Source organism: Streptomyces polyasparticus, from assembly GCF_014493765.1.
In the GTDB taxonomy this organism is placed as follows: Bacteria; Actinomycetota; Actinomycetes; order Streptomycetales; family Streptomycetaceae; genus Streptomyces; species Streptomyces polyasparticus.
On the sequence record NZ_JACTVJ010000037.1, the window covers coordinates 1 to 52,318 of the forward strand.

Genomic DNA, 52,318 nt, shown 5'->3' on the forward strand with positions numbered 1-52,318 from the left:
GTGTAACCGAAGCCCGGCTCCAGCGGCTCGATCACGAACCGGGAACGGAACTCGTCGACGACCTCTTCGGTCAGCGAGGGACGCTGAGCGATCAGCATGTGGTGATTCCTTCAGTCATGGACACCCACTATTTGATGTCCGACAGAAACCGCGCCGTGAAGGCACGGGCCTTTCAAGGGTACGGGCGATACGGCACCGAAGCGCCGTACCGCCCGAAGTCCTCAGATCAAACGCAGCGCGTCAGACGCGGCGGCGCTTGGGGGGACGGCAGCCGTTGTGCGGCGTGGGGGTGACGTCCTGGATCGAGCCGACCTCGAGGCCGGTGGCCTGGAGGGAGCGGATCGCGGTCTCACGGCCGGAGCCGGGACCCTTGACGAAGACGTCGACCTTGCGCATGCCGTGCTCCTGCGCGCGACGGGCAGCCGACTCGGCGGCCATCTGCGCGGCGAACGGCGTGGACTTGCGCGAGCCCTTGAAGCCGACGTGGCCGGCGGAGGCCCACGAGATCACGTTGCCCGACGGGTCCGTGATGGACACGATCGTGTTGTTGAACGTGCTCTTGATGTGAGCGTGCCCGTGGGCGACGTTCTTCTTTTCCTTGCGGCGCACCTTCTTGGCAGCGCCCTGACGACCCTTGGGGGGCATCTATAACTCCTACGGGGAGGTGGTCGGTCCTACAGCAGCTGGTGGGACCGCTGGCTGCGGACTACTTCTTGCCCGGCTTCTTCTTGCCGGCGATGGCGCGACGCGGGCCCTTGCGGGTACGGGCGTTCGTGCTCGTGCGCTGACCGTGGACGGGCAGACCACGACGGTGACGCAGACCCTGGTAGCAACCGATCTCGACCTTGCGGCGGATGTCGGCCTGAACCTCACGACGGAGGTCACCCTCGGTCTTGAAGTTGTTGTCCACGTACTCGCGGATCTTGACCAGCTCCTCCTCGGAGAGGTCGCGAACGCGGGTGTTCGGGTTGACGCCGGTCTCGGCCAGCGTCTTCTGCGAAAGGGTCCGGCCGATGCCGAACACGTAGGTGAGAGCGACCTCCACACGCTTGTCGCGCGGGATGTCAACACCGGAAACGCGTGCCATTGAATGGCTCCAGTTTGATCTTCGGAGGTCTGCCGCAGGGCCGCTCCCAGCCGCCGTCCCCTTCGCGTGCGAAGAGTTGGTACGTACTGGGTCCCCGGCCTCCGAACCGAGGGTGTCGCCCTCCATTGCTGAAGAGGGACGGGTCCTGCGTAATTACTGTTCAGCTATGCGTCGCGCGATGATCTGCGGGTGCAGACCTGCGTCAGCCCTGGCGCTGCTTGTGGCGCGGGTTGTCGCAGATGATCATGACTCGGCCGTGACGGCGAATCACCCTGCACTTGTCGCAGATCTTCTTGACGCTCGGCTTGACCTTCATGTGATGAGGTTCTCCGGGTCAGTGCCACCGCCCCGCGGAATGCGGGACAACAGGCAAGATCTACTTGTACCGGTAGACGATCCGGCCACGCGTCAGGTCGTACGGAGACAGCTCCACCACGACCCGGTCGTCAGGGAGGATGCGGATGTAGTGCATACGCATCTTGCCGCTGATGTGTGCCAGGACCTGGTGGCCGTTCTGGAGCTCCACCTTGAACATGGCGTTCGGAAGAGACTCGACGACAGTGCCTTCGATCTCGATGGCACCTTGCTTCTTGGCCACGCTTCGCCCTTCGAATCGACTACCTTGATCGGTCTCGCTGCCGTCTCCTGCGGAATGCAGGCATACGGGTGCACGAGAGCCGACGAGTCAGTCTACGTCAGAGCCTCCAGAAACACGAATCCGGAATGTTTGCCCCGACCGGGCGATCGTTAACCCAGATCCTGCGGCGTTTGAGCGGATCCGAACGCCGCCAGAACTCAGCCCAGCGGATCCGGCGCCGCAGTGATCCCCATCTCAGCCAGCTTGGCCTTGCCACCATCCGGGGCCGTCAGCACCAGCGGACCCTGCTCCGTCACCGCGACCGAGTGCTCCCAGTGCGAGGACCACGTGCCGTCCGTCGTGATGACGGTCCAGTCGACCTATTTTCGACGCCCCTCTCGCGGGTTCGGCGCCAGGGGCGCCTCACAAGCTTCGAGCGGCTGCGCCGGACTCCGTCCGTCGACACCACCGACCCACGCTCAGACCGAGACCGCCGATCAGCCCAGCGGATCCGGCGCCGCAGTGATCCCCATCTCAGCCAACTTGGCCTTGCCACCATCGGGGGCCGTCAGCACCAGCGGACCCTGCTCCGTCACCGCGACCGAGTGCTCCCAGTGCGAGGACCAGGTCCCGTCCGTGGTGATGACGGTCCAGTCGTCCTCCAGGACCTCCGTACGCGGGGTGCCCAGCGAGACCATGGGCTCGATCGCGAGGCAGAACCCGGGGACCAGCTTCGGGCCGCGCCCGCGACGACGCTCCACGTAGTTCAGGAGGTGCGGCTCCATGTGCATCTGCGTGCCGATGCCGTGGCCGCCGTAGTCCTCGATGATCCCGTACTTGCCGGTGGCCGGCCGCGGCTGGCGGCGGATGTACGTCTCGATCGCCTTGGAGACGTCGACGAGGCGGTTGCCTTGTTTCATCGCCGCGATGCCCGCCCACATCGACTCCTCGGTCACCCGGGAGAGCTCGATCAGCTCGGGCGCGTGCCCGGAGCCGACGAAGGCCGTGTACGCGGCGTCGCCGTGCCAGCCGTCGATGATCGCGCCGCAGTCGATCGAGATGATGTCGCCGTCGTTGAGCACGACGTCGTCGCTCGGGATGCCGTGCACCACGACCTCGTTCTTCGAGGTGCAGATGGTCGCGGGAAAGCCGCCGTACCCGAGGAAGTTGGACTTCGCGCCGTGCTCGTCGAGCACCTTGCGCGCGACCTCGTCGAGGTCCTTGGTGGTCGCGCCCGGCACGGCCGCCTCACGGGTGGCCTTGTGGATCGCGGCGACGACAAGGCCGGCCTCACGCATCTTGGCGATCTGCTCGGGGGTCTTGATCTCCACCATGGCCGACTTCGCTCCGTATCTAAGGAAAAGACCTACTGACACAACACTACGGCCGCGGCACCCATCAGGGCACCGCGGCCGTACTACAGCTCATTCGCCTCAGGCGGCGTCGCCCTTGCGGAGCGCGGCCATGGCCCGCTCCGTCACCTCGGCGACGCTGCCGAGCGCCGAGATCGTCACGACCAGGCCCTGGGCCCGGTAGTGGTCGATGATCGGCTCGGTCTCGCTGTGGTAGACCTCGAGCCGCCGGCGGACAGTCTCCTCGGTGTCGTCACCACGCTGGTACAGCTCGCCGCCGCAGACGTCGCAGACGCCCTCGGTCGCGGGCTGCTTGTACGAGACGTGGAAGACGTGGCTCGAGTCGTTGCGGCAGATACGGCGGCCCGCGATGCGCTTGACGACCTCGTCCTCGGGGACCTCGAGGTCCAGGACCGCGTCCAGCTGCTGACCGTCGAGCTTCAGCGCGTCGTCCAGGGCCTCGGCCTGCGAGACGTTGCGCGGGAAGCCGTCGAGCAGGAAGCCGTTCACGGCGTCGGCCTGGGCCATGCGGTCCTTGGCCATCCCGATGGTGACCTCGTCCGGCACCAGGTTGCCCGCGTCCATGTAGGACTTGGCCTTCAGACCGAGCTCCGTGCCCTGGCTGATGTTGGCGCGGAAAAGGTCGCCCGTGGAGATGTGCGGGATCGCGAGGTTCTGGGCAAGGAACGCGGCCTGCGTTCCCTTGCCGGCACCGGGCGGTCCGACGAGGACGATTCGCATCAGCGGAGGAACCCTTCGTAATTACGCTGCTGGAGCTGGCTCTCGATCTGCTTCACGGTCTCCAGACCCACACCCACGATGATCAGGATGCTCGTCCCGCCGAACGGGAAGTTCTGGTTTGCACCGAGGGGCGCCAACGCCATCGTCGGCACAAGAGCGATCAGACCCAGATACAGCGACCCCGGCCAAGTGATGCGGTTGAGCACGTAGCTCAGATACTCGGCGGTGGGACGGCCTGCCCGGATGCCCGGGATGAAGCCACCATACTTCTTCATGTTGTCGGCGACTTCTTCGGGGTTGAACGAGATGGCCACGTAGAAGAAGGCGAAGAACACGATCAGCACGAAGTACGTGGCGATGTAATACGGGTGGTCACCCTTGACGAAGTGGGCTTCGATCCACCGCGCCCAGCCCGAGGTCGAACCGCTGAACTGCGCGACGAGAGCCGGGATGTAGAGCAGCGAAGAGGCGAAGATCACAGGGATGATGCCCGCCTGGTTGACCTTCAGCGGGATGTACGTCGACGTACCGCCGTAGGAACGGCGCCCGATCATGCGCTTCGCGTACTGCACGGGGATACGGCGCTGAGCCTGCTCGACGAAGACGACGAGGGCGACCATGGCCAGGCCCACGGCGATGACGATGCCGAACTCGATCCAGCCGTCGGCCAGCTTGCCCTGCTCCTTGATGGCCCACAGAGCGCCGACGAAACCGGCGGCGATCGAGATGAACATCAGGATGGACATGCCGTTGCCGATGCCGCGGTCGGTGATGAGCTCACCGAGCCACATGACCACCGCGGTGCCCGCGGTCATGGTCAGGACCATCACCACGGTCGTGAAGATCGACTGGTCCGGCACGATCTCGCCGCGCACGGGGCAGCTGCTGAACAGCGCGCCGCTGCGTGCGGTGGCCACCAGGCCGGTGCCCTGGAGGATGGCGAGCGCGACCGTCAGGTAACGCGTGTACTGCGTGATCTTCGCGGTACCCGACTGGCCCTCCTTCTTGAGGGCTTCGAGCCGCGGAATGACCACGGTCAGCAGCTGCAGGATGATGCTCGCCGTGATGTACGGCATGATGCCCAGCGCGAAGATCGTGATCTGCAGCAGTGCACCACCGCTGAACATGTTGACCAGTCCGAACAGGCCGCCATTCGTATTGGCCTGGTCCAGACAGATCTGCACGTTCTCGTAACTCACCCCGGGGATCGGGACGTGGGCACCGAGCCGGTAGATGACGATGATGCCGAGCGTGAAGAGCAGCTTCTTGCGCAGGTCGGGCGTCTTGAACGCCCGGGCGAACGCGGTGAGCACGGTGCCTCCTGCGACCCCCGCGCGCGTGCGTCAGAGGTGACGGTCTTGAGGTTCGACGAATAGAAGTACAACTGAGGCAAGAACCGCACGGTTCCCGGTACAGGGCAAGACCGCGCGGAAGCATTAACGCACGCCACCTTACCGGCGACCATGCCCCCCTAGGAACGACCAACCGGGGATGCCCCTTTTGTGGGGCATCCCCGGTGGGATCGTTCAAGTCATCGAGACTCGGCCTGACGGAATCAGACGAGCTCGGTGACGGTGCCGCCGGCGGCGGCGATCTTCTCCTTGGCGGAGCCGGAGACGGCGTCGACCGTCACCTGCAGCGCCACGGAGATCTCGCCCTGGCCCAGGACCTTGACGAGGCTGTTCTTGCGCACGGCGCCCTTGGCGACCAGGTCCTCGACCGTGACCTCGCCACCCTCGGGGTAGAGCGAAGCCAGCTTGTCCAGGTTCACGACCTGGAACTCGGTCTTGAACGGGTTCTTGAAGCCCTTGAGCTTCGGGAGACGCATGTGGAGGGGCATCTGGCCACCCTCGAAGCGCTCCGGAACCTGGTAACGGGCCTTCGTACCCTTGGTACCGCGACCTGCCGTCTTACCCTTCGACGCCTCACCACGACCCACACGGGTCTTGGCGGTCTTGGCGCCCGGGGCAGGACGGAGGTTGTGGATCTTGAGCGGGTTCTGCTCACCCATGATCAGTCGACCTCCTCGACCGTCACGAGGTGGCGGACGGTGTGCACCATGCCGCGGAACTCGGGACGATCCTCCTTGACGACCTGCGTGTTGATGCCCTTGAGACCAAGGGAGCGCAGGGTGTCACGGTGGTTCTGCTTGCTGCCGATGTACGACTTCACCTGCGTGATCTTGAGCTGTGCCATTACGCACCAGCCCCGGCACGCGCACGGAGAAGAGCCGCGGGGGCGACGTCCTCGAGGGGCAGACCACGGCGAGCCGCGATCTCCTCGGGACGCTGCAGGCCCTTGAGGGCCGCCACGGTCGCGTGCACGATGTTGATCGCGTTGTCGGAGCCGAGCGACTTCGACAGCACGTCGTGGATACCGGCGCACTCGAGCACGGCGCGCACCGGACCACCGGCGATAACACCGGTACCCGGGGACGCGGGCTTGAGCAGCACGACGCCGGCAGCCTTCTCACCCTGGATCGGGTGCGGGATGGTGCCCTGGATACGGGGGACCTTGAAGAAGTGCTTCTTGGCCTCCTCAACACCCTTGGCGATGGCGGCCGGCACCTCCTTGGCCTTGCCGTAACCGACACCCACGGTGCCGTCACCGTCGCCCACTACGACGAGCGCAGTGAAGCTGAAGCGACGACCACCCTTGACAACCTTGGCGACGCGGTTGATCGCGACAACGCGCTCAACGTACGCGGTCTTCTCGGCGGCAGCAGCGCCACCGTCGCGACCCTTCCGGTCCCGCCGCTCGCCGCCACCGGCACCGCCACTGCGGCGCTGGGGTCCAGCCATTGGAATTACCTCTCTCTGTTTCCGCTAGCTACGGAACCGACTCAGAACTTGAGTCCGGCTTCGCGGGCGGCGTCCGCCAGGGCGGCGATGCGCCCGGCGTACTGGTTACCACCACGGTCGAATACGACGGTCTCGACACCGGCGGCCTTGGCGCGCTCGGCGACAAGAGCGCCGACCTGCTTGGCCTGAGCCGACTTGTCGCCCTCGCCACCGCGGATCGTCGTGTCCAGGGTGGAGGCCGACGCGAGGGTGTGACCCTTAACGTCGTCGATCACCTGGGCGATGATGTTGCGGTTGGAGCGCGTCACGACGAGACGCGGACGCTCAGCCGTACCCGAGATGTGCTTGCGGATACGGATGTGACGGCGCTTGATGGCAGCACGCTTGTAAGCGTCGCCCTTAGCAATCTTTGTGCCGTATGCCATGGCTTACTTACCCGCCTTTCCGACCTTGCGGCGAATGACTTCGCCCTCGTACTTGACGCCCTTGGCCTTGTACGGGTCGGGCTTGCGCAGCTTGCGGATGTTGGCCGCAACCTCGCCGACCTTCTGCTTGTCGATGCCCTCGACCGAGAACTTCGTCGGCGACTCGACCTTGAAGGAGATGCCCTCGGGCGCCTCGATCAGGATCGGGTGGCTGTAGCCGAGCGAGAACTCCAGGTTGGAGCCCTTCGCCAGGACGCGGTAACCGACACCGCTGATCTCGAGCTTCTTCACGTAACCCTGGGTCACGCCGGTGATCATGTTCGCCACCAGCGTGCGGGACAGGCCGTGCAGGGCCTTGTTCTGACGCTCGTCGTTCGGGCGGGTGACGTTCAGAACGCCGTCCTCGCCCTTAGCGATCTCGATCGGCGCCACGACGGTGTGGGTCAGGGTGCCCTTGGAGCCCTTGACCGTGACCGTCTGGCCGTCGATGGTGACGTCCACGCCGGCGGGAACCGTGATGGGGAGCTTGCCAATACGCGACATAGCTTCTTCCGATTCCTTTCCGCTACCAGACGTAGGCGAGGACTTCTCCGCCTACGCCCTTCTTGCCGGCCTGCTTGTCGGTCAGGAGACCGTGCGACGTGGAGATGATCGCCACGCCGAGGCCGCCCAGGACCTTGGGCAGGTTGGTGGACTTCGCGTAAACCCGGAGACCGGGCTTGGAGATCCGCTTGATGCCCGCGATGGAGCGCTCACGGTTCGGGCCGAACTTCAGCTCGAGAACGAGGTTCTTGCCGACCTCGGCGTCCTCGGTCTTCCAGCCGGTGATGTAGCCCTCCTGCTGGAGGATCTCCGCGATGTGGGACTTGATCTTGCTGTGCGGCATCGACACCGAGTCGTGGTACGCCGAGTTCGCATTGCGCAGACGCGTCAGCATGTCTGCGATCGGATCAGTCATGGTCATGAATTGGCCTTCGGCCTCTCTCGCCGGGGTTTCCTGTATGCGCCATCCCTCTCCCCACACAGAGGCGGGACGGGTGCGGCACGGGGACCTACGGCGTAGTAAGTCGTTTCAGGGCGGCAGGCGCCCAACCCCACAAGCCTACGGCATGCGGAGGAGGGCCCTGCCGACCAGAGTGCTTACCGAGAGCGCCTGGAAATCCCGAAGATTCGGGGTTTACCAGGAGCTCTTGGTCACGCCCGGCAGCTCGCCACGGTGAGCCATCTCACGAAGGCACACGCGGCACAGGCCGAACTTGCGGTACACGGAGTGCGGGCGGCCACAACGCTGGCAGCGGGTGTAGGCACGCACACCGAACTTGGGCTTACGAGCAGCCTTGGCAATCAGAGCCTTCTTCGCCATCTCGCTTACGCCTCCTTGAACGGGAAGCCGAGGTGACGCAGAAGGGCACGGCCCTCGTCGTCGTTGGTCGCCGTGGTGACCACGGTGATGTCCATACCCCGGACGCGGTCGATCTTGTCCTGGTCGATCTCGTGGAACATGACCTGCTCGGTGAGACCGAAGGTGTAGTTGCCACGGCCGTCGAACTGCTTGGGGGACAGACCACGGAAGTCGCGGATGCGCGGCAGCGCGAGCGACAGGGTGCGGTCCAGGAACTCCCACATGCGGTCGCCACGAAGCGTGACGTGGGCACCGATCGGCTGACCCTCGCGCAGCTTGAACTGCGCGATGGACTTGCGGGCCTTGGTGATGGCCGGCTTCTGACCGGTGATCGTCGTCAGGTCACGGACGGCACCGTCCATGAGCTTCGAGTCACGGGCGGCGTCGCCGACACCCATGTTGACCACGATCTTGACGAGACCGGGCACCTGCATGACGTTCTCGTACGAGAACTCCTCACGCAGCTTGCCCGCGATCTCCTCGCGGTACTTCGTCTTGAGACGCGGAGTCGTGGTGGTAGCCATCAGATGTCCTCACCCGTCCGCTTGGCAACGCGAACCTTGTTGCCCTCGTCGTCGAAGCGGTAACCGACGCGCGTCACAACCTTGTTGCCGTCCTTCTCAACGACCAGCTGGACGTTGGAGACGTGGATCGGCGCCTCGGTGGTGATGATGCCGCCGGCCTGCGAACCGCTGGCGGTCGGACCGGCCTTGGTGTGCTTCTTGACCCGGTTGACACCCTCGACCAGGACACGCTCGTCGCGCGGGAAAGCGGCAATGACCTTGCCCTGCTTGCCCTTGTCCTTACCGGTGATGACCTGAACCAGGTCGCCCTTCTTGATCTTCATGCTTACAGCACCTCCGGCGCGAGCGAGATGATCTTCATGAACTTCTTCTCGCGCAGCTCACGACCCACCGGGCCGAAAATACGGGTGCCACGAGGGTCGCCGTCGTTCTTGAGAATGACAGCGGCGTTCTCGTCGAAGCGGATGTACGAGCCGTCGGGACGGCGGCGCTCCTTGACGGTGCGAACGATGACCGCCTTGATGACGTCACCCTTCTTCACATTGCCGCCGGGGATCGCGTCCTTGACGGTGGCGACGATGACGTCGCCGATGCCCGCGTAGCGGCGACCCGAGCCACCGAGAACACGGATGCAAAGGATTTCCTTCGCACCAGTGTTGTCGGCGACCTTGAGTCGCGACTCCTGCTGGATCACGTCTATCTCCTGATCGTCTGCCGGTTCCCGGCAGGGGCTTCACCCCGTAGGAGGAGTGGGCCCCTGCCGAGCCTGGCGGAACTGTCCTGCGGAGTTGCCCGCAGGAATTACTTGGCCTGTCGAAGAGAAGCAGCGCGGGGGCGCAAGGCCCCCGCGGGACTACTTCGCCTTCTCGAGGATCTCGACGACGCGCCAGCGCTTGGTCGCCGACAGCGGACGCGTCTCCATGAGGAGGACACGGTCGCCGACGCCGGCAGCGTTCTGCTCGTCGTGCGCCTTGAGCTTGTTCGTACGGCGGATGACCTTGCCGTACAGCGCGTGCTTGACGCGGTCCTCGACAGCGACGACGACGGTCTTGTCCATCTTGTCGCTGACGACGAGACCCTCGCGGGTCTTGCGGAAGCCGCGGGCGGCAGTCTCTTCAGTCACAGTCTTCTCGCTCATCAGGCGTTCTCCACCGTCTCGATGCCCAGCTCACGCTCGCGCATCAGGGTGTAGATCCGCGCGATGTCCTTACGGACCGCCTTGAGACGGCCATGGTTCTCGAGCTGGCCGGTCGCCGCCTGGAAGCGGAGATTGAACAGCTCTTCCTTGGCCTCGCGAAGCTTGTTGACAAGCTCCTCGTTGCCCAGCTCGCGGAGCTCGGACGCCTTGGTACCGGTCGACATCACGCTTCACCTGCCTCGCGCTTGACGATCTTGCACTTCATCGGCAGCTTGTGAGCCGCACGAGTCAGCGCCTCACGCGCGATCTTCTCGTTGGGGTACGACAGCTCGAACATCACGCGTCCGGGCTTGACGTTGGCGACCCACCACTCCGGCGAACCCTTACCGGAACCCATGCGGGTCTCGGCAGGCTTCTTGGTGAGGGGGCGGTCCGGGTAGATGTTGATCCAGACCTTGCCGCCACGCTTGATGTGACGCGTCATGGCGATACGAGCGGCCTCGATCTGACGGTTCGTCACGTACGCCGGCGTGAGCGCCTGGATGCCGTACTCGCCGAACGCAACCTGCGTGCCACCCTTGGACATACCGCTGCGCTTCGGGTGGTGCTGCTTGCGGTGCTTGACCCTACGGGGGATCAGCATTTCGGTCAGGCCTCCGTTCCGGTGCTCTCAGCCGGAGCAGCGGCGGGCGCCTCGGCCTTGGGGGCCTCGGCGGCCGGAGCCGACTGCTGCGGCTTGCGGCCGCGGCCGCCACGCTCGCCACCACGGCCACCACGGCCGGCGGGACGGTCGGCGCCACCACGGGCCGGGCGGTTACCCGCACGGGCCGCAGCGTTCTCGGCGCGGACCTCGGCGATGTTCTTGACGTCGCCCTTGTAGATCCAGACCTTCACACCGATACGGCCGAAGGTGGTCTTCGCCTCGAAGAAGCCGTAGTCGACGTTCGCGCGCAGCGTGTGCAGCGGCACACGACCCTCGCGGTAGAACTCCGAACGGCTCATCTCGGCGCCGCCGAGGCGGCCACCACACTGGATCTTGATGCCCTTGGCGCCGGCCTTCATGGCGGACTGCATGCTCTTGCGCATGGCCCGACGGAAGGAGACGCGGGAGGACAGCTGCTCGGCAACGGCCTGGGCAACCAGCTGAGCATCCGTCTCGGGGTTCTTGACCTCGAGGATGTTCAGCTGGACCTGCTTGCCCGTGAGCTTCTCGAGGTCACCGCGGATGCGGTCGGCCTCGGCGCCACGGCGGCCGATGACGATGCCCGGGCGGGCGGTGTGGATGTCCACGCGGACACGGTCACGGGTGCGCTCGATCTCAACCTTCGAGATACCGGCGCGCTCCATGCCGGACGTCATCATCCGACGGATGGCGACGTCTTCCTTGACGTAGTCCTTGTACAGCTTGTCGGCGTACCAACGCGACTTGAAGTCGGTGGTGATGCCGAGCCGGAACCCGTGCGGGTTTACCTTCTGGCCCATTACCGGGTTCCTTCCTTGCTGCTGACGACCACGGTGATGTGGCTGGTCCGCTTACGGATCCGGTAGGCACGGCCCTGGGCACGCGGACGGAACCGCTTCAGGGTCGGGCCTTCATCCACGAACGCCTCGCTGATGAACAGCGAAGAGGCGTCACTGTGGTCGTAGTTGTGCGCGGCGTTGGCGATGGCGCTGTCGAGCACCTTGCCAACGGGAACCGAGGCTGCCTGCGGAGCGAATCGCAGGACGGCCTGGGCCTCCGTGGCGTCCATGCCACGGATGAGGTCCACCACGCGGCGGGCCTTCATGGGCGTGACGCGGATGTACCGCGCCTGGGCCCTGGCTTCCATGGTTGTCCCTTCAGTTTCTTGTCTGAATGCGATCCGCTACTAGCGGCGCTTCGACTTCCGGTCGTCCTTGACGTGGCCCCGGAAGGTGCGCGTCGGCGAGAACTCGCCGAGCTTGTGGCCGACCATCGACTCGGTGACGAACACCGGGATGTGGGTCTTGCCGTTGTGCACCGCAAGCGTGTGGCCGAGCATGGCCGGCACGATCATGGAGCGACGGGACCAGGTCTTGATGACGTTCTTGGTGCCGGCTTCGTTCTGGGCGTCCACCTTCTTGATGAGGTGGTCGTCGACGAAGGGCCCCTTCTTCAGGCTACGAGGCATCTCAACCCGTCCTTAGCGCTTCTTGTTCGTCTTGCGGCGGCGGACGATGTACTTGTTCGACGCCTTCTTGGGCGAACGAGTACGGCCTTCCTTCTGACCCCAAGGGCTGACCGGGTGGCGACCACCGGAAGTCTTGCCCTCACCACCACCGTGGGGGTGGTCAACCGGGTTCATGACGACACCGCGCACGGTCGGGCGAACGCCCTTCCAGCGCATACGGCCGGCCTTGCCCCAGTTGATGTTGCTCTGCTCGGCGTTGCCGACCTCGCCGACCGTCGCGCGGCAGCGCGCGTCGACCAGGCGGATCTCGCCGGAGGGCATACGAAGGTGGGCCATCGTGCCCTCCTTCGCCAGGAGCTGCACCGAGGCACCCGCGGAGCGGGCGAACTTGGCGCCGCCACCGGGACGGAGCTCGATGGCGTGGATCGTCGTACCCACGGGGATGTTGCGCAGCGCGAGGTTGTTGCCCGGCTTGATGTCGGCCGTCGGGCCGTTCTCGATCCGGTCACCCTGCTGCAGACCGCGCGGCGCGATGATGTAGCGCTTCTCGCCGTCGGCGTAGTGCAGCAGCGCGATACGCGCGGTGCGGTTGGGGTCGTACTCGATGTGCGCGACCTTCGCCGGCACGCCGTCCTTGTCGTGACGACGGAAGTCGATCACGCGGTAGGCGCGCTTGTGGCCACCACCCTGGTGGCGGACGGTCACACGACCGGTGTTGTTACGGCCGCCCTTGCTGTGCAGCGGGCGGACCAGCGACTTCTCCGGCGTGGACCGCGTGATCTCGACGAAGTCGGCGACGCTGGAGCCACGGCGGCCCGGCGTAGTCGGCTTGTACTTGCGGATTCCCATTTCTCAGTCCTCGTCCGATATTCGGACCAGGGCGCTCCGTTAGGAGGCCTGGCCGAAGATGTCGATACGGTCGCCCTCAGCGAGGGTCACGATGGCGCGCTTGGTGTCGGCACGCTTGCCGAAACCGGTGCGCGTACGCTTCCGCTTGCCCTGACGGTTGATCGTGTTGACCCCGGTGACCTTGACGCCGAAGACCGCTTCCACGGCCTGCTTGATCTGGGTCTTGTTGGAGCCGGGCGCGACGATGAACGTGTACTTGTTCTCGTCGAGCAGCGCGTAGCTCTTCTCCGAGACGACCGGCTTGACGAGGATGTCGCGCGGGTCCGAGAAGGTCTTGCTGGTAACGGTGGCTTCAGACATCAGCCCTCGCTCCCTTCGGTGTCAGCCTTGGGGCCGGCGACGAAGGAGTCGAAGGCGGCCTTGGTGAAGACCACGTCGTCCGAAACGAGCACGTCGTACGTGTTCAGCTGGCCCGGCTCCAGGATGTGGACCTGGGGCAGGTTGCGAGCGGACAGCAGAGCGGCCTCGTCCTCACGGGTGATGACCAGGAGCACGTTCTTGCGCTCGCTGACCTTGCCCAGGAAGGTCTTGGCAGCCTTCGTGCTGATGTCGCCCTCAACAACGCCGGACACGACGTGGATGCGGTTGTGGCGGGCCCGGTCGGTGAGGGCGTGGCGCAGGGCCGCGGCCTTCATCTTCTTCGGGGTCCGCTGCGAGTAGTCACGCGGCACGGGGCCGTGGACGACGCCACCGCCGGCGAACTGCGGCGCACGGGTCGAACCCTGGCGCGCGCGGCCGGTGCCCTTCTGGCGGTACGGCTTCTTGCCACCGCCACGGACTTCGCCGCGGGTCTTGGTCTTGTGCGTGCCCTGACGGGCCGCGGCCAGCTGCGCGACAACGACCTGGTGGATCAGCGGAATGCTGATCTTCTCGACGTCGAAGATCTCCGAGGGGAGCTCGACAGTCCCGGCCTTGTCGCCTGCCGGCGAAAGGATGTCAATGGTGCTCATCGGTTCCTCAAACCCCCTTGGCCGCAGTGCGGACCAGGACGAGGCCACCGTTGGGGCCGGGGACGGCGCCCTTGATGAGCAGCAGACCCTTCTCGGCGTCAACGGCGTGGACGGTCAGGTTCTGGGTGGTGACCCGCTCGTTGCCCATGCGACCCGCCATGCGCATGCCCTTGAAGACACGGCCGGGGGTGGCACAGCCACCGATGGAACCGGGCTTGCGGTGGATGCGCTTGGCACCGTGGGAAGCCTTGCCACCCTTGAAGTTGTGGCGCTTCATGACACCGGCGAAGCCCTTGCCCTTGCTCTTGCCGGTCACGTCGACCTTCACGCCGGACTCGAAGGTCTCAGCGGTGAGCTCCTGGCCGAGGGTGTACTCGCTGGCGTCAGCGGTACGGATCTCGACGAGGTGGCGGCGGGGGGTCACGTCGGCCTTGGCGAAGTGGCCCTTGAGGGGCTTGTTCACCTTGCGCGGGTCGATCTCGCCGAAGGCGATCTGGACCGACTCGTAGCCGTCGGAGTCATTCGTACGGACCTGGGTCACGACGCAGGGGCCGGCCTTGACGACGGTCACCGGGACGACACGGTTGTTCTCGTCCCAGACCTGCGTCATGCCGAGCTTCTCGCCCAGGATGCCCTTGATCTGCTTGGTCATCTAGATCAACCGCCCTTAGAGCTTGATCTCGATGTCGACACCGGCCGGAAGGTCGAGTCGCATCAGAGAGTCAACGGTCTTGGGGGTCGGGTCGAGGATGTCGATGAGGCGCTTGTGCGTGCGCATCTCGAAGTGCTCGCGAGAGTCCTTGTACTTGTGCGGCGACTTGATGACGCAGTACACGTTCTTCTCGGTGGGGAGCGGCACCGGGCCCGCGACCGACGCACCAGTACGGGTCACCGTCTCGACGATCTTCTTCGCCGAGGAGTCGATGACCTCGTGGTCGTAGGCCTTGAGCCGGATGCGGATCTTCTGTCCCGCCATGGCTACTCAGTAGTCCTGTCTCTAGTAAACGCTCTGGAACCCAGGGGCTCTCTTGACTCTTTCTCCGACCCACGCGGTCGGGCGTGTCGCAACCTCACTGACACGGATGTCCCGAAGGATTTCCCTGCTAGGGGTCGCGGCCGCCAGGGCCGCTGGCCGGGGGAAGAACACCCACCGGGCGCCTGGCCGAGCCTCCGCACTGCACTTCCCGGAAGATTCCCGTACGTCCGCCCCAGTGCTGCCTTACGGCAGATAGGACGACGAGTACTGTGGGACTCGCTTCCGGTCCTCCCGGCGGGAGGCGCGCAGCATCGGCACTCAACCGAGCAACCTGGACAGTGTGCCATACGGGTTGCATCGGGCGCCAATCGGGCCGAGAAGCGTACCCCCGGGAGCCCTCTTGTCAAACCCGGTCGCCCGTCTCCGCGGCGCCGAATTTCCCACCCGTACAAGGGAATCGGCCGAAATCAGGCCGAAGCCCCCGCACACCCAGAAGGTGTACGGGGGCTTCGGTTTTGAGCTGGAAGCTCAGGTACCGCGAATCAACAATTACTTGTTGATCTTGGTGACCTGGCCGGCGCCCACGGTCCGGCCACCCTCACGGATGGCGAACTTCAGGCCCTCTTCCATGGCGACGGGCTGGATGAGCTCCACCTTCATCTCGGTGTTGTCACCCGGCATGACCATCTCGGTGCCCTCGGGGAGGGTCACGACGCCGGTCACGTCCGTCGTACGGAAGTAGAACTGCGGACGGTAGTTGTTGAAGAACGGGGTGTGACGGCCACCCTCGTCCTTCGACAGGATGTAGGCCTGGGCCTCGAACTCGGTGTGCGGCGTGACCGAACCGGGCTTGATGATGACCTGGCCGCGCTCGACATCCTCGCGCTTGATGCCACGGAGGAGCAGACCGACGTTCTCACCGGCCTGGCCCTCGTCGAGCAGCTTGCGGAACATCTCGATGCCGGTGACCGTGGTGGTGGTCTTCTCGGTCTTGATGCCGATGATGTCGACGGTCTCGTTGACCTTGAGGACACCACGCTCGATACGACCGGTGACGACGGTGCCACGACCGGTGATCGTGAAGACGTCCTCGATCGGCATCAGGAACGGCTTGTCGACGTCACGCTCGGGCTGCGGGATGGACTCGTCGACGGCCTTCATCAGGTCGAGGACGGACTTGCCCCACTCGGCGTCGCCCTCGAGCGCCTTGAGCGCCGAGACCTTGACGACCGGAACGTCGTCGCCCGGGAACTCGTACTCGGAGAGCAGCTCACGAACCTCGAGCTCGACGAGCTCCAGGATCTCCTCGTCGTCCACCATGTCGGCCTTGTTCAGGGCGACGACGATGTACGGAACGCCGACCTGGCGGGCCAGGAGCACGTGCTCCTTGGTCTGCGGCATCGGGCCGTCGGTGGCGGCGACCACGAGGATGGCGCCGTCCATCTGGGCAGCACCGGTGATCATGTTCTTGATGTAGTCCGCGTGACCGGGGCAGTCGACGTGCGCGTAGTGACGCGTCTCCGTCTGGTACTCGACGTGCGCGATCGAGATGGTGATACCGCGCTGGCGCTCCTCAGGAGCCTTGTCGATCTGGTCGAAGGCCGAGGCCTCGTTCAGGTCCGGGTACGCGTCGTGCAGCACCTTGGTAATGGCGGCCGTGAGGGTCGTCTTACCGTGGTCGATGTGACCGATGGTGCCGATGTTGACGTGCGGCTTAGTCCGCTCGAACTTCGCCTTCGCCACTGGGTCCTCCTGTGGAGTGGTTCTGGTACGCCTTACTCATCGGCGCCAGGTGATCTTTGCTGGGATGCCAGCCGCCGGGGTCACTCCCTGATTCGAGGTCGAAACCCCGGCGGATGGTGTCAAGCCTAAAGCGTGAAACCGGGTGGTTTACTCGCCCTTGGCCTTCGCGATGATCTCCTCGGCGACGTTCCGCGGAACCTCGGCGTAGGAGTCGAACTGCATCGAGTAGCTTGCGCGACCCGAGGTCTTGCTGCGGAGGTCTCCGACGTAGCCGAACATCTCCGAAAGCGGCACGAGGCCCTTCACGACGCGGGCGCCGCTGCGCTCCTCCATGGCCTGAATCTGGCCACGGCGGGAGTTGATGTCACCGATGACTTCGCCCATGTAGTCCTCGGGCGTGGTGACCTCGACGGACATCATCGGCTCGAGCAGCACGGGGCTGGCCTTGCGCGCGGCCTCCTTGAACGCCTGCGAACCGGCGATCTTGAAGGCGAGCTCGGAGGAGTCGACCTCGTGGAAGGCACCGTCGAGAAGAATGACGCGGACGCCCGTCATCTCGTAGCCGGCCAGGATGCCGAACTGCATGGCCTCCTGCGCACCGGCGTCCACCGAAGGGATGTACTCCCTCGGGATACGGCCACCGGTGACCTTGTTCACGAACTCGTAGCTGTCGCCGCCCTCGATGGGCTCGATCGCGATCTGCACCTTGGCGAACTGACCGGTACCACCGGTCTGCTTCTTGTGGGTGTAGTCCACGCGCTCGACGGCCTTGCGGATCGTCTCGCGGTACGCGACCTGCGGCTTGCCGACGTTCGCCTCGACCTTGAACTCGCGACGCATACGGTCGACGAGGACGTCGAGGTGAAGCTCGCCCATACCACCGATGATGGTCTGGCCGGTCTCCTCGTCCGAGTGCACCTGGAAGGAGGGGTCCTCCTCCGCGAGACGCTGGATGGCGACACCCAGCTTCTCCTGGTCACCCTTGGACTTGGGCTCGATGGCGACCTGAATGACCGGCGCCGGGAAGTCCATGGACTCCAGGATGACCGGGTTCTTGTCGTCACACAGCGTCTCACCGGTGGTGGTCTGCTTCAGGCCCATGACGGCGACGATGTCGCCGGCGCCCACCGAGTCGATCTCCTCACGCTTGTTCGCGTGCATGCGGTAGATCTTGCCGATGCGCTCCTTCTTGCCCTTGACGGAGTTCAGCACCGCGGTGCCGGCGTCCAGGCGACCCGAGTAGACCCGGATGAAGGTGAGCTTGCCGAGGTGCGGGTCGGAAGCGATCTTGAACGCGAGGGCCGCGAGCGGCTCCTCGTCGTTCGGCTTGCGCTTCACGACAACCTCGGCGTCCTTGACGTCGTGGCCCTCGATGGCCTCGACGTCCAGGGGGGAGGGCAGGTACCGCACGACCGCGTCGAGCAGGGGCTGAACGCCCTTGTTCTTGAACGCGGTACCGCAGAACACGGGGGTGACGGTGGTCTCGCCACCCTTGCCCGACGCGATGGTGATACGACGGATCGCGGCGTACAGCTGCTCCACCGAAGGCTCCTGGCCCTCGAGGTACAGCTCCATGATCTCTTCGTCGTTCTCGGCGACGGTCTCGAGGAGCTTGCCGCGCCACTCGTCGGCGGCCTCGGTGTGCGTGGCCGGGATGTCGACGGTGTCGTAGGCCTCGCCCTTGGCGGCCTCGGCCGACCAGACGTAAGCCTTCATCGTGACGAGGTCGACAACACCCTGGAAGTCGGCCTCGGCACCGATCGGCAGCTGCATGACGATCGGGGTGGCGCCGAGGCGGTCCACGATCATGTCGACGCAGCGGTGGAACTCGGCACCCGTACGGTCGAGCTTGTTGACGAAGCAGATACGCGGAACGCCGTAGCGGTCCGCCTGACGCCAGACAGTCTCGGACTGGGGCTCGACACCGGCGACGCCGTCGAACACGGTCACAGCACCGTCGAGCACACGCAGCGAACGCTCCACCTCGACGGTGAAGTCGACGTGACCCGGGGTGTCGATGATGTTGATCGTGTGGTCGACGTCCTCGAGCGGCCAGTGGCAGGTGGTGGCAGCAGACGTGATCGTGATGCCACGCTCCTGCTCCTGCTCCATCCAGTCCATCGTGGCGGCGCCGTCGTGGACCTCACCGATCTTGTACGAGACGCCGGTGTAGAACAGGATCCGCTCGGTGGTGGTCGTCTTGCCCGCGTCGATGTGGGCCATGATGCCGATGTTGCGCACCTTGGCCAGGTCAAGCGAAGTGGTAGCCATATCGGCTCAGTCTTCTCTCGGTCTCGATGTGGGTTGCGACTACCAGCGGTAGTGCGCGAAGGCCTTGTTGGACTCGGCCATCTTGTGCGTGTCCTCGCGCTTCTTCACAGCGGCACCAAGGCCGTTGGAAGCGTCGAGGAGCTCGTTGAGGAGACGCTCGGTCATGGTCTTCTCGCGACGGGCGCGGGAGTAACCGACGAGCCAGCGCAGCGCCAGGGTGTTGGCACGGCCGGGCTTGACCTCAACCGGCACCTGGTAGGTCGCGCCACCGACACGGCGGGACTTGACCTCGAGGGTCGGCTTGATGTTCTCGAGCGCGCGCTTCAGCGTGATGACCGGGTCGTTACCGGTCTTCTCGCGCAGACCCTCCATGGCGCCGTAAACGATGCGCTCGGCGGTGGAGCGCTTGCCGTTCAGCAGAACCTTGTTGATGAGGGAGGTCACCAGAGGAGAACCGTAGACCGGGTCGATGATGACCGGGCGCTTCGGGGCGGGGCCCTTACGAGGCATTCTTACTTCTCCTTCTTGGCGCCGTAGCGGGAACGAGCCTGCTTACGGTTCTTGACGCCCTGCGTGTCGAGGGATCCGCGGATGATCTTGTAGCGAACACCCGGCAGGTCCTTCACACGGCCACCGCGCACGAGCACGATCGAGTGCTCCTGCAGGTTGTGACCCTCACCCGGGATGTAAGCGGTGACCTCGATGCCGGAGGTCAGGCGAACACGCGCGACCTTCCGCAGCGCCGAGTTCGGCTTCTTCGGGGTGGTGGTGAAGACACGCGTGCAGACGCCACGGCGCTGGGGCGAACCCTCGAGTGCGGGCGTCTTGTTCTTCTCGACCTTGTCCTGCCGGCCCTTACGGACCAGCTGCTGGATCGTAGGCACTACTTCTCCGGTTTCTGTGTGCCGTCATAAAGCTAACCTGGAACTTCGCCGACCCACGCGGTCGGGTGTGTCGCACGCTGCGGACTCCGCCCGAAAACGAGGAGAGGCACAGATTGCAGTGGCCGCTGTGACGCTCGCCGCGGTTTTCAAGGCACGCGCGCGAGCCAGGGCACACCCCAGGCACAAGGTCTGAGCGTACCTAGCGTCCGCACTCCGGTCAAAACAAGCCCAAGCAGAAGCAGCCGCCGCAGCGCCATGCGCCTTTCCGCTTACGGAACGTGACCGCGAACCGGGTCCGCGACAGTGTCCTGTCGTGGCCGGAAACAGCCGCTGTCCATACGGCAGTTGACCGCATTCAGGAGCCATTCGGCCATCTTCGGTCCCCGGCCCTCTCCCCCGCCGTACGTGACCGCCACAGGCCGCGCACACCGCCGAAGAGTTCCTCCGCACTCCCCCGCGTCCGCCGGCGGCTCTCCGTCCCCGCAGAACCGGGCGAGGAGCCTGCTGGGAGCCCACCCCGCAACGCCGAAGGGCGCCCACCCCGTACGAGACGGAGTGGGCGCCCTTTCGACTCAAAGACTTCCTACGAAGCCGTACGCCTTACTGGTTGTACGGACCGTAGTCGTAGTCCTCCAGCGGAACGGCCTGGCCGGAGCCCGTGCCGAACGGCGAGTAGTCGATGTCGTCGTAGCCGACGGCCGAGTACATCGCGGCCTTGGCCTCTTCGGTCGGCTCGACCCGGATGTTGCGGTAGCGGGACAGACCCGTACCGGCCGGGATGAGCTTACCGATGATGACGTTCTCCTTGAGGCCGATGAGGCTGTCGGACTTGGCGTTGATCGCCGCATCCGTCAGGACTCGGGTCGTCTCCTGGAAGGAGGCGGCCGACAGCCAGGATTCCGTCGCCAGCGAGGCCTTGGTGATACCCATCAGCTGCGGACGGCCGGAGGCGGGGTGACCGCCCTCGGTGACCACACGACGGTTCTCGGTCTCGAACTTCGAGCGCTCGACGAGCTCGCCCGGCAGCAGCTCCGCGTCGCCGGACTCGATGATCGTCACACGGCGCAGCATCTGCCGGATGATGATCTCGATGTGCTTGTCGTGGATCGACACACCCTGCGAGTTGTAGACCTTCTGGACTTCGCCGACCAGGTGCACCTGCACCGCACGCTGGCCGAGAATGCGCAGCACGTCGTGCGGGTTGGTGGCACCCACGGTCAGCTTCTGGCCGACCTCGACGTGGTCGCCCTCGCCCACGAGCAGACGGGCACGCTTCGAGATCGGGAACGCCGTCTCGTCGCTGCCGTCGTCCGGGGTGACGACGATCTTCTTGGTCTTCTCGGTCTCCTCGATGCGGACACGGCCCGCGGCCTCGGAGATCGGGGCGACACCCTTCGGCGTACGAGCCTCGAAGAGCTCGACGACACGGGGCAGACCCTGGGTGATGTCGTCACCGGCCACACCACCGGTGTGGAAGGTACGCATCGTCAGCTGGGTACCGGGCTCACCGATGGACTGGGCGGCGATGATGCCGACCGCCTCACCGATGTCGACCAGCTTGCCGGTGGCGAGCGAGCGTCCGTAGCAGAAGGCACAGGTGCCGACCGCGGACTCACAGGTCAGGACCGAGCGGGTCTTGACCTCCTCGACGCCGTTGGCGACCAGGGCGTCGATGAGCACGTCACCGAGGTCGACGTTGGCCGGCGCGATGACCTTGCCGTCGATGACGACGTCCTCGGCGAGCATGCGGGCGTAGACAGAGGTCTCGACGTCCTCGGCCTTGCGCAGCACACCGGCGGCGTCCTTCTCGGCGATCCGCAGCTTCAGACCGCGGTCGGTGCCACAGTCCTCCTCGCGGATGATCACGTCCTGCGAGACGTCCACCAGACGACGGGTCAGGTAACCCGAGTCGGCGGTACGCAGGGCGGTGTCCGCCAGACCCTTACGGGCACCGTGCGTGGAGATGAAGTACTCCAGCACGGAGAGACCCTCACGGAACGACGCCTTGATCGGACGAGGAATCGTCTCGTTCTTGGCGTTGGACACCAGACCACGCATACCGGCGATCTGACGCATCTGCATCATGTTTCCTCGGGCACCCGAGTCAACCATCATGAAGATGGGGTTCGTCTTGGGGAAGTTCTCATTCATCGCCTCGGCAACCTCGTTGGTCGCCTTGGTCCAGATGGTGATGAGCTCCTGCGTGCGCTCCTGCTTGGTGATCAGACCGCGCTCGTACTGCTTCTGGACCTTCTCGTCCTGAGCCTCGTAGCCCGCGACGATGGCCTTCTTCGCCTCGGGAACCACGATGTCGGAGATGGCCACGGTGACACCGGAGCGCGTGCCCCAGTAGAAGCCGGCCGACTTCAGGTTGTCGAGCGTCGCTGCCACGATGACCTTGGGGTAGCGCTCCGCAAGGTCGTTGACGATCTCGCCGAGCTGCTTCTTGCCCACCGAGTAGTCGACGAACGGGTAGTCCTCGGGCAGCAGCTCGTTGAAGAGCGCACGGCCCAGGGTCGTCCGCAGACGGAAGGTGTCACCGGGCTGGTACTCCGGCTCGCCCTCTTCGGCGACCGGCGGCACCCAGCCACGCGGCGGGATGGTGCCCACCGGGAAGCGGATGTCGACGGGCGACTGCAGCGCGAGCTCGCCGGCGTCGAACGCCATGATCGCCTCGGCGACCGAGCCGAACGCACGGCCCTCGCCCTTGGTGTCACGGAGATCGCCGTCGGTGGTGAGGAAGAACAGACCCAGGACCATGTCCTGCGTCGGCATCGTCACCGGACGGCCGTCGGCGGGCTTGAGGATGTTGTTCGAGGACAGCATCAGGATGCGGGCCTCGGCCTGCGCCTCCGCGGAGAGCGGCAGATGCACGGCCATCTGGTCACCGTCGAAGTCCGCGTTGAACGCGGTGCAGACGAGCGGGTGGATCTGGATGGCCTTGCCCTCGACCAGCTGCGGCTCGAAGGCCTGGATGCCGAGGCGGTGCAGGGTGGGAGCACGGTTCAGGAGAACCGGGTGCTCGGCGATGACCTCTTCGAGGACGTCGTACACGACCGTGCGGCCGCGCTCCACCATGCGCTTGGCGCTCTTGATGTTCTGCGCGTGGTTCAGGTCGACCAGACGCTTCATCACGAACGGCTTGAAGAGCTCCAGCGCCATGGCCTTCGGGAGACCGCACTGGTGCAGCTTCAGCTGCGGACCGACGACGATCACGGAACGCGCGGAGTAGTCCACACGCTTACCGAGAAGGTTCTGACGGAATCGACCCTGCTTACCCTTCAGCATGTCGCTGAGGGACTTCAGCGGGCGGTTACCGGGACCGGTGACCGGGCGACCACGACGACCGTTGTCGAAGAGGGCGTCAACAGCCTCCTGAAGCATGCGCTTCTCGTTGTTGACGATGATCTCCGGAGCGCCCAGGTCGAGCAGACGCTTCAGACGGTTGTTGCGGTTGATCACACGGCGGTACAGGTCGTTCAGGTCGGAGGTCGCGAAGCGGCCACCGTCCAGCTGCACCATCGGACGCAGGTCCGGCGGGATGACCGGGACGCAGTCCAGGACCATGCCCTTGGGGCTGTTGTTCGTGGTGAGGAACGCGGAGACGACCTTGAGGCGCTTGAGCGCACGGGTCTTCTTCTGGCCCTTGCCGGTGCGGATGATCTCGCGGAGGCGCTCGGCCTCCTCGTCGAGGTCGAAGGTCTCCAGGCGCTTCTGCAGAGCAGCGGCACCCATCGAGCCGTCGAAGTACGTGCCGAAGCGGTCACGCAGCTCGCGGTAGAGCAGCTCGTCGCCCTCGAGGTCCTGGACCTTGAGGTTCTTGAAGCGGTTCCACACCTCGTCGAGACGGTCGATCTCGCGCTGCGCACGGTCACGCAGCTGCTTCATCTCGCGCTCGGCACCCTCGCGCACCTTGCGGCGCACGTCGGCCTTGGCACCCTCGGCCTCGAGCTCGGCCAGGTCGGTCTCGAGCTTCTTGGCGCGGGCCTCGAGGTCCGCGTCACGGCGCTGCTCGATCTGCTGACGCTCGACGGAGACGTGCGCCTCCAGGGACGGCAGGTCGCGGGTACGACGCTCCTCGTCCACGAACGTGATCATGTACGCGGCGAAGTAGATGACCTTCTCGAGGTCCTTCGGCGCGAGGTCGAGCAGGTATCCGAGGCGCGACGGGACGCCCTTGAAGTACCAGATGTGAGTGACGGGAGCGGCAAGCTCGATGTGGCCCATCCGCTCACGACGCACCTTGGCGCGAGTGACCTCGACGCCACAGCGCTCACAGATGATGCCCTTGAAGCGGACACGCTTGTACTTGCCGCAGTAGCACTCCCAGTCCCGGGTAGGACCGAAGATCTTCTCGCAGAAGAGTCCGTCCTTTTCGGGCTTGAGCGTGCGGTAGTTGATGGTCTCGGGCTTCTTGACCTCGCCGTGGCTCCACTGACGGATGTCGTCAGCGGTGGCCAGGCCGATCCGGAGCTCGTCGAAGAAGTTGACGTCGAGCACTATGCGTCAATCCCTCTCAGGGTTGTGTCTCAATCAATGGTCTGTACGGGGTCCGGGGTTCCGCCACCCGGCAGGAAGCCGGGTGGCGGGTGGCCCGTCAGACCTCTTCGACGCTGCTCGGCTCCCGCCGGGACAGGTCGATACCGAGCTCTTCCGCAGCGCGGAAGACGTCCTCGTCGGTGTCGCGCATCTCGATGGACATGCCGTCCGAGGACAGCACCTCCACGTTGAGGCAGAGCGACTGCATTTCCTTGATGAGCACCTTGAAGGACTCGGGAATGCCCGGCTCGGGGATGTTCTCGCCCTTGACGATGGCCTCGTAGACCTTCACGCGGCCGGTGACGTCGTCGGACTTGATCGTGAGCAGCTCCTGGAGGGCGTACGCGGCGCCGTATGCCTCGAGCGCCCACACCTCCATCTCACCGAAGCGCTGGCCACCGAACTGCGCCTTACCACCCAGCGGCTGCTGGGTGATCATCGAGTACGGACCGGTCGAACGGGCGTGGAGCTTGTCGTCGACCAGGTGGTGCAGCTTCAGGATGTACATGTAGCCGACCGAGATCGGGTCCGGGAACGGCTCTCCCGAACGACCGTCGAACAGCTGGGCCTTACCGGACGGCTGCACCATGCGGACGCCGTCGCGGTTCGGGATGGTGTGCTCGAAGAGACCGGAGATCTCGTCCTCGCGGGCACCGTCGAAGACCGGGGTCGCGACGTTGGAGCCGGCGGTCACCTCGTCGGCGCCGATGGCCTTCAGACGCTCCATCCACTCCTCGGAACCCTCGACCTTCCAGCCGCGGCTGGCGAGCCAGCCGAGGTGGATCTCGAGGACCTGACCCGGGTTCATTCGGGACGGGACACCGAGCGGGTTGAGGATGATGTCGACCGGGGTGCCGTCCTCGAGGAACGGCATGTCCTCGACGGGCAGGATCTTGGAGATGACGCCCTTGTTGCCGTGACGGCCGGCGAGCTTGTCACCATCGGTGATCTTGCGCTTCTGCGCCACGTAGACACGAACCAGCTGGTTCACGCCCGGCGGCAGCTCGTCGCCCTCTTCGCGGTCGAAGACGCGGACGCCGATGACCTTGCCGATCTCACCGTGCGGCACCTTCAGCGAGGTGTCACGGACCTCACGGGCCTTCTCACCGAAGATCGCGCGCAGCAGGCGCTCTTCCGGCGTCAGCTCGGTCTCACCCTTGGGCGTGACCTTGCCGACGAGGATGTCGCCGGCGACGACCTCGGCACCGATACGGATGATGCCGCGCTCGTCGAGGTCCGAGAGGACCTCCTCGGAGACGTTCGGGATGTCCCGGGTGATCTCCTCGGGGCCGAGCTTGGTGTCACGGGCGTCGACCTCGTGCTCCTCGATGTGGATCGAGGAGAGGACGTCGTCCTGCACGAGGCGCTGCGACAGGATGATCGCGTCCTCGTAGTTGTGACCCTCCCACGGCATGAACGCCACGAGCAGGTTCTTGCCCAGCGCCATCTCGCCCTCGTCGGTCGAGGGGCCGTCGGCGAGGACCTGGCCCTCGATGACGCGCGCACCCTCGTCGACGACGACCTTCTGGTTGAAGGACGTGCCCTGGTTCGAGCGGGAGAACTTGGCGATGCGGTACGTGGTGTACGTGCCGTCGTCGTTGGCCACCGTCACGTAGTCGGCGGAGACCTCCTGGACGACACCGTCCTTCTCGGCCTTGATGACGTCACCGGCGTCGACCGCACAGCGGTACTCCATGCCGGTACCGACCAGCGGGGCCTCCGCCTTGATCAGCGGAACGGCCTGGCGCATCATGTTCGATCCCATGAGCGCGCGGTTGGCGTCGTCGTGCTCGAGGAACGGGATCATCGCGGTCGCGACCGACACCATCTGGCGCGGCGAGACGTCCATGTAGTCGACGTCGTCGCCCGGGATGTAGTCGATCTCGCCGCCACGGCGGCGGACCAGGACGCGGGACTCGGCGAAGTGGAAGTCGTCCGTCAGCGGCGCGTTGGCCTGCGCGATGACGAATCGGTCCTCTTCGTCGGCCGTGAGGTAGTCGACGTCGTCGGTCACGATGCCGTCGACGACCTTGCGGTACGGCGTCTCGATGAAACCGAACGGGTTGATGCGGCCGTACGAGGCGAGCGAGCCGATCAGACCGATGTTCGGGCCTTCGGGCGTCTCGATCGGGCACATGCGGCCGTAGTGCGACGGGTGCACGTCGCGGACCTCGAAGCCGGCCCGCTCACGGGACAGACCACCGGGGCCCAGCGCGTTCAGACGACGCTTGTGGGTCAGGCCCGACAGCGGGTTCGTCTGGTCCATGAACTGGGACAGCTGCGACGTACCGAAGAACTCCTTGATCGACGCCACCACGGGGCGGATGTTGATCAGGGTCTGCGGCGTGATCGCCTCGACGTCCTGGGTCGTCATGCGCTCGCGCACGACGCGCTCCATACGAGCCAGACCCGTGCGGACCTGGTTCTGGATGAGCTCGCCGACGTTACGGATACGACGGTTGCCGAAGTGGTCGATGTCGTCGGTCTCGACGACGATCTCGCGGCCCGAGGCACCGACGGTCTCGGTCTCACCGGCGTGCAGCTTCACCAGGTACTTGATGGTGGCGATGACGTCGTCGGTGGTGAGCACGCCGGCGTCCAGCGGCTCTTCGGCGCCGAGCTTCTTGTTCACCTTGTAGCGGCCGACCTTCGCGAGGTCGTAGCGCTTCGGGTTGAAGTAGAGGTTCTCGAGCAGCGTCTGCGCAGCCTCACGCGTCGGCGGCTCGCCCGGACGCAGCTTGCGGTAGATGTCGAGCAGCGCGTCGTCCTGACCCTGGGTATGGTCCTTCTCCAGGGTGGCGCGCATGGACTCGTACTCGCCGAACTCCTCGAGGATCTGCTCGGTCGTCCAGCCGAGAGCCTTCAGGAGAACGGTGACGGACTGCTTGCGCTTGCGGTCGATACGGACACCGACCATGTCGCGCTTGTCGATCTCCATCTCCAGCCAGGCACCCCGGGACGGGATGATCTTGGCGGAGAAGATGTCCTTGTCGGACGTCTTGTCGATGGAGGAGTCGAAGTAGACACCCGGCGAGCGGACCAGCTGCGAGACCACGACACGCTCGGTGCCGTTGATCACGAAGGTGCCCTTGCTCGTCATGAGCGGGAAGTCGCCCATGAAGACCGTCTGGGACTTGATCTCGCCGGTCTCGTTGTTGGTGAACTCGGCGGTGACGAAGAGCGGGGCCGCGTACGTGAAGTCGCGCTCCTTGCACTCGTCGATCGAGTTCTTGGGAGGCTCGAAGCGGTGGTCGCGGAAGGTCAGCGACATCGACCCGGAGAAGTCCTCGATCGGGGAGATCTCCTCGAAGATCTCCTCCAGACCGGACTTGGTGGGGACGTCCTGACCTGATTCCAGAGCGGCCTCGACCCGACTCTGCCAAGCGGTGTTGCCGAGCAGCCAGTCAAAGCTCTCGGTCTGCAGCGCGAGCAGGTTGGGAACCTCGAGGGGCTCCTTGATCTTTGCAAAGGAGATGCGCAGCGGGGCGGTGCTTGCGCCGTTGTTCGTAATCGCGGTCGAGGCAGTGCGCGAGGCGGCCAAGAGGGGGTCCTTCCGAGGGCTCGGACTCACTACGCGCGTACCGGTCCCAGACTGAACGCGTCGACAGAAAACCCCAGGTCAGGGAAGGTCGGCCGACGGTGCTCAAGCATGGGCATGCCCCTGGTGACGGGCAGGAGGCAGCTAACAGGCAGCGCAAAGGGTCAGTGTAGCCACTCGGCCCACTGATGTCCAGTGCGGGTTTTCGAGCTACCCACGAACACCTCGGAATCCTGCTGTTGTGGCGCCCCCGGCAGACCCCTCGCCGGTGGACGCATATCCACACTGCCCAGTTCGTCTTCGATCCATGCCTCGGATCCGGATCGATGTGACGACGCGTCCTGAGAATTGCGCGCTGCGTGCGGTTCGTCAAGGCCCCCTGTCCCGTGGAGATCGTCACCGGGAGCCTTGGGGTGCCTGGGAGAGCACAACGAAGATCACCATACTCAACCGCGCCGCCAGCGCAAGGCAGCCGACCCAGGAACGCCGAAGGGCGACCACCCACATGGGTGATCGCCCTTCAGTGTCTGCGCGTTACAGGCCGAGGGCCTTTTCGCGCGAAAGAGTCAGCAGACTCGCAAGGTCACTTGACCTCGACGGAGGCGCCGGCAGCCTTGAGGGACTCGGCAGCCTTGTCAGCGGCCTCCTTGGCGACCTTCTCGAGGACCGGCTTCGGGGTGCCGTCGACGAGGTCCTTGGCCTCCTTGAGGCCCAGGGAGGTGAGCTCGCGCACGACCTTGATGACCTGGATCTTCTTGTCGCCGGCACCCGTGAGGATGACGTCGAACTCGTCCTGCTCGGCCTCGGCCTCGGGGGCAGCGCCACCGGCGGCGGGGCCGGCAACGGCGACGGCCGCAGCGGCGGTGACGTCGAACTTCTCCTCGAAGGCCTTCACGAACTCGGAGAGCTCGATGAGGGTCATCTCTTCGAACTGCGCGAGCAGGTCGTCCTGGGACAGCTTCGCCATGATGGCGTCCTTCCACTAATTCGGCTGGTGCCGGAGTGTTTGTGAGTGGCGGGCGTACTTTCGGGCCCGCTGCGACCGGCGCCCTAGTGGGCGACAGTCATTACGCGAGCCGAATTACTCGGCACCGCCCTGCTCGGCCTGCTTGGCACGAAGCGCCTCCGCGGTGCGGACGAACTTCGACGGGAGCGCCTGGAAGACCTGAGCAGCCTGAGTCTGCTTGCCCTTCATGGCGCCCGCCAGCTTGGCGAGCAGAACCTCGCGGGACTCGAGGTCCGCAAGCTTCTTGATCTCGTCGGCGGACAGCGCCTTGCCATCAAGGACACCGCCCTTGATGACGAGAGCGGGGTTGTCCTTGGCGAAGTCACGCAGACCCTTCGCCGCCTCGACCGGGTCACCGGTAACGAAGGCAACGGCCGTCGAGCCCTTGAGGTGCTCGTCCAGCGCAGAGAACCCGGCCTCCTGGGCCGCGATCTTGGTCAGCGTGTTCTTCACCACTCGGTACTGAGCGTTCTCGCCGAGAGAACGACGCAGCTGCTTGAGCTGCGCCACGCTGAGTCCGGTGTACGAGGTGACAACTGCGGCGTTGGAGTTGCGCAGGTCGCGCGTGATCTCCTCGACAGCAGTGACCTTCTCGGTCGTCGCCATGAGCCTCGGCCTCCTTCCGGGGTGATGATCCTCGACTGACCTTCCGGTCAGCCGCGTTCGCCGGACCGCCTGAATCAGGCACTTGGAGAAGGGGCTCTGCGCAAAATGAAAACGCCCCGGCGCAGGCGCACGGGGCATGGGCTCAACCGAATGAATCCGGGAACACTTCCACAGTCACCTGCGCAGGTCGTCCGCGTTTGGCGGATCCTTCGGCCGCTGAACCCCTTACGGAGCACAGCAACGACCAGCGGTCTTTGGCTTCTCAGGAAGAGTACGCGAACGGATGCTTGTCGAGCAAATCGGGCCAGGGGCATCTAGGATGCGCCCGGCCCGATGCCCAGTCAGCCCTCGAGGCCGCCGTCCTGCCCCAGCTCCTCGAACATCTTCATCATGTCGAGGGTCTCGGCGGCCGGCGGCACCTCGACCTCGGCCTTGGCGCCATAGTCGGAGTACGTCTGGGTCATCTCGATGGCACCTTCCGGGCTGTCGATCCCGAGGTTCACCTTGGCCGGGTAACCGTCCTCATTCACCCAGATCTCGGTGTCGTACCCCTTGATCCCGGACTTCTCCGCGTTCTTCAGAAGCTCCTGGCGGTCCTTCTCGTCCAGGAACTCGTACGCGGACTCGTTGGTGTCGAGCATCTCCTCGATCGTGAGCGTGCCCTTGTAGTGCTGGGTCTTCTGGCCATCGATCGTCGTGGAGCCGAGGTGCTTGAGGCTGGGCGACTCCAGGAGCATGGCCATCTGCTTGGCCGGGTCCTGGTTCATGTTGTCGATGCCCCCGGTGAGCTTCTGCTCCAGACCCGGTGCACCGGCCTTCTCCGCCATGGCGCCCAGGTCCATCTTCATCCAGCGCTTGCCGTCCAGCTCGGCGGGAGCCGCGGAACCCATGTCCATGTACATCACGTTGTCGCGCCAGATCATGCGTATCTGCTCGGGCGCACCGGGCCTGTCCGCGAACGGCGCGCCGGACATCGTCATGTCCATCACGGTCGGGTCCCAGCCCATGACACCGGACATCTTCGTCTCGCCCAGGGAACCCGGGATCGACATCGTCATCTCGACCTTGGCGGACTTCGCCTCGGCCGTCTTCTCGTACGCGGCCGTCAGCGTCTTGACGGCCGTCGCACGCGACTGGAGCTTCGGCGCCTTGTCCGCGGCCTTGTCGTCCGCCCCGGAGCCCTGGCAGCCGGCCACGGCGACCAGCGCGGCGGTGGAGACGGCTGCCATGCCTATGCGCTTGTACGTCTTCATCTGTGCAACCCCCCGGTGATGCTTGTGAGTAGACAGTCAACGTAGCCGAGGGCACCGACACGCTGAAACGCAAAAACCCGGCACCGGCAGTCCCGAAGAACTGCCGGTGCCGGGCAATGACCAGCTATGAGCGCGAGGCTCAGACCGCGGCCGGGTCCTCCTCGACGAGGAGGTTGCGGGTGCGGTTCGGGTCGACCGGAATGCCGGGGCCCATCGTGGTGGTGATGGCGGCCTTCTTGATGTAGCGACCCTTGGCGGCGGACGGCTTCAGGCGGAGGATCTCCTCCAGGGCCGCGCCGTAGTTCTCCACCAGCTTGGTGTCGTCGAAGGACACCTTGCCGATGATGAAGTGCAGGTTCGAGTGCTTGTCGACGCGGAACTCGATCTTGCCGCCCTTGATCTCGTTGACCGCCTTGGCGACGTCGGGCGTCACGGTGCCGGTCTTCGGGTTGGGCATGAGACCACGCGGGCCGAGGACGCGGCCGAGGCGGCCGACCTTGCCCATGAGGTCCGGGGTGGCGACGACGGCGTCGAACTCGTTGAGGCGGTTGCCCTTCGAGATCTCGTCGATGAGCTCGTCGGAGCCGACGATGTCGGCGCCGGCGGCTTCCGCAGCCGCAGCACGGTCACCGGTCGCGAAGACCAGGACCCGGGCGGTCTTGCCGGTGCCGTGCGGGAGGTTAACGGTGCCGCGGACCATCTGGTCGGCCTTGCGCGGGTCGACACCCAGGCGGAAGGCGACCTCGACGGTGCCGTCGAACTTCGTCGCGGAGGTCTCCTTGGCGAGACGGACGGCCTCGAGCGGGGCGTACAGCTTGTCCCGGTCGATCTTGGCGTCCGCAGCGCGGAGAGTCTTGCTGCGCTTCACATCTACTCCTGAGGTTCAGGGTTGGAGTCCGTGGTGCGGACCAGCGCTGGCCCTACCACTGCTTCAAAGGTCTTGCGGGGTGAGGTTCAGCCCTCGACCGTGATGCCCATGGAACGGGCGGTGCCAGCGATGATCTTGGACGCGGCGTCCAGGTCGTTGGCGTTCAGGTCGGGCATCTTGGTCTCGGCGATCTCGCGGACCTGCGCCTGGGTGATCTTGGCGACCTTGGTCTTGTGCGGCTCGCCGGAGCCCTTCTCGACACCAGCGGCCTTGAGGATCATCTTCGCGGCCGGCGGAGTCTTGGTGATGAAGGTGAAGGAACGGTCTTCGTAGACCGTGATCTCCACCGGGATCACCCAGCCACGCTGCGACTCGGTCGCGGCGTTGTAGGCCTTGCAGAACTCCATGATGTTGACGCCGTGCTGACCCAGCGCGGGGCCGACCGGCGGAGCCGGGTTGGCGGCACCGGCCTGGATCTGGAGCTTGATCAGCCCCGTGACCTTCTTCTTCTTGGGAGGCATTGCTCTCTCCGGGTCCTAGTGAGAGTGAACTGCCTTCACCCGATCATCCGGATGGAGGCATACCGCACAACGATAACGGGTATCCATGCGCGGCTAAAAACCGAGCAGGTCAGACCGGCTTTGAAGAGCCCGTCTGACCTGTTCGGAAGCGTGCTGTCCAGTAAGAGCTAGTTCTTCTGGATCTGGTCGAAGCTGAGCTCGACCGGGGTCTCGCGGCCGAAGATCTCGACGAGGCCCTTGACCTTCTTCGAGTCGGCGTTGATCTCGTTGATCGTGGCCTGCAGCGTCGCGAACGGGCCGTCGGTGACGGTGACCGAGTCGCCGACCTCGAAGTCCAGAACCTGGACCTCGGCCTTGCGCTGCGGAGCGGGCTTGCCCTCGGCCTCGGCGGCCTCGCGGGCGGCCTTCTCCTCGGCCTCCGGGGCGAGCATCTTGACGATCTCGTCCAGGGTCAGCGGGTACGGGTCGTAGGCGTTGCCCACGAAGCCGGTGACGCCGGGGGTGTTGCGGACGACGCCCCAGGACTCGTTCGTCAGATCCATGCGGACGAGCACGTAACCAGGCAGCTTGTTCTGCTTGATCGTCTTGCGCTCGCCGTTCTTGATCTGCGCGACCTCTTCCTGCGGCACTTCGGCCTGGAAGATGAAGTCCTCGACGTTGAGCGAGACGGCGCGCTGCTCGAGGTTGGTCTTCACGCGGTTCTCGTAACCGGCGTACGTGTGGATGACGTACCACTCGCCGGGCAGCGTGCGGAGCTCTTCGCGCAGGGCGGTGATCGGGTCGACCGGCTCGGACTCCTCGACCTCGGCCTCTTCGAGCTCGACATCCTCGGCGGCGGCCTCGTCGGCCTCCGTCTCGGCGACGGCCTCGGCCTCGTCCTCGATGTTCATCGCGGCCTCTTCGGCCGGCTCACCGGCAGCGGCGTCGGCAGCTTCGGCCTGGTCCGGGTCCACGGAGTCCGCCGCCTCCACGATGTCGAGCTGGTCCTCAACGGACTCGATCGACTCGCTGGCGTCGTTCAGGTTCGGGTCAGACACGGTGGCTGCTTCTTCCTGGCTACATATGGGGGTGGAACGCGCGAAAGGGACGCCGAAGGTAACGGCGTCCTTGTCGCTTGGGCTTCTAACCGAAGATGTACTTGATGGCTTCGGAGAAGCCATAGTCAATCACGGTCACCAAGCCGATCATGATGACTACGAAGACAATCACCACTGTGGTGTATGTCGTCAGCTGGTTGCGAGTCGGCCAGACAACCTTGCGGAGCTCGGCGACGATCTGGCGGTAGAAGAGCGCGAGGCGGCCCAGGGGACCCTTCTTGCCTCGCTTGCCACCCTTGCGGGCCTTCTTCTTGGACTCGGTCGCCTCGTCCGGGGCATCAGGCGTGTCGATGGAGCCCACGGCGTCCGTCACTCGTTTTCACCTGATTCCGGGTCGTGGCCGTGCCGCGCCCGGGAGAGCCGCACGGCGGTGCTTTGCAGTACGTACATGCGCACACATCCTGGCGATGGTGTGTGTAGCAGGGCCGGAGGGACTTGAACCCCCAACCGCCGGTTTTGGAGACCGGTGCTCTACCAATTGAGCTACGACCCTTTGAGTTCCCCCAACGTACCGCATCCCAACATCCGCACGGTGTGCGGTAGGCGGAAGCGGCTTGTGAGGGCCAACGAGGGATGAGTGTACGTGGTCCGGGCCGCATCGTCGAACAGATAGCTGTCCGGCACCCATCAGACACCTGTCCAGGGGCGATGTCCGCTCTTCGGAACTCGTGTGCTCGGCCCTCTTCGGGTCTGGAACGATGGGGCGCATGAGCGCTGCAACGTCACCCACCGACCGCCGTATCTCCCGCCGTATCGGAGCGATCTCCGAGTCCGCGACCCTCGCCGTCGACGCCAAGGCCAAGGCCCTCAAGGCCGCCGGCCGGCCGGTCATCGGCTTCGGCGCGGGTGAGCCGGACTTCCCGACGCCGGACTACATCGTCGAGGCCGCCGCCGAGGCCTGCAAGAACCCGAAGTTCCACCGGTACACGCCGGCCGGCGGTCTTCCGGAGCTGAAGGCCGCGATCGCCGCGAAGACGCTGCGCGACTCGGGTTACGAGGTCGAGGCGGCCAACGTGCTCGTCACCAACGGTGGCAAGCAGGCCATCTACGAGGCCTTCGCCACGATCCTCGACCCGGGCGACGAGGTCATCGTGCCGACCCCGTACTGGACGACGTACCCCGAGTCGATCCAGCTCGCGGGTGGTGTGCCGGTGTTCGTGACCGCGGACGAGACGACCGGTTACCGGGTCTCCGTGGAGCAGCTCGAAGCGGCCGTCACCGAGAACACCAAGGTGCTGCTCTTCGTCTCCCCCTCCAACCCGACGGGCGCCGTCTACTCGCGCGCCGAGGTCGAGGCGATCGGCCGCTGGGCCGCCGACAAGGGCCTGTGGGTCCTGACCGACGAGATCTACGAGCACCTGGTGTACGGCGACGCCGAGTTCGCGTCCCTGCCGGTGGTCGTGCCCGAGCTGCGCGACAAGTGCATCATCGTCAACGGTGTGGCCAAGACGTACGCCATGACTGGCTGGCGCGTGGGCTGGGTCATCGGTCCGAAGGACGTCATCAAGGCCGCGTCCAACCTGCAGTCGCACGCCACGTCCAACGTCGCGAACGTCTCGCAGGCGGCCGCCATCGCCGCCGTCTCCGGTGATCTCGCTGCCGTGGACGAGATGAAGGTGGCCTTCGACCGCCGCCGGCAGACCATCGTGCGGATGCTGAACGAGATCGACGGTGTGCTCTGCCCGACCCCCGAGGGCGCCTTCTACGCGTACCCGTCGGTGAAGGGCCTGCTCGGCAAGGAGATCCGCGGCAAGCGCCCCGAGACCTCCGTCGAGCTCGCCGCGCTGATCCTGGACGAGGTCGAGGTCGCGGTGGTGCCGGGCGAGGCCTTCGGTACGCCGGGTTACCTGCGGCTCTCGTACGCGCTGGGCGACGAGGACCTGGTCGAGGGTGTCTCGCGGATCCAGAAGCTGCTCGCCGAGGCGCGCTGACGTCACCGGCCTTTTCTGTACGGGCCTCCGGCTTCGGCCGGGGGCCCGTTTGTTCGTTCGGGCAAGTACTCGTTGGTGGAAAGCCGCTACCGGGACGCCTGGTGCGTACGGCAGGATCTTCAGATGGAGCGTGTACGGGACGTAAGCGAACTGCCGAAGGCGCATCTGCACCTGCACTTCACCGGGTCGATGCGGCATACGACCCTGCTCGAGCTCGCCGACAAGTACGGGGTGCATCTGCCGGAGGCGCTGACCGGCGGGGAGCCGCCGAAGCTGCGGGCCACCGACGAGCGCGGGTGGTTCCGCTTCCAGCGCCTCTACGACATGGCGCGGTCCTGCCTGCGGGAGCCCGAGGACATTCAGCGCCTTGTCAGGGAGGCCGCCGAGGAGGATCTCGCGGACGGCTCGGGGTGGCTGGAGATCCAGGTCGACCCGACCTCGTACGCACCGCGCCTGGGTGGCTTGATCCCGGCGCTCGAGATCATTCTCGATGCGGTGGACACGGCTTCACGAGAGACCGGGCTCGGGATGCGTGTGCTCGTCGCCGCGAACCGGATGAAGCACCCGCTGGACGCGCGCACCCTGGCGCGGCTCGCGGTGCGGTACGCGGACCGCGGCATCGTCGGTTTCGGTCTGTCGAACGACGAACGCCGGGGTATGGCAAGGGACTTCGACCGCGCGTTCGCGATCGCGCGTGAGGGCGGGCTGCTGGCGGCGCCGCACGGCGGTGAGCTCACCGGGCCCGCGTCGGTACGGGACTGTATCGACGATTTGCACGCCTCGCGGATCGGGCACGGGGTGCGGGCCGCCGAGGATCCGCGGCTCCTGAAGCGGCTTGCCGACAAGGGGGTGACCTGCGAGGTCTGCCCCTCGTCCAATGTCGCGCTCGGGGTCTACGAGAAGCCCGAGGACGTACCGCTCAGGAAGCTGTTCGAGGCCGGGGTGCCGATGGCGCTCGGGGCGGACGATCCGTTGCTGTTCGGGTCACGGCTGGCCGCGCAGTACGAGCTGGCGCGGGAGTTCCACGCCTTCACGGACGCCGAACTGGCCGAGCTGGCGCGGCAGTCGGTGCGGGGTTCGGCCGCGCCCGAGGACGTACAGGGGAAGCTGCTCGCCGGGATCGACGACTGGATCGCGGGCTGAGCCGGCGGGCGGATCGGGGCGGGTGAGTGGCCGCTCGTCGTTGACGACCGGCCTTTCGGCCGCCTTTCGGCCGCTCTTCAGCCGCCCCTCGGCCGCTCCTCAGCCGATTCCGGCCAGGAGGGTGCGGGCGAGGCCGCGCGCGAACTCCTCGGCCGGCGGGGGCGGGAACTGGCCCGCGGCGTCGTACGCGAAGGCGCGCTGGGCACAGGCGCCGAGGAGCAGGGACGCGGCGGCGTAGGTGTCCGCTTCGGGCCGGATACGGCCCGCCACCTGCTCGGCTCGCAGATAGGCGTCGAGGCCGACGATCGGCATGTGCGGGCCCGTGCCCATCTCGCGCATGGCCGCTTCGTGACGGGTCTTGAGCTGGGTCTCGGCGTACAGGGACGCGGCGATCGGGAAGCTCTGCTCGTAGAACAGCGCAGCCTCGTGGGCGATCCGGACGAGGTTCTCCTCGATGGAGCGTGCGCTGGGGTTTCCGGCCAGCTGGTCCAGGAGCGGGGTCAGCCGGGGCAGGCGCTCCTGGAGGACCTTGATGAAGAGCTCTTCCTTGCTGGCGAAGTGCTTGTAGAGCGCGGCCTCCGAGCAGCCGGCCTCCTTCGCGATGACCTTGGTGGTGGCGCGGGCCAGGCCGACGCTGAGCATCAGGTGGTGCGCGGCGTCGAGGATGCGGGCTCTGGCCGGTTTCTGCACGGAGGCTCCTTGCGGGCTTGACGGGTGAGTGAATGCTTACCCACTCTAGGGGTGAGTGAATACTCACCCACCCCCGAAGGTGAGTGAGTATTCACCCACGGAAGCGAGCACTCACCCACCCAGGAAGTGAGCGCTCACCCACCCGAGGAGGGGCCATGAAGCTCACTGTTTTCGGTGCGACCGGCGGGATCGGGCAGGAGATCGTCCGGCAGGCGCTGGCCGCGGGGCACCAGGTCACCGCGGTCGTACGCGCCCCTGCCCGGCTCTCCGCGCAAGGGGAACGGCTCGATGTCTTCCGGGCCGATCTGTCCGATGCCGAGTCCCTGCGCACCGCTGTCGCCGGATGCGACGCGGTGCTCTCGGGGCTCGGTGCACGCGGGCTCAAGGACGCGCGGGACGGGATCGCGGCCCGGCTCACGCGGCCGGTGCTGCGGGCCATGGAGGCGGAGGGCGTACGGCGGCTGCTCGTGGTCAGCGCCGCTCCTCTCGCCCCGCCGACCGCGGAGCGCGAGCCGATGCTGGACCGCGTGATGATCGGCGTGGTCAGCCGGGTGCTCAAGCCGGTGTACGACGATCTGCGGGTGATGGAGGACGAGCTGGCCCGCAGCGCGACCGACTGGACCTCGGTGCGGCCGCCCAAGCTGACCGACAAGCCGGTGACCGGTACGTATCGCACCCAGGTCGGCGGCAATCCGCGCAGCTCGCGCGCGATCGGGCGGGCGGATGTGGCGCACGCGATGCTGGCGATGACCGAGGACCCGGCGACCGTGAAGCAGGGTGTCGGGGTGGCCTATTGAGGGCGTCGGGCAGCCCGCGGTGCGGGGAGGCTGCCGACTACGGGTGGGCGGCCGGCTACTGGTCGGCGGCCGGGCTGCCGGTGGGCGGCCGGGCTGCCGGTGGGCGGCCGGCTACCAGCTACTGCTGCTCCGCATGGTTCGTCAGCTGCCAGAACTCCCGCAGGAGAGTCGGCGCGGTCGGCCCGCCGAGCTCGACCTGCGTGAGCAGGATGCCGACCGCGCCCGTGCCCGGGTGGAGATGGGCCGAGGTGCCGGTGCCGCCCACCCAGCCGTAGCGGCCGGGAACGCTCCACGGGTGCACCGGCTCCAGGTCCACCGCGGCGCCGTAGCCCCAGCCCTGGCCCTCCAGGAAGAGGTCGCTGCCCGCGCGCTGACCGGCGGTGAGCTGGTCGGTGAGCATCGCGCGGACCGATTCCGGGGACAGCAGGCGGTGCCCCGTATCCGAGACGCCTTCGGCGAGGATCATGCGGGCGAAGGCGTGCCAGTCGTCGACGGTCGAGACCAGGCCGCCCGCGCCCGAGAGGAAGGCCGGCTCGGTGCTCCACTGGCCGTCGGGGGCGTCGACCAGTTCCAGGGAGCCGTCGGGGCCGGTGCGGTAGTACGAGGTGAAGCGGCCCAAGTCGGCCGCGGGGACGGCGAATCCGGTGTCCTGCATGCCGAGCGGCTCGAAGATCCGCTCGGCGAGGAACTCACCGAGCGAGCGCCCCGAGACCCGGGCGATCAGCACACCCTGGAGCTCGGAACAGGTGTTGTAGAGCCATGTCTCCCCCGGCTGGTGCAGCAGCGGGATACGCGCGAGGGCCGCCATCCACTCGTCGGTGGGGGCGACTTCCTGCGGCCGCGGCGGGCCCTGGTTCAGCTCGGTGAAGAGCGGGGCGAGGGCGGGCTTGGAGAAGTCGGAGGTGAAGCCGTATCCGGCGGTGAAGTCGAGCAGATGGCGGACCGTGATGGGGCGCACGGCCGGCACGGTGTCGTCCACGGGTGCGTCCGGGGTGCGGACGACCTGCGGTTTCTCCAGTTCGGGGAGCCAGCGCGCGACCTGGTCGTCGAGCCCGATGCGGCCGTCCTCGATCAGCATCAGGACGGCCGCGGCGACGATCGGTTTGGTGATCGAGGCGATACGGAAGATCGCGTCGCGGGTCATGGGGGTGGCGCCGCCGGCACTCGCCGTGCCGACGGCCTGCACCTCGACACGGTCACCGCGAGCGATCAGGGCCACCGCCCCGGGGACGGTGCCGTCGTCTACGTATCGCTGGAGGAGGGTGTGCAGGGCGGTCATGGGCGGCCTTCCCGTCCGTGGAGGTCTACGGGAAGGGTGACTGCTTCGGGGGTCGGAACTCATCGGCCGTGTCAGGCGGCTCCCGGGTCTTCCGGGCGCAGGGTGGCTTCGCGCAGCTCGCGGGTGAGGCCGGGCAGCGTCGTGCGGTCGCCGTCCTCGTACGCGCCGGTGAACACCATGCCCATGCTGCCCTTGTCGAGCCAGGCGCACATGGTGACCTCGTTGCCGGCGGACTCCATGACCGCGCACTCCATACGGCCGCCGAGCTCACCCGGGTCGACCGTCCAGGTCTCCGACGGCTCAGCGGCGAGTGCGCTCAGTTGGCGGCGCATATCGGCGAAGTAGCGGTCCGGATTCTCGTCGTGCAGGTCACCGGCGACACCCACGAGCATCAGAAGCGAGCCCGCGCTCTCGTCGCGGTAGAGACCGGAAAAGGGCTGGGCATCCGCCGGCAGGTCCACCCGTCCGAGCATCGACACCATCCGCTCGCTCATCGGATCGCCCTTGCTCAGCGGTATGCCGCGCACCGACTCGGGTACGGAGGCCTCGTACCGCGGATACTCCGCTGCCCGTACGGCATTCCAGCTGATGACCCCGACGAACGCCCCCAGCGCCACCACCACGGCGAGGGCGCCGGTCAGGCGCTCGCTCCGGGTGGCGCGCGGGAGCTCGGGGGCGCCGGGTGCGGGGTCGCGGTAATCGGCCGGCAGCCCGGCTGCCGCCCGGTCACGGGCCGCCCGGAGCAGATACAGCTCCTGCAGCGCGGGCAGCAGGCCCAGGGCGGCCACGGGGACCAGCAGCGCAGGCAGGCGCAGCGCGGTCACTCCGAGGCCGATGGCGGCGCCGAGCACGGCGACGGCCAGGAAGTGCAGCTGCGGGAAGCGGACCCTGGTGCGCGCGAGGGCCGCGGTCGGCCGTGCGAGCGCGGCCAGCGTCTCGGCACGCACCGCGAGACGGCGGTCGTAAGGCCAGGCGGCTGCCGCTTCGGCGGCGTACGCGGCAGCGGCTCTCGCGTCGACGCCATCGGCCAGGGCGCTGCGTGCGTCATAGCGCTGGACGGCACCCGGCTCCGGAGGTCTGCCCGCGAGCTGCCCGCCCTGGCCGAGCTGATGCGCCTGCGGTGAATCGGGCGCGAGTTCCTTCAACCGCGCCGCGGCGGCCGTGCCGCGTGACACCCGGCCCGGCTCATCCAGGGCGTCGCCGCCCAGGCCGAACTCGGCGTAGGCGGCGAGCAGGTCCAGATGGTCGGGGAAGTCGACAAGCCCCATCTGGTACGTGCGCTCGGCGGCCTTGTCGTGATCGTCCGCGTCCTCGAAGGCATGGGCCCGCCCGAGGACGAGGTAGAGCCCCGGGTGCGGTCCGTACGCGTCGAGCCCGGCCTGGGCCTCCTTGCGCGCCGCCCCGAACTCCCCCGCCCGCAGCAGCGTTTGAGCGCGCTCGAAGACGCGCACCATTGCTTCGAGCGCGGACGGCTGCCCGAACTGCCCCGGCCACTCACCACCTTCAGACCGCTCGAACTGCTCCGGCCGCTCCCCACCTTCAGGCCGCCCGGACTGCTCCAGTGGCTGCCCGTCCGCCGCCGGCCGCCCGCCCTGTACCGGCCGCTTCCCGTCCGCGGGCAGCGCGAACTGCCCCTCACCGTTCTGCACCTGTGGTCCCCACCCCTGATGTGCCGGCCGCCGATCGTCCCGGCCGCCGCTCGCGTCGGGTCTTCGATCGAGCCGACGCGGTCACTATCAGGCGCGCCCCGCCTCGGGGTCAACCACGAATGTGCAGCTCAGAGCGATACGCCGACCATCACCGGCTCATTGACCAAGGTGATCCCGAAGGCCTCGCGGACCCCGGCCACGACCTCGCGGGCCAGGGCGAGCAGGTCCTCGGTGGTGGCCGCGCCGCGATTCGTCAGGGCCAGGGTGTGCTTGGTGGAGATGCGGGCCGGGCCCGTGCCGTACCCCTTGGTGAAGCCCGCCTTGTCGATCAGCCAGGCGGCCGAGGTCTTCATCCGCCCCTCCCCCGCCGGATACGCCGGCGGGGCGACGTCGGCGCCAAGGCGCTCGTGGACGCGCTCGAGGAACGCCTCGTACTCCCCGGTCGTCAGGATCGGGTTGGTGAAGAACGAACCCGCCGACCACGTGTCGTGGTCCTCCGGGTCGAGCACCATGCCCTTGCCGGCCCGCAGCTTGAGCACCGTCTCGCGGGCCTGCTCGAGCGGCACCCGGTCGCCGGCCTCGACGCCGAGGGTGCGGGCGGTCTCCGGGTACTTGAGCGGGGCGCTCAGACCGCCGGCGTCCTCGAGCTCGAAGCGGACGCGCAGCACCACGTAGCGGTCCGGGTCCGACTTGAAGCGGCTGTGGCGGTAGGAGAAGGCGCACTCCTCGTTCGAGAGCGTGACCGTCTCGCCGGCCTCGCGGTCGTACGCGATCACCTCGGTGATCGTGTTGGAGACCTCCTGGCCGTACGCCCCCACATTCTGGATCGGGGTCGCGCCCGCCGAGCCGGGGATGCCGGCCAGGCACTCGATGCCGGCGAGGCCCGCCTCCACGGTGCGGGCCACGGCGTCGGTCCACACCTCGCCGGCGGCCAACTCCAGCTTCGTACCGTCGAGTTCGAAGCCCTCGGTGGCGATCCTGAGGGCCGTACCGGAAAAGCCCTTGTCGGCGACGATCAGGTTGGAGCCGCCGCCGATGATCAGCAGCGGGGTGCCTTCGGCGTCGGCCGCGCGCACGGCTTCGACCACCTCGGCGTCCGTGGACGCGGTGATCAGCCGGGCGGCCGGGCCGCCGAGACGGAAGGTGGTCAGGGGGGCGAGCGGGGCTTCGTGGAGTTCCTGCACGCGCTCAAGGGTACGGTCCGGGGCCGACAGCTCCCGGACCGTACCCCTGTGCCTCGCCGTCACCTCGTCACGCGTCGACCAGCGTCCGGGAGTCCTCGCGGACCGTGGACACGTGCTCGGCGGCCTTGCCGCGGCGCGGGATGGCCAGGGTCGCGAGGGCCGCGAGGGCGACCGCGCCGGAGCCCACCCACAGCGCGGGCTGCAGTCCGTCGACGAAGTTCTGCGCGGGACCGTAGCCGCCCTGGGAGGAGAAGACGGCCGCGAGGATCGCGATACCGAGCGCGCCGCCGACCTCGCGCAGCGCGTTGTTGGCACCGGAGGCGATGCCCTGCTCGGCGGGGATGACGCTGGACATCACCAGGTTCGCGGCGGGTGCGAAGAACAGCGCCATGCCGATACCGCTGATGATCAAGGCCGGGAGCTGCGCCGCGTACGAGACGTCGGGGCTGAGGACCACGGCGAACCAGGCGAGGCCGATCGCCTGCAGCGCCAGGCCGACGGCGACCACCGGACGGCCGCCGATGCGGTCGGACAGATAGCCCGCGATGGGCGCGACGATCATCGGCATCCCGGTCCAGGGCAGCATCCGCAGGCCCGCCTCGGTGGGCGAGTAGTGCAGGACCATCTGCAGGAACTGGCTGAGCAGGAAGATCGAGCCGAACATCCCGAGGAACATCAGCAGGCTGGCCGCGTTGATCCCGGCGAAGGCGCGGTTGCGGAACAGCCGCATCGGCAGCATCGGGTTCTCAGCCCGGATGCCATGGCGTACGAAGGCGGCGAGCAGCAGTCCGCCGCCGATCAGACCGGCGAGGACCTGGACACTGGTCCAGCCGTCGATGTTGCCGCGGATCAGCGCGTAGACGATGCCGAAGAGACCGGCGCTGGCGAGCACGGTGCCGGTGATGTCGAGCGGGGCGCGGGTGCCGTGTGACTCCTTCAGGCGAAGGCGGGCGAGCGGCAGGAGGGCGACGCCGAGCGGCACGTTCAGCCAGAAGATCCACTGCCAGGAGATGTGCTCGGTCAGGCTGCCGCCGATGAGCGGGCCGCTGGCGACGGCGAGACCGTTCACGGCGCCCCAGATCCCGTACGCCATACCGCGCTTGGCGGCCGGAACCGCGGCCGTGAGCAGGGTCAGCGTGAGCGGCATCATGATCGCGGCACCTACGCCCTGGACGGCCCGGGCCGCGATCAGGGCGTCGATGCCAGGGGCGAGCGCGGCGCCCGCGGAGGCGCCGGTGAAGATCGTCAGACCGACGAGGAAGAGCTTGCGGCGGCCGAAGCGGTCACCCAGTGCGGCGCCGAACATCAGCAGGACGGCGAAGGTCAGCGTGTACGCGCTGACCGTCCACTCCAGGTCGTGTATCCCGCCGCCGAAGTCCTCGCTGATCGCGGGCAGCGCGGTCGTGACGACCAGGTTGTCCAGGGCCGCCATGAAGCCGGCGACGCTGGTGATGACGAGGGCCCAGACCATTCCGCCGCGCCCTGTGGCGGCTGCTTCCTGTGACATTGCTTTCCCCTCGGGACAGTTGATTAGTTATTGATGACTAACTTCTGCGGGCACAAAAGCGCGCACCCTTTCGACCGCTTACCGGCGCCGCACTCACCGACACCCCCTTCAGGCGCCGCGCTCACCGACGCCACCTTCCTGCGCCGCCTACTTCGGCTGCACCTCTTCGTAGAACCCGGCCCACACCCGGTGATCGGGCTTGAACCCCATCGACACCAGGACGTTGATGAGCATCCCGTACGCGAGGAACTGCGTCGTCTCGTCGACGTCGGCCCCCATCGCCAGATTGGCGACGTCGTACATCTCCATCCACTCGGCCCGCAGGGCCTCGCCGAACTCCCGGTCCCCCGCGGCCTCCGCGGCCGCGACGGCCACGTACATCTGCATCTGCATGAGCAGCTTCTCGGGGTCGTCCGCGATGAGCGCCTGGTACGCGTCACCCATCGCCTTCGTCGCCTCCTCGCCCTGCAGACCTTCGGACGCACGCCGGAAGACCTCCGTGACGTCCTGGCAGCAGCGGCGGGCGGCCTCGAGGAAGATCGCCTGCTTCCCGGGGAAGAGGCGGAAGAGATACGGCTGCGAGACGCCGACCCGCTTGGCGATCGCCTCGGTCGAGGTGCCGTTGTAGCCACCCCGCGAGAACTCGATGACCGCCGCCCGGATGACGCTCTCGCGCCGCTCGTCCGCACTCATTCTGACCATGCGAGTAAGTTAGTGGCCAATCACTACCTAAGTCAAGAGGTACGGAAAAGGGGCGCCCCAACGCGGCGGCGCCCCTGAGTTTCCGCAGCTCAGCCCAGCCGGACAACCGCCCGCGACATCCCGAGCACCTTCTGCCCGGCGCTCATCGCGGTCAGGTCCACGCGCACGGTCCGCGCCTCGTCGTCGAGCTTCGCGGCGACCTTGGCGCTGACCTCGATCTCGGCGCCCTTGTCGTCGTTCGGCACGACGACCGGCTTGGTGAAGCGCACGCCGTACTCGACGACCGCGCCCGGGTCCCCGGTCCAGTCGGTGACGACGCGGATCGCCTCGGCCATGGTGAACATGCCGTGCGCGATCACGTCGGGCAGCCCGACCTCGACCGCGAACTTCTCGTTCCAGTGAATCGGGTTGAAGTCGCCCGATGCGCCCGCGTACTGCACGAGCGTGGCGCGCGTCACGGGGAAGGTCTGCGCCGGCAGTTCGGTGCCGACCTCGACATCTGCGTACGAGATCTTCGCGCTCATCGTCACTCTCCGTCCGCTGCCGCGCGCGCGACGAGCTTGGTCCACGCGGTCACGACGTGCTCGCCGGCCTCGTCGTGCACCTCGCCGCGGATGTCCAGGATGTCGTTGCCCGCCATGGACTTGATCGCCTCGATCGTCGAGGTGACCGAGAGGCGGTCGCCCGCGCGCACGGGGCGCGTGTAGGCGAATTTCTGGTCGCCGTGCACGACGCGGCTGTAGTCCAGGCCGAGCTGGGGGTCCTGGACGACCTGGCCCGCGGCCTTGAATGTGATGGCAAACACAAAGGTCGGCGGCGCGATCACATCGCTGTGGCCGTACGCCTTGGCGGCCTCGGCATCGCGGTAGACGGGATTGGCGTCGCCCACCGCCTCGGCGAACTCGCGGATCTTCTCCCGGCCGACCTCATAGGGGTCGGTGGGCGGGTAGGTCCGCCCGACGAAGGACTGGTCGAGCGCCATGAGCTCGCAACCTCCTGCACAGATCAACAGCAAACCGAGCGGCAGCGGGGACGTACTGCCGGGTATTACCTGGTGAAACGACGCGAGGCCGCCCCCAAGTGAATGGGGACGGCCTCGCGAACGAGCCTTTTTATCGCGTTTCGCGGTGCGCGGTGTGCGCGTTGCAACGCGGGCAGTGCTTCTTCATCTCAAGACGGTCCGGGTTGTTACGCCGGTTCTTCTTGGTGATGTAGTTCCGCTCCTTGCACTCCACGCAGGCCAGCGTGATCTTCGGGCGGACATCGGTGGCAGCCACGTGAGTGCTCCTTGATGAACGGATGGACTGAACGCATAGAAGAGTAGCCGACCGGAGGACCGACCCCACAATCGGCTACTGTCAGTAGCGGTGACCGGACTTGAACCGGTGACACAGCGATTATGAGCCGCTTGCTCTACCGACTGAGCTACACCGCTGTGATGCATGCACCACTTGCGTGGCGTTGCACCAGAGCCCCAATGCGGAATCGAACCGCAGACCTTCTCCTTACCATGGAGACGCTCTACCGACTGAGCTATTGGGGCGAGCGAGAAAGACATTACACGGTCGGTCGCCGATCGCCCAAATCCTTATGTCCCGCCTGGCCCGGGCCCCTTCTCCGGGGCCCCACGAACCCCCTGCACCACACCGGTACGACTATTGCGCTCCTCCTCGAAGCGGGCCGCGCCGCGCCCTAGGCTCGGGTCACGCTGCGTGATCTTGATCGTCACGCCCTCCTGTTCCCCCGCCTCTGGAGTGCGATGCCCGACAGCCAGCCGCAGCCGCCGCACCGCGACGGCGCAGCCGAGGAGACGGCCTCGCTCCTGCTGTGCGGGGCGCGGCTCACCGACGGCCGCACCGTGGACGTACGCCTCGGGCGTGGCCGGATCGAGGCGGTGGGCACCGCAGGGTCCCTTGCCGCGCACTCCTCGCGTGTGGACCTCAGCGGCTATCTGCTGCTCCCCGCGCCGGCCGAACCGCACGCCCACAGCGACACCGCGCTCGCCGCGGACGGTGACGGACCCGTCTCGTACGACCTGACGGATGTTCAGCGGCGCACCACCGAGGCCGCGTTGCTGCAGCTCGGGCACGGGGCGACGGCGCTGCGCTCGCATGTGCGGATCGGCGATGTGCAGGGGCTCGGGCCGATGGAGGCGGTGCTGCAGGCGCGGCGTTCGCTGCGCGGTCTCGCCGATCTCTCGGCGGTGGCGGTGCCGCGGCTGCTCACCGGGGTCGCGGGCGCGGACGGTCTTGCGATGCTGCGGGACGCCGTGAAGATGGGCGCCTCCGTGGTGGGCGGCTGCCCCGATCTGGACCCCGATCCGACCGGATACGTGGAGGCGGTGCTCGACGTGGCCGCCGAGCACGGCTGCCCCGTCGATCTGCACACGGACGGTCTGGATCCGGCCAAGCTCTCGCGGCTAGCGGCGATGGCCGGCGGGCTGCGGCCCGGCGTGACCGTGGGTCCGCTCGGCGGGCTCGGCCGTGTGCCGCGCGAGGTGGCCGTGCGGTCCGCCGAGGCCCTTGCGGCCGCGGGTGTACGGGTCGGCTGTCTGCCGCAGGGCGACTGCGGAGGGCTCGGGCGGCGCGGGAACACGACGGCTCCAGTACGGCTGCTGCGCGCGGCGGGCGTACGGGTGGCGGCGGGCAGCGGTGCGCTCAGGGATCCCGCGAACCCGGTCGGCCGCGGGGATCCGCTGGAGGCCGCGTATCTGCTCGCCTCGCAGCACGGGCTCGACCCGGCCCAGGCCTATGACACCGTCTGCGGCGAGGCGCGAGCCGCGATGGGGCTGCCCGAAGTGCGCGTCGAGGCGGGCTTTCCGGCCGAGTTGCTCGCCGTACGCGGTGATCGGCTGGCGGGCGCGCTGTCGCTCGCGTACAGCCGGATCGTGGTGCATCGCGGGCGGGTGGTGGCGCGGACGAGCGCCGTACGGGAGTACTGCGATTCGGCGGCGGCGGTCGCGCTCGATCTGCCGCGGCAGGGGCGGGCGAAGGGGACGGAGCCGTCCTGACGCAGGTGAGTTGACGTGTGCGCCTCTCAACTGCCTTGCCGTATACGGAGGTTCGGGCTGCATCCGGCCGTACGAGAGGTCCTGGGAGGGATCCGGTCGGGTGGGCCCGAAGCCCGGCGGAGCGTTTCGGGCGGGCGTCATGGTGGGGAACATTCCGCCGCCCTCGCGGTGAACATTGGGCACACGCGCAGGGCGGCGCTCCCGCCGGAGCGGCGGGGCGGAGCTGCTCGGCGTACGGTCGGAGCATGCGCATTGTCATCGCTGGGGGACACGGTCAGATCGCGCTGCGGCTCTCCAGGCTGCTGTCCGCGCGGGGCGGATACGAGGTCGCGGGGATCATCCGCAACCCCGCGCAGGGCGACGATCTGCGGGCGGCGGGCGCCGAACCGGTCCTGTGCGATCTGGAGTCCGCCTCCGTCGAGGAGGTCGCGGCGCATCTGCAGGGCGCGGGGGCGGCCGTGTTCGCCGCGGGCGCGGGCCCCGGCTCCGGTGCGGGGCGCAAGGACACGGTGGACCGGGCGGCGGCGGTGCTGTTCGCCGAGGCGGCGGAGCGGGCCGGGGTGCGGCGGCACATCGTGGTGTCGTCGATGGGTGCGGATCCCGCCCACGAGGGCGAGGACATCTTCGACGCGTATCTGCGGGCCAAGGGCGAGGCCGACGCGTATGTGCGCGGCCGCGAGGGTCTGGACTGGACGATCCTGAAGCCCGGCCGGCTGACCGACGAACCGGGCACGGGCCAGGTGCGTCTCGAGGCGTCGACCGGGCGCGGGGACATCCCGCGGGACGATGTGGCGGCGGTGCTCGCGGAGTTGGTGGACAGTTCGGCGACGGCCGGGCTGACGCTGGAACTGATCGGCGGGACGACGCCGGTGGCGGTGGCGGTGAAGGACGTGGCGGGCAACTAGTGCGGCTGGGCGGCCGTGTTGTGGGCGGTTCGTCGGCTGTGTGTGGGCGTGTGGGGGCGCGCGGGTTGGGGGCAGTACCGGTCGGCACGGGGGTTGGGGGGCAGTGTCGGTCGGCGCGGGGTTGGCGGTCGGACTCCTCGGCGCGCAGGTTCGTGGTCAGGCTCCCGTCGTGGAGCCGGGGCGGATGATCATCAGGACCGTGACGGTCGCCCAGAGCAGGTTGAACACTCCGGTGAGCATCGACAGGCGGGCGGCCGTACGCGCGTCGGTGGTGTGCGGCGAGGCGAGTGCGCGCTCCTGGGCGGGCAGGAGCAGCAAGGCCAGGACGGCGGCCGCCGCGGCGGTCAGCACGATCGAGGTGATCAGCCAGGCGTCGCCCAGGACACCGAGACTGCTCGCGGTGGCGAACCCGAAGACCGGAACGGTCAGACCGACGGCGGCGTACACACGGCAGATGCGGTGGAGCAGGCGCAGGGTGGCGCGGTCTGCGCCGTTGTCGCGGCCATGGGCTCGGCTCAGGGCACGCGGGAACATGCTCGCCGCGACGGTGACCGGGCCGACGGCCACGATGGCGGCCAGGACGTGCAGGACGAGGAAGAACTTGGTCATCGGCGGCGGCTCGCGTCCGCCTGGGCGTGCAGAGGCATGGGGTTCCTAGGGGTGGGATGCGCGGGTGATGTCGCACGGGTTCGGTGATGATCCGGATCCGGTGCGGCCCGCCCGACGCTAGTCCGCGGGAGGGCGCTGATCCCAGTGGCGTTAATGCCATATGTCAACGGGATAGTGCCAGCAGGGGTCCTTCAGCTTCCCCGTACGGAGGAAGGCTCCTGAGCTGTGGCTTTCCGGTGACTAGCGGCTCCCGCCCACTCACGCCGAAGCGGCGTGGATCAGGCGGTGGGATAGATTCCCGCCATGCACACCATCGCCGTGCTGGCGCTCGACCAGGTGATCCCGTTCGACCTCTCCACACCCATCGAGGTCTTCACGCGCACCCGGCTTCCCGACGGGCGGCCCGGTTATCAGGTGCGCGTCTGTGCCGCGGAGCGGGAGACCGATGCCGGTGCGTTCGTGCTGCGTGCACCCTGGGGGCTCGACGCGCTCGCGGAAGCCGACACGGTCATCGTGCCGGGCACGGCGGCCCCCGGCGCTCCGCTCCCCGCGGAGGTACGGGAGGCGCTGCGGTCCGCGGCCGCGGACGGTACCCGTATCGCGTCGATCTGCTCGGGCACCTTCGTCCTCGCCGCCGCCGGGCTGCTCGACGGGCTCCGTGCCACCACGCACTGGCTCGCGGCCGGCGCACTGGCCGCCGCGTACCCGGGGATCGAGGTCGATCCGGACGTCCTGTACGTGGACAACGGGCAGATCCTCACCTCGGCGGGCGCCGCCGCCGGGCTCGATCTGTGCCTGCACCTGATCCGCCGCGACTACGGCTCCGCGGTCGCCGCGGACGCGGCACGGCTGTCGGTCATGCCGCTCGAACGGGAGGGTGGGCAGGCCCAGTTCATCGTCCAGGACCATGCCCCGGCTCCGCAGGGCTCCACGCTGGAGCCCCTGCTGCTCTGGCTCCAGGACAACCTGGCCCGCGAACTCACCCTCGCCGACATCGCCGCGCAGGCCGGCGTCAGCACCCGCACCCTGATCCGCCGGTTCACGGAACAGACCGGCTCCACGCCGCTGCAGTGGCTGCATCGCGCCCGTATCCGCCAGGCACAGCACCTCCTGGAAACCACCGCGCACCCCGTCGAACGCATCGCCACCAGGGTCGGCTTCGGCTCCCCCACGGCGTTCCGCGACCGCTTCAAGCGGACCACCGGGGTGAGTCCGCATGCTTACCGGCGGGCGTTCAGTTGAGGTGAGGGTTCAGTTGAGGTGAGGGTTCAGCTGAAGTGGGCCCAGCTGGAGTGGGGGCTCAGCCGAGGCGGGGCGGCTGAAGTGGGGGTTCAGGGCAGGGTTTTGACCCAGTCCGTGATGACGTCGACGTACCGCTGTGCCTCGGGCTCGTGCATGGTGTGCGGTGCGTCGAGCGGGGTGTACGCAACCGGCCTGCCAGTGGTTTCCAGCAGGCGTCTGGCCTGTGCGGCCTGGATGCCGGACATGGCTCCCATGAGGTGCCCCGTGTCGGGGTCGGTCCTGTGGAAGTGGTGGGTGAGCAGGGCCGGGACCTTGTTCTGGGCGAGCATCGTGGCGTGGTCGCAGCCCGCGTTGGCCGCGTCCGTCGCCCAGGCCTGGGCCCACTCGGGGTCGTACTCCTTCAGGTGCTGCACCGGAGTGGCCGACGCGCGGGTCCCGTCGCCCATCATGAAGCCGATGCCCGGGTGCAGGAACGCGGGCAGCTCCCGGGGCGCGGCCTCGATCATGCCGGTCCAGTCACCGATCGACCACTGCGGGCCGAGCCACTTCGCCCACAGCGCGAAGAGCGGACCGAGGGTCTGCATCATTCCGGGCCCGTACGGCGGGGTGGCCTGGGCGGAGAACAGCGGCGGGTCCTCCAGGATCGCGCCCCGGACCAGCCCGGGCTTGGCGTAGGCGGCGAGCCAGGCGGTGATGACACCGCCCGAGGAGTTGCCGGCCACGATCGCCGGGCGCCGGATGACGAGATCGATGAACCGCTCGACGTCCGCGCCCCAGATGTTGAGGCCGTAGCGGCCCGGGGTCCAGGTGGAACGGCCCTGGCCGCGCAGGTCGACCGCGAAGACCTGGAACTCGGAGCGAGCAGGCCGATCGCCTCCTCGTAACCCCACCAGGACTCGCCCTGCGCCGGCAGCAGAAGCAGCGCCGGCGCGCTCGGATCGCCCTCGGCTACGTAGTTCATGCGGATCTCGCCCAGGTCCACCAGGCGCTCGGTGAACCGGTGGCCGACGAAGGTGTCGGCGCGGTCTGCGGCTTCGGAGATACCCATGGTCGTGCTCCTTGCTAAGTGCCGAGCAGCCCCGGGTCACGCGTGGCCCACCTGCTGTCATCGTTCCCGCAGGGCGCTGGGTCAGCTACCTGGAACTGAACGTAGGGCAGGTTGCGGACAGCTTCCGTCCTGAAGGTGATCGAGCGAATCGACCGGACAGCGCGTTCGGTAAGGGCGATTCCTGCCCGCTATCGGGCAGGAATGTGGAAGTTGCGGCGCCGCCGGCCGTACAGTCGCCGACCGTGATCGATATCTCTGCGCTGTGGGGCTTCGTATTGGTCGTCGGGCTGCTCACGCTCACACCCGGCCTGGACACCGTTCTCCTTCTGCGTACGGCGGCGCTCGGCCGGCGGCGGCGCGCCTGGGGCGTGGTCCTGGGCATCCAGACCGGAACCCTGGCCTGGGGCGTGCTCACTTCCCTGGGGGTGACGGCCCTGTTGACCGCGTCGCACCTCGCTTACGCAATCGTCCGGTGGATGGGCGCCGCGTACTTGGTGTGGCTGGGCGGCCGCATGCTCTGGGAGGCGCGGCGGCGCACGGGTGCGGTGGGGCGGGTGGAGAGCGGTGACCGTGAGGGGGGCGGGCGGTCCGGCGGGCCGGACATGGTGGCCGGAGAGCGTGACGGGCGTGGCTGGTCCGGCAGTTCGGACACGGTGTTCGGTGGCTGGCGGCAGGGTGCGCTGACCAATCTGCTCAATCCCAAGGTGGGCGCCTTCTACGTCGCCCTCCTGCCGCAGTTCATCCCGGCGGGCAGCCCTCAACTCGCCGCAGGGGTGGCGCTTGCGGGCATCCATGTCGCCCTGGGAGTGCTCTGGTCCTGCGTACTGATCGGATTCGCCCGGATTCTGCGCGACCATCTGCAGCGGGATTCCACCCGGCGCCTGCTCGACCGGATCGCCGGCACCGTCATCGGGGTGCTCGGTGTCCGGCTGGCCTTGGGGGACTGAGGGGCGCCGGGCGTCGTTCCGTATGCCTGGGTGCGGGCGGGGCGGGCGGGTCTGGGGCGGTCGGGCCGGCCTGGGGCGGGGCGGGCGGACCTGGACCGTCCGGGCCGGCCTGGGGCGGGGCGGGCGGACCTGGACCGTCCGGGCCGGCCTGAGGTGTCCGAGCGGGCCTGGGGCGTTCGGCGGATCTGGACCGTCCGGGCGGGCGTGGGGTGTCCGAGCGGGCCTGGGGCGCCCGAGCGCCTCCCCCCCCCATTACCTTTTTCGTAGCCCCGCAACGGGGTTACCGGCCTTCGGAGTTGGCATGACTACCTCCCCTT

At 67.2% G+C, this 52,318-nt stretch carries 59 protein-coding genes, 3 tRNA genes and 2 pseudogenes; 7 read left to right on the top strand and 57 right to left on the bottom strand.

Annotation, left to right across the window (positions count from 1 at the left end):
* The 44 genes and pseudogenes from H9Y04_RS42830 to H9Y04_RS43045 all read right to left on the bottom strand — a co-directional run.
* A pseudogene (locus H9Y04_RS42830) lies at window positions 1-98 on the bottom strand (DNA-directed RNA polymerase subunit alpha); the annotation flags it as partial.
* A gap of 142 nt (window positions 99-240) precedes the next feature.
* The gene (gene rpsK / locus H9Y04_RS42835; RefSeq protein ID WP_003956432.1) at window positions 241-645 is read right to left on the bottom strand and encodes a 30S ribosomal protein S11; all 405 of its coding nucleotides are present in this window, start codon (window positions 643-645) and stop codon (window positions 241-243) included.
* A gap of 61 nt (window positions 646-706) precedes the next feature.
* A complete protein-coding gene (gene rpsM, locus H9Y04_RS42840; RefSeq protein WP_052580758.1) occupies window positions 707-1,087 on the bottom strand; it encodes a 30S ribosomal protein S13 in 381 nt (126 codons plus the stop codon).
* A 202-nt stretch (window positions 1,088-1,289) separates the two neighbouring features.
* Complete coding sequence (gene rpmJ, locus H9Y04_RS42845; RefSeq protein WP_003948619.1) at window positions 1,290-1,403, bottom strand: 50S ribosomal protein L36; 114 nt, start codon at window positions 1,401-1,403, stop codon at window positions 1,290-1,292.
* 60 nt (window positions 1,404-1,463) lie between these two features.
* Window positions 1,464-1,685, bottom strand: a complete 222-nt coding sequence (gene infA / locus H9Y04_RS42850) for a translation initiation factor IF-1 (protein WP_003948620.1) — start codon at window positions 1,683-1,685, stop codon at window positions 1,464-1,466.
* A gap of 197 nt (window positions 1,686-1,882) precedes the next feature.
* Window positions 1,883-2,041: pseudogene (locus H9Y04_RS42855) on the bottom strand (type I methionyl aminopeptidase); the annotation flags it as partial.
* A 120-nt stretch (window positions 2,042-2,161) separates the two neighbouring features.
* Entirely contained in the window at window positions 2,162-2,998 is an 837-nt protein-coding gene (gene map / locus H9Y04_RS42860; RefSeq protein WP_187819698.1) for a type I methionyl aminopeptidase, read from the bottom strand.
* A 99-nt stretch (window positions 2,999-3,097) separates the two neighbouring features.
* Complete coding sequence (locus tag H9Y04_RS42865; protein ID WP_187819699.1) at window positions 3,098-3,757, bottom strand: adenylate kinase; 660 nt, start codon at window positions 3,755-3,757, stop codon at window positions 3,098-3,100.
* The gene (gene secY, locus H9Y04_RS42870) at window positions 3,757-5,070 is read right to left on the bottom strand and encodes a preprotein translocase subunit SecY (RefSeq protein ID WP_187819700.1); all 1,314 of its coding nucleotides are present in this window, start codon (window positions 5,068-5,070) and stop codon (window positions 3,757-3,759) included. Before secY ends, H9Y04_RS42865 begins: the two co-directional genes overlap by 1 nt.
* Window positions 5,071-5,312: 242 nt before the next feature.
* Window positions 5,313-5,768: a 50S ribosomal protein L15 gene (gene rplO, locus H9Y04_RS42875; protein ID WP_187819701.1), complete on the bottom strand. Its 456-nt coding sequence runs from the start codon at window positions 5,766-5,768 to the stop codon at window positions 5,313-5,315.
* Between the two features lie 2 nt (window positions 5,769-5,770).
* A complete protein-coding gene (gene rpmD / locus H9Y04_RS42880) occupies window positions 5,771-5,953 on the bottom strand; it encodes a 50S ribosomal protein L30 (protein WP_003974250.1) in 183 nt (60 codons plus the stop codon).
* A complete protein-coding gene (rpsE, locus tag H9Y04_RS42885) occupies window positions 5,953-6,558 on the bottom strand; it encodes a 30S ribosomal protein S5 (protein WP_187819702.1) in 606 nt (201 codons plus the stop codon). Before rpsE ends, rpmD begins: the two co-directional genes overlap by 1 nt.
* Before the next feature lie 41 nt (window positions 6,559-6,599).
* Window positions 6,600-6,983: a 50S ribosomal protein L18 gene (gene rplR / locus H9Y04_RS42890; protein ID WP_187819703.1), complete on the bottom strand. Its 384-nt coding sequence runs from the start codon at window positions 6,981-6,983 to the stop codon at window positions 6,600-6,602.
* A gap of 3 nt (window positions 6,984-6,986) precedes the next feature.
* The gene (gene rplF, locus H9Y04_RS42895) at window positions 6,987-7,526 is read right to left on the bottom strand and encodes a 50S ribosomal protein L6 (RefSeq protein ID WP_187819704.1); all 540 of its coding nucleotides are present in this window, start codon (window positions 7,524-7,526) and stop codon (window positions 6,987-6,989) included.
* 22 nt (window positions 7,527-7,548) lie between these two features.
* Complete coding sequence (gene rpsH, locus H9Y04_RS42900) at window positions 7,549-7,947, bottom strand: 30S ribosomal protein S8 (RefSeq protein WP_093613762.1); 399 nt, start codon at window positions 7,945-7,947, stop codon at window positions 7,549-7,551.
* A gap of 213 nt (window positions 7,948-8,160) precedes the next feature.
* Complete coding sequence (locus H9Y04_RS42905; RefSeq protein WP_003956452.1) at window positions 8,161-8,346, bottom strand: type Z 30S ribosomal protein S14; 186 nt, start codon at window positions 8,344-8,346, stop codon at window positions 8,161-8,163.
* A 5-nt stretch (window positions 8,347-8,351) separates the two neighbouring features.
* The gene (rplE, locus tag H9Y04_RS42910; RefSeq protein ID WP_187819705.1) at window positions 8,352-8,909 is read right to left on the bottom strand and encodes a 50S ribosomal protein L5; all 558 of its coding nucleotides are present in this window, start codon (window positions 8,907-8,909) and stop codon (window positions 8,352-8,354) included.
* Window positions 8,909-9,232, bottom strand: a complete 324-nt coding sequence (gene rplX, locus H9Y04_RS42915; protein WP_165332361.1) for a 50S ribosomal protein L24 — start codon at window positions 9,230-9,232, stop codon at window positions 8,909-8,911. Before rplX ends, rplE begins: the two co-directional genes overlap by 1 nt.
* Window positions 9,233-9,234: 2 nt before the next feature.
* Complete coding sequence (rplN, locus tag H9Y04_RS42920) at window positions 9,235-9,603, bottom strand: 50S ribosomal protein L14 (RefSeq protein WP_119286207.1); 369 nt, start codon at window positions 9,601-9,603, stop codon at window positions 9,235-9,237.
* A gap of 159 nt (window positions 9,604-9,762) precedes the next feature.
* The gene (rpsQ, locus tag H9Y04_RS42925; protein ID WP_111663851.1) at window positions 9,763-10,047 is read right to left on the bottom strand and encodes a 30S ribosomal protein S17; all 285 of its coding nucleotides are present in this window, start codon (window positions 10,045-10,047) and stop codon (window positions 9,763-9,765) included.
* Window positions 10,047-10,271 (bottom strand): 50S ribosomal protein L29, encoded by a 225-nt coding sequence (gene rpmC, locus H9Y04_RS42930; RefSeq protein ID WP_187819706.1) that lies wholly within the window; start codon window positions 10,269-10,271, stop codon window positions 10,047-10,049. Before rpmC ends, rpsQ begins: the two co-directional genes overlap by 1 nt.
* On the bottom strand, window positions 10,271-10,690 hold the full coding sequence (rplP, locus tag H9Y04_RS42935; RefSeq protein WP_059424836.1) for a 50S ribosomal protein L16: 420 nt from the start codon (window positions 10,688-10,690) through the stop codon (window positions 10,271-10,273). Before rplP ends, rpmC begins: the two co-directional genes overlap by 1 nt.
* Window positions 10,691-10,695: 5 nt before the next feature.
* Window positions 10,696-11,529, bottom strand: coding sequence for a 30S ribosomal protein S3 (gene rpsC / locus H9Y04_RS42940; RefSeq protein ID WP_187819707.1), 834 nt, complete (start codon window positions 11,527-11,529; stop codon window positions 10,696-10,698).
* Entirely contained in the window at window positions 11,529-11,876 is a 348-nt protein-coding gene (gene rplV, locus H9Y04_RS42945; protein ID WP_135332555.1) for a 50S ribosomal protein L22, read from the bottom strand. The genes rpsC and rplV overlap by 1 nt, the downstream gene beginning before the upstream one ends.
* Window positions 11,877-11,915: 39 nt before the next feature.
* Window positions 11,916-12,197: a 30S ribosomal protein S19 gene (gene rpsS, locus H9Y04_RS42950; RefSeq protein ID WP_003992359.1), complete on the bottom strand. Its 282-nt coding sequence runs from the start codon at window positions 12,195-12,197 to the stop codon at window positions 11,916-11,918.
* Window positions 12,198-12,209: 12 nt separating this feature from the next.
* A complete protein-coding gene (gene rplB / locus H9Y04_RS42955) occupies window positions 12,210-13,046 on the bottom strand; it encodes a 50S ribosomal protein L2 (protein ID WP_187819708.1) in 837 nt (278 codons plus the stop codon).
* A gap of 39 nt (window positions 13,047-13,085) precedes the next feature.
* Complete coding sequence (rplW, locus tag H9Y04_RS42960) at window positions 13,086-13,406, bottom strand: 50S ribosomal protein L23 (RefSeq protein ID WP_187819709.1); 321 nt, start codon at window positions 13,404-13,406, stop codon at window positions 13,086-13,088.
* On the bottom strand, window positions 13,406-14,056 hold the full coding sequence (gene rplD, locus H9Y04_RS42965) for a 50S ribosomal protein L4 (RefSeq protein WP_187819710.1): 651 nt from the start codon (window positions 14,054-14,056) through the stop codon (window positions 13,406-13,408). Before rplD ends, rplW begins: the two co-directional genes overlap by 1 nt.
* 7 nt (window positions 14,057-14,063) lie before the next feature.
* Window positions 14,064-14,708, bottom strand: a complete 645-nt coding sequence (gene rplC / locus H9Y04_RS42970; protein ID WP_187819711.1) for a 50S ribosomal protein L3 — start codon at window positions 14,706-14,708, stop codon at window positions 14,064-14,066.
* Between the two features lie 15 nt (window positions 14,709-14,723).
* Window positions 14,724-15,032, bottom strand: coding sequence for a 30S ribosomal protein S10 (gene rpsJ / locus H9Y04_RS42975; RefSeq protein ID WP_003948644.1), 309 nt, complete (start codon window positions 15,030-15,032; stop codon window positions 14,724-14,726).
* A 549-nt stretch (window positions 15,033-15,581) separates the two neighbouring features.
* On the bottom strand, window positions 15,582-16,775 hold the full coding sequence (tuf, locus tag H9Y04_RS42980) for an elongation factor Tu (RefSeq protein ID WP_187819712.1): 1,194 nt from the start codon (window positions 16,773-16,775) through the stop codon (window positions 15,582-15,584).
* Between the two features lie 147 nt (window positions 16,776-16,922).
* A complete protein-coding gene (fusA, locus tag H9Y04_RS42985) occupies window positions 16,923-19,046 on the bottom strand; it encodes an elongation factor G (protein ID WP_187819713.1) in 2,124 nt (707 codons plus the stop codon).
* A gap of 39 nt (window positions 19,047-19,085) precedes the next feature.
* Complete coding sequence (gene rpsG / locus H9Y04_RS42990; RefSeq protein WP_003998848.1) at window positions 19,086-19,556, bottom strand: 30S ribosomal protein S7; 471 nt, start codon at window positions 19,554-19,556, stop codon at window positions 19,086-19,088.
* A gap of 2 nt (window positions 19,557-19,558) precedes the next feature.
* Window positions 19,559-19,930, bottom strand: coding sequence for a 30S ribosomal protein S12 (rpsL, locus tag H9Y04_RS42995; protein ID WP_003948652.1), 372 nt, complete (start codon window positions 19,928-19,930; stop codon window positions 19,559-19,561).
* 600 nt (window positions 19,931-20,530) lie between these two features.
* The gene (locus H9Y04_RS43000; RefSeq protein ID WP_187819714.1) at window positions 20,531-24,430 is read right to left on the bottom strand and encodes a DNA-directed RNA polymerase subunit beta'; all 3,900 of its coding nucleotides are present in this window, start codon (window positions 24,428-24,430) and stop codon (window positions 20,531-20,533) included.
* A 97-nt stretch (window positions 24,431-24,527) separates the two neighbouring features.
* Entirely contained in the window at window positions 24,528-28,010 is a 3,483-nt protein-coding gene (gene rpoB, locus H9Y04_RS43005) for a DNA-directed RNA polymerase subunit beta (protein WP_187819715.1), read from the bottom strand.
* A 580-nt stretch (window positions 28,011-28,590) separates the two neighbouring features.
* Complete coding sequence (gene rplL, locus H9Y04_RS43010; protein WP_187819716.1) at window positions 28,591-28,974, bottom strand: 50S ribosomal protein L7/L12; 384 nt, start codon at window positions 28,972-28,974, stop codon at window positions 28,591-28,593.
* Window positions 28,975-29,088: 114 nt separating this feature from the next.
* On the bottom strand, window positions 29,089-29,619 hold the full coding sequence (gene rplJ, locus H9Y04_RS43015; protein ID WP_165331761.1) for a 50S ribosomal protein L10: 531 nt from the start codon (window positions 29,617-29,619) through the stop codon (window positions 29,089-29,091).
* A gap of 341 nt (window positions 29,620-29,960) precedes the next feature.
* Window positions 29,961-30,872, bottom strand: a complete 912-nt coding sequence (locus H9Y04_RS43020) for an SCO4651 family lipoprotein (protein WP_187819717.1) — start codon at window positions 30,870-30,872, stop codon at window positions 29,961-29,963.
* 139 nt (window positions 30,873-31,011) lie between these two features.
* Window positions 31,012-31,740 carry a 50S ribosomal protein L1 gene (gene rplA / locus H9Y04_RS43025; RefSeq protein ID WP_187819718.1) on the bottom strand — a complete coding sequence of 243 codons (729 nt, stop codon included), beginning with the start codon at window positions 31,738-31,740 and terminating at the stop codon, window positions 31,012-31,014.
* Between the two features lie 86 nt (window positions 31,741-31,826).
* Window positions 31,827-32,261: a 50S ribosomal protein L11 gene (rplK, locus tag H9Y04_RS43030; protein WP_093613725.1), complete on the bottom strand. Its 435-nt coding sequence runs from the start codon at window positions 32,259-32,261 to the stop codon at window positions 31,827-31,829.
* A gap of 167 nt (window positions 32,262-32,428) precedes the next feature.
* Complete coding sequence (gene nusG, locus H9Y04_RS43035; protein ID WP_187819719.1) at window positions 32,429-33,298, bottom strand: transcription termination/antitermination protein NusG; 870 nt, start codon at window positions 33,296-33,298, stop codon at window positions 32,429-32,431.
* An 85-nt stretch (window positions 33,299-33,383) separates the two neighbouring features.
* Window positions 33,384-33,671, bottom strand: coding sequence for a preprotein translocase subunit SecE (gene secE, locus H9Y04_RS43040; protein ID WP_187819720.1), 288 nt, complete (start codon window positions 33,669-33,671; stop codon window positions 33,384-33,386).
* A 107-nt stretch (window positions 33,672-33,778) separates the two neighbouring features.
* Window positions 33,779-33,851 (bottom strand) — tRNA-Trp (locus H9Y04_RS43045).
* A 214-nt stretch (window positions 33,852-34,065) separates the two neighbouring features.
* Between H9Y04_RS43045 and H9Y04_RS43050 the strand changes: the two genes are divergently transcribed.
* A complete protein-coding gene (locus H9Y04_RS43050; RefSeq protein WP_052580797.1) occupies window positions 34,066-35,289 on the top strand; it encodes a pyridoxal phosphate-dependent aminotransferase in 1,224 nt (407 codons plus the stop codon).
* Window positions 35,290-35,412: 123 nt separating this feature from the next.
* Window positions 35,413-36,432, top strand: a complete 1,020-nt coding sequence (locus tag H9Y04_RS43055; protein ID WP_187819721.1) for an adenosine deaminase — start codon at window positions 35,413-35,415, stop codon at window positions 36,430-36,432.
* A gap of 99 nt (window positions 36,433-36,531) precedes the next feature.
* Here the strand turns inward: H9Y04_RS43055 and H9Y04_RS43060 are convergent, their stop codons facing one another.
* Window positions 36,532-37,122 carry a TetR/AcrR family transcriptional regulator gene (locus H9Y04_RS43060; RefSeq protein WP_308802030.1) on the bottom strand — a complete coding sequence of 197 codons (591 nt, stop codon included), beginning with the start codon at window positions 37,120-37,122 and terminating at the stop codon, window positions 36,532-36,534.
* A gap of 155 nt (window positions 37,123-37,277) precedes the next feature.
* Here H9Y04_RS43060 and H9Y04_RS43065 point away from each other — a divergent pair, with 155 nt between their 5' ends.
* Complete coding sequence (locus tag H9Y04_RS43065; protein WP_187819722.1) at window positions 37,278-37,919, top strand: NAD(P)-dependent oxidoreductase; 642 nt, start codon at window positions 37,278-37,280, stop codon at window positions 37,917-37,919.
* A gap of 118 nt (window positions 37,920-38,037) precedes the next feature.
* On the opposite strand, the gene H9Y04_RS43070 is transcribed toward H9Y04_RS43065, so the two are convergent.
* The 10 genes from H9Y04_RS43070 to H9Y04_RS43115 form a co-directional block, all read right to left on the bottom strand.
* Window positions 38,038-39,198: a serine hydrolase domain-containing protein gene (locus H9Y04_RS43070; protein WP_187819723.1), complete on the bottom strand. Its 1,161-nt coding sequence runs from the start codon at window positions 39,196-39,198 to the stop codon at window positions 38,038-38,040.
* A gap of 71 nt (window positions 39,199-39,269) precedes the next feature.
* Window positions 39,270-40,847 carry a hypothetical protein gene (locus tag H9Y04_RS43075; RefSeq protein ID WP_187819724.1) on the bottom strand — a complete coding sequence of 526 codons (1,578 nt, stop codon included), beginning with the start codon at window positions 40,845-40,847 and terminating at the stop codon, window positions 39,270-39,272.
* A 128-nt stretch (window positions 40,848-40,975) separates the two neighbouring features.
* Complete coding sequence (locus H9Y04_RS43080) at window positions 40,976-42,031, bottom strand: UDP-N-acetylmuramate dehydrogenase (protein WP_187819725.1); 1,056 nt, start codon at window positions 42,029-42,031, stop codon at window positions 40,976-40,978.
* 67 nt (window positions 42,032-42,098) lie between these two features.
* Complete coding sequence (locus H9Y04_RS43085) at window positions 42,099-43,538, bottom strand: DHA2 family efflux MFS transporter permease subunit (RefSeq protein WP_187819726.1); 1,440 nt, start codon at window positions 43,536-43,538, stop codon at window positions 42,099-42,101.
* 147 nt (window positions 43,539-43,685) lie between these two features.
* Window positions 43,686-44,240, bottom strand: coding sequence for a TetR/AcrR family transcriptional regulator (locus H9Y04_RS43090; RefSeq protein ID WP_187819727.1), 555 nt, complete (start codon window positions 44,238-44,240; stop codon window positions 43,686-43,688).
* An 89-nt stretch (window positions 44,241-44,329) separates the two neighbouring features.
* A complete protein-coding gene (locus tag H9Y04_RS43095; protein ID WP_187819728.1) occupies window positions 44,330-44,764 on the bottom strand; it encodes a MaoC family dehydratase in 435 nt (144 codons plus the stop codon).
* A 2-nt stretch (window positions 44,765-44,766) separates the two neighbouring features.
* Complete coding sequence (locus H9Y04_RS43100; protein WP_187819729.1) at window positions 44,767-45,222, bottom strand: MaoC family dehydratase N-terminal domain-containing protein; 456 nt, start codon at window positions 45,220-45,222, stop codon at window positions 44,767-44,769.
* A 130-nt stretch (window positions 45,223-45,352) separates the two neighbouring features.
* A complete protein-coding gene (gene rpmG / locus H9Y04_RS43105; RefSeq protein ID WP_003948671.1) occupies window positions 45,353-45,517 on the bottom strand; it encodes a 50S ribosomal protein L33 in 165 nt (54 codons plus the stop codon).
* A gap of 85 nt (window positions 45,518-45,602) precedes the next feature.
* A tRNA-Met gene (locus tag H9Y04_RS43110) sits at window positions 45,603-45,675 on the bottom strand.
* A 35-nt stretch (window positions 45,676-45,710) separates the two neighbouring features.
* Window positions 45,711-45,783 (bottom strand) — tRNA-Thr (locus H9Y04_RS43115).
* 216 nt (window positions 45,784-45,999) lie between these two features.
* On the opposite strand from H9Y04_RS43115, the gene H9Y04_RS43120 reads away from it, so the two are divergent.
* Together H9Y04_RS43120 and H9Y04_RS43125 are read left to right on the top strand one after the other, a co-directional pair.
* Entirely contained in the window at window positions 46,000-47,250 is a 1,251-nt protein-coding gene (locus H9Y04_RS43120) for an amidohydrolase family protein (RefSeq protein WP_187819730.1), read from the top strand.
* Between the two features lie 245 nt (window positions 47,251-47,495).
* On the top strand, window positions 47,496-48,155 hold the full coding sequence (locus H9Y04_RS43125; RefSeq protein ID WP_187819731.1) for an NAD(P)H-binding protein: 660 nt from the start codon (window positions 47,496-47,498) through the stop codon (window positions 48,153-48,155).
* Window positions 48,156-48,311: 156 nt separating this feature from the next.
* Here the strand turns inward: H9Y04_RS43125 and H9Y04_RS43130 are convergent, their stop codons facing one another.
* Window positions 48,312-48,764: a hypothetical protein gene (locus H9Y04_RS43130; RefSeq protein WP_187819732.1), complete on the bottom strand. Its 453-nt coding sequence runs from the start codon at window positions 48,762-48,764 to the stop codon at window positions 48,312-48,314.
* 303 nt (window positions 48,765-49,067) lie between these two features.
* Between H9Y04_RS43130 and H9Y04_RS43135 the strand changes: the two genes are divergently transcribed.
* On the top strand, window positions 49,068-50,006 hold the full coding sequence (locus tag H9Y04_RS43135) for a GlxA family transcriptional regulator (protein WP_187819733.1): 939 nt from the start codon (window positions 49,068-49,070) through the stop codon (window positions 50,004-50,006).
* 89 nt (window positions 50,007-50,095) lie between these two features.
* On the opposite strand, the gene H9Y04_RS43140 is transcribed toward H9Y04_RS43135, so the two are convergent.
* Window positions 50,096-50,896, bottom strand: coding sequence for an alpha/beta hydrolase (locus tag H9Y04_RS43140; protein ID WP_308802031.1), 801 nt, complete (start codon window positions 50,894-50,896; stop codon window positions 50,096-50,098).
* Window positions 50,897-51,296: 400 nt separating this feature from the next.
* Between H9Y04_RS43140 and H9Y04_RS43145 the strand changes: the two genes are divergently transcribed.
* On the top strand, window positions 51,297-52,001 hold the full coding sequence (locus H9Y04_RS43145) for a LysE family translocator (protein WP_187819734.1): 705 nt from the start codon (window positions 51,297-51,299) through the stop codon (window positions 51,999-52,001).
* Window positions 52,002-52,318: the final 317 nt, after the last annotated feature.

What these genes read in the sequence shown, in the direction of transcription:
- rpsK (WP_003956432.1), bottom strand. Translation starts at nt 645, where the DNA reads ATGCCCCCCAAGGGTCGTCAGGGCGCTGCCAAGAAGGTGCGCCGCAAG.
- rpsM (WP_052580758.1), bottom strand. Translation starts at nt 1,087, where the DNA reads ATGGCACGCGTTTCCGGTGTTGACATCCCGCGCGACAAGCGTGTGGAG.
- rpmJ (WP_003948619.1), bottom strand. Translation starts at nt 1,403, where the DNA reads ATGAAGGTCAAGCCGAGCGTCAAGAAGATCTGCGACAAGTGCAGGGTG.
- map (WP_187819698.1), bottom strand. Translation starts at nt 2,998, where the DNA reads ATGGTGGAGATCAAGACCCCCGAGCAGATCGCCAAGATGCGTGAGGCC.
- H9Y04_RS42865 (WP_187819699.1), bottom strand. Translation starts at nt 3,757, where the DNA reads ATGCGAATCGTCCTCGTCGGACCGCCCGGTGCCGGCAAGGGAACGCAG.
- rplO (WP_187819701.1), bottom strand. Translation starts at nt 5,768, where the DNA reads ATGGGTGAGCAGAACCCGCTCAAGATCCACAACCTCCGTCCTGCCCCG.
- rpmD (WP_003974250.1), bottom strand. Translation starts at nt 5,953, where the DNA reads ATGGCACAGCTCAAGATCACGCAGGTGAAGTCGTACATCGGCAGCAAG.
- rpsE (WP_187819702.1), bottom strand. Translation starts at nt 6,558, where the DNA reads ATGGCTGGACCCCAGCGCCGCAGTGGCGGTGCCGGTGGCGGCGAGCGG.
- rplR (WP_187819703.1), bottom strand. Translation starts at nt 6,983, where the DNA reads ATGGCATACGGCACAAAGATTGCTAAGGGCGACGCTTACAAGCGTGCT.
- rplF (WP_187819704.1), bottom strand. Translation starts at nt 7,526, where the DNA reads ATGTCGCGTATTGGCAAGCTCCCCATCACGGTTCCCGCCGGCGTGGAC.
- rpsH (WP_093613762.1), bottom strand. Translation starts at nt 7,947, where the DNA reads ATGACCATGACTGATCCGATCGCAGACATGCTGACGCGTCTGCGCAAT.
- H9Y04_RS42905 (WP_003956452.1), bottom strand. Translation starts at nt 8,346, where the DNA reads ATGGCGAAGAAGGCTCTGATTGCCAAGGCTGCTCGTAAGCCCAAGTTC.
- rplE (WP_187819705.1), bottom strand. Translation starts at nt 8,909, where the DNA reads ATGGCTACCACCACGACTCCGCGTCTCAAGACGAAGTACCGCGAGGAG.
- rplX (WP_165332361.1), bottom strand. Translation starts at nt 9,232, where the DNA reads ATGAAGATCAAGAAGGGCGACCTGGTTCAGGTCATCACCGGTAAGGAC.
- rpsQ (WP_111663851.1), bottom strand. Translation starts at nt 10,047, where the DNA reads ATGAGCGAGAAGACTGTGACTGAAGAGACTGCCGCCCGCGGCTTCCGC.
- rpmC (WP_187819706.1), bottom strand. Translation starts at nt 10,271, where the DNA reads ATGTCGACCGGTACCAAGGCGTCCGAGCTCCGCGAGCTGGGCAACGAG.
- rplP (WP_059424836.1), bottom strand. Translation starts at nt 10,690, where the DNA reads ATGCTGATCCCCCGTAGGGTCAAGCACCGCAAGCAGCACCACCCGAAG.
- rpsC (WP_187819707.1), bottom strand. Translation starts at nt 11,529, where the DNA reads ATGGGCCAGAAGGTAAACCCGCACGGGTTCCGGCTCGGCATCACCACC.
- rplV (WP_135332555.1), bottom strand. Translation starts at nt 11,876, where the DNA reads ATGGAAGCCAGGGCCCAGGCGCGGTACATCCGCGTCACGCCCATGAAG.
- rpsS (WP_003992359.1), bottom strand. Translation starts at nt 12,197, where the DNA reads ATGCCTCGTAGCCTGAAGAAGGGGCCCTTCGTCGACGACCACCTCATC.
- rplB (WP_187819708.1), bottom strand. Translation starts at nt 13,046, where the DNA reads ATGGGAATCCGCAAGTACAAGCCGACTACGCCGGGCCGCCGTGGCTCC.
- rplW (WP_187819709.1), bottom strand. Translation starts at nt 13,406, where the DNA reads ATGTCTGAAGCCACCGTTACCAGCAAGACCTTCTCGGACCCGCGCGAC.
- rplD (WP_187819710.1), bottom strand. Translation starts at nt 14,056, where the DNA reads ATGAGCACCATTGACATCCTTTCGCCGGCAGGCGACAAGGCCGGGACT.
- rplC (WP_187819711.1), bottom strand. Translation starts at nt 14,708, where the DNA reads ATGACCAAGCAGATCAAGGGCATCCTGGGCGAGAAGCTCGGCATGACG.
- rpsJ (WP_003948644.1), bottom strand. Translation starts at nt 15,032, where the DNA reads ATGGCGGGACAGAAGATCCGCATCCGGCTCAAGGCCTACGACCACGAG.
- fusA (WP_187819713.1), bottom strand. Translation starts at nt 19,046, where the DNA reads ATGGCTACCACTTCGCTTGACCTGGCCAAGGTGCGCAACATCGGCATC.
- rpsG (WP_003998848.1), bottom strand. Translation starts at nt 19,556, where the DNA reads ATGCCTCGTAAGGGCCCCGCCCCGAAGCGCCCGGTCATCATCGACCCG.
- rplL (WP_187819716.1), bottom strand. Translation starts at nt 28,974, where the DNA reads ATGGCGAAGCTGTCCCAGGACGACCTGCTCGCGCAGTTCGAAGAGATG.
- rplJ (WP_165331761.1), bottom strand. Translation starts at nt 29,619, where the DNA reads ATGGCGACGACCGAGAAGGTCACTGCTGTCGAGGAGATCACGCGCGAC.
- H9Y04_RS43020 (WP_187819717.1), bottom strand. Translation starts at nt 30,872, where the DNA reads ATGAAGACGTACAAGCGCATAGGCATGGCAGCCGTCTCCACCGCCGCG.
- rplK (WP_093613725.1), bottom strand. Translation starts at nt 32,261, where the DNA reads ATGCCTCCCAAGAAGAAGAAGGTCACGGGGCTGATCAAGCTCCAGATC.
- H9Y04_RS43050 (WP_052580797.1), top strand. Translation starts at nt 34,066, where the DNA reads ATGAGCGCTGCAACGTCACCCACCGACCGCCGTATCTCCCGCCGTATC.
- H9Y04_RS43055 (WP_187819721.1), top strand. Translation starts at nt 35,413, where the DNA reads ATGGAGCGTGTACGGGACGTAAGCGAACTGCCGAAGGCGCATCTGCAC.
- H9Y04_RS43065 (WP_187819722.1), top strand. Translation starts at nt 37,278, where the DNA reads ATGAAGCTCACTGTTTTCGGTGCGACCGGCGGGATCGGGCAGGAGATC.
- H9Y04_RS43070 (WP_187819723.1), bottom strand. Translation starts at nt 39,198, where the DNA reads ATGACCGCCCTGCACACCCTCCTCCAGCGATACGTAGACGACGGCACC.
- H9Y04_RS43085 (WP_187819726.1), bottom strand. Translation starts at nt 43,538, where the DNA reads ATGTCACAGGAAGCAGCCGCCACAGGGCGCGGCGGAATGGTCTGGGCC.
- H9Y04_RS43090 (WP_187819727.1), bottom strand. Translation starts at nt 44,240, where the DNA reads ATGGTCAGAATGAGTGCGGACGAGCGGCGCGAGAGCGTCATCCGGGCG.
- H9Y04_RS43095 (WP_187819728.1), bottom strand. Translation starts at nt 44,764, where the DNA reads ATGAGCGCGAAGATCTCGTACGCAGATGTCGAGGTCGGCACCGAACTG.
- H9Y04_RS43100 (WP_187819729.1), bottom strand. Translation starts at nt 45,222, where the DNA reads ATGGCGCTCGACCAGTCCTTCGTCGGGCGGACCTACCCGCCCACCGAC.
- H9Y04_RS43120 (WP_187819730.1), top strand. Translation starts at nt 46,000, where the DNA reads ATGCCCGACAGCCAGCCGCAGCCGCCGCACCGCGACGGCGCAGCCGAG.
- H9Y04_RS43125 (WP_187819731.1), top strand. Translation starts at nt 47,496, where the DNA reads ATGCGCATTGTCATCGCTGGGGGACACGGTCAGATCGCGCTGCGGCTC.
- H9Y04_RS43130 (WP_187819732.1), bottom strand. Translation starts at nt 48,764, where the DNA reads ATGACCAAGTTCTTCCTCGTCCTGCACGTCCTGGCCGCCATCGTGGCC.
- H9Y04_RS43135 (WP_187819733.1), top strand. Translation starts at nt 49,068, where the DNA reads ATGCACACCATCGCCGTGCTGGCGCTCGACCAGGTGATCCCGTTCGAC.